We start from the raw sequence: 54,698 nt of genomic DNA, 5'->3' as shown, positions 1-54,698 counted from the left end.
CCTGCCCTGCTGGCCGTTGTAGGCCACGAAGCCGGTGACGGGGTGGATGATGCCCACCTTCACGGCGGCGGGCTGGGCCCCGGCGATGGCCGGCAGGCCCAGCGCGGCCGCCGTGCCGGCGATGAAGCTGCGACGCGATACGCTGACCTTGCGACTCCTGGACATGACATCACTCCCCATCAATTTGCACGAAGGTTACGATGATGTTCCGAGCCTGTCATCCCGAGCGCAGCGAGGGATCTCCCGCGGCCGGACGCACCGTGCGTCATTCGCAGGAGATCCCTCGCTGCGCTCGGGATGACATTGCCCCGCTACTTCCTTCCCAGCGTGTGCTCGCGCTTGTCGAGCCACCAGCCGTATTCCGGGTTCCACATCGTCCAGTCCGGGTCGCAGCCCAGCGCCTGCGCCGCGTGCAGGGCCCAGAACGGCTCGAAGAGCGCCTGGCGGCCGATGGCGATCAGGTCGGCGTCGCCGGCCTGCAGGATCGCCTCGGCCTGCGGCCCGTCGAGGATCAGGCCCACCGCCATGCTCTTGATGCCCGCCTCGCGCCGCACCCGGGCCGCGAACGGCACCTGGAAGCCCGGCGCCCGCTTGATCGGCGCCGCGGTGGCCACGCCGGTCAGGCCGCCCGAGGAGCAGTCCATGACATCGACGCCCACCGCCTTCAGCTCGGCCGCCAGCACCACGGTGTCGTCGAGGTTCCAGCCATCGGCGCCGTCCAGCGCCGAGACGCGGAAGAAGAGCGGCTTGTGCGCTGGCCAGGCGGCGCGCACGGCGCGCGCCACGTCGAGCGGGAAGCGCATGCGCCCCGCCCGGTCGCCGCCATAGGCGTCGTTGCGGGTGTTGCTGACGGGCGACAGGAACGAGGCCAGCAGGTAGCCGTGCGCGCCATGGATCTCCAGCACGTCGAAGCCGGCCGCGTCGGCCCGCCTTGCCGCGACGGCGAAGCGGCTCACGAGGTCGCCGATCTCCGCCGCCGTGAGCTGGCGCGGGCGCAGCCAGCCGGGCGCCACCGGATCGGCGGTCGGGCCCACCACCTCCCAGGGATGCCAGCCCTTGGCCGCGTGCTGCTCGTTCAGCACCGAGCCTTCGAAGGCGCGCGGCGTCGAGCCCTTGCGGCCGGAGTGGGTGATCTGCGTCGCCGCCAGCGCGCCCTCGGCCTTGATGAAGCTTGCGACGCGGCGCAGGCCCTCGATATGCGAATCGCTCCACAGCCCGAGGTCGCCCTGCGTGACGCGTCCCCGCGGCTCGACCGCGACGTTCTCGGTGAACACCATGCCCGCCTTGCCGAGCGCGAACTTGCCGAGATGGACGAGGTGGTAGTCGTTGGCGAACCCGTCGGTGGCGCGGTACTGCACCATCGGCGAGATCACGACCCGATTGGGCGCGACCACGCTGCGCAACGGCAACGGCGTGAACAACAGCGGATGGCTCAAGGCTACTTCCTTCCAGCGGATCGAGATGACTGGACGGCGATACTGCCGTCATCCGCAATTTGTGAGAAGCCCGCTCGCCGATGCGGCGACATCCGCCTGCGCGATTGGCGCTGATTGCGCGACGGGAAATTCTCCAATCCTGCCAAGAGCTTCCGCCGGGCTCGCGGCCGGCGGCGCCGATTGCGCGATTGGCGCCAATTCCCTTCGCGCCACGCCCCGCTGGCGGCAACCGGCTGTCCTGCCTTCGCAGGCGCCCGTCTCGAAAGCCCGGCGGCGGCTTTGTCCCGTGTCGTGGGGCTGACGAAGCGCCCGTTACTCCCGGCGGCGGGCTTACGCGTGCTCCAACGACACCAACTTACACCATTCTCGTTTTACGAACAAGAAATTTCACCGCCATTCCGGCAGGTCGGCTTTCCCAATTGGGCTGCCTGCACACGATCGGCTGTGCTGCCACGAAAGAAGTGCCGAAAGCGGATGCGATCGGCAGCGCGCGGATAGCGGGTGGAACGCCGTCGATGCCATGCTTGTCCAGAGGAACAGGCCGGAATTCCCAGTGGAAGGTTACCCGCGCCGACGTGGCGCGGGCCAGCGGCGGGAGGTCGGCGTGATCAGCATGTCGGCGGCAACTCTGGCAACCGGATGGACCCGTGCCGGAACTCGGTGTCCCAACGGCACATCTGACAATGCCCATGAGCGCCACAAGGTGGCTGGCATAGTGCCTCTCGTGCTGGTCGCGACCATCGCGGCGCTGCCGGGCAATACAGTCCCTGGCGCCGCTTGGGCCCAGGCTGAGCTGGACACCGCCATGCCGGCTCATGTCTCGGCGGCGACCAACGATCTGGCGCAACTTCGAACCGGCAATCCCGCAGATCAGGACCAGCGCATCTTTCTCTTCCACCGCACCAGCGGTGGCCTTCGACACAAGGTCTGGACTGGCACCAATGCGACCGGCGCCTGGTCAGCATGGACCTGGCGCAATCAGCCCGAGGTCGGGGGCGATGCACCGCTGTCGAGCTCGCTTGTGGCTCTGGGCGGCATGTATGTCGAGCCATCGACCGGCATCTGGACCGCGCGCTTCACGGCGGCCTACAATTTTCGGCTGTTTTCTCCCGGCGGTGACGTCAGCGTTGGTCTTCCCATGTGGCGCCAGATTCCCGGCGCGTACTCCTTTGTCCATCTCGCCCCGCCCGCGAACGCCGCGGGTGTGGACTTCATCCCGTCCACCGGGATCACCTGGCTCGACGGATCGACGCAGCGACAGAACCTTTTTGGTGTCGCAATCCAGCTTGACCGTGATCGCCATGTAATCGGCCACTCGCTGCGCGAGTTGTGGCATGACGGCAGCACGTGGCGCTACGTCGACCATGATCGACCCACGGGCCGCTTCTACCTTCGCGTCGGCCCGAACAGCGCAATCTGGACGAATGCCTTGGGCTATGGAAACGGCTATGTGTTCGCCACTGCCGACACAGCAGACCTGTGGGCTCTTTGGTACGATACCCGGAGCTGCGCGTCCTGGTGCTGGTTTTCCTTGGGCCAACCAGACGGCGGCATCACAGACATGCGAGCTCCAGTCGCCTTGCAATACCATGTCGACGGACGACGACGTATCGCCGTTTTCGTCACGGCAAAGGCCGAGGATGGCTATCATCTTTACAGCCGATACACGGATGGACCGGACTGGCGCCCATGGACGGACTACGGTTCGCCGCCAAACCTGGTCCGGGGAAAGGGGTTTGAGCTATCCAATGGTGTCGTGTGGCGGGATGGCTCGACGCTTCGGATCAACCTGTTCGGCACGACCGACCCCGTGGACAGGTTGAACTCCGGCTTGCCGACGCATACGGGCGGCCACTTGGTCGACTTCTTCTGGGATGGAAGCGTATGGAGCTGGGGACCGCTCACCGTCTTGCCGGAGACGCGTGACTGGGGCCCGGCCGGCGTGCACCCGGTGCGCCTGCGCGTCAGCGGCGCGGCCGTGGTCGACGCGGGACCATGGCAGCGAATCAGCGTTTTCGGCGAGGACGAGCTAGGCACCGTCTGGGAGCGTGCCTGGAGCGGCACGTGGGCCTGGCAGCGGCACTGATACTGACTCTCGATGGAAGGTGAGTCGCGACTGTCCCGAGCGCAGCGAGGATCCTTCGCGAATGGCGCACCACGCGTCCTTCGCGGAAGATCCCTCATGCGTGGCGATCAGGATTGCTCACGGCCGCGCGTGCGCCACGATGCGAAACCCCTCCTCGGGCTGCGGCAGCGCGAAATATGCCGTCACGCCGTGGAACGTCTCGTCGCTGACGTATCCCCAGTAGATGCCCGACGGCTTCTCGTCGTTGCGCCGATGGATATTGGCGAGGCACTGGGCGTCGGTGGCCTCGATGACGTGCAGCACGTGGTCGGCCTCGGCGGCCTCGAAAACACCGCGCGCCCACTGCCTGCTCTTGACGGTGTTGCCGGCAAAGTCGAAGACCACGGAAACGCCCAGCCGCAAGAGCTGGATGGCGAGCGGGCCGACCAGGCTGCGCCATTTCGAGGATGCCTTGACGAAGTCCTCGAGCGAGCGGGTCTCCAAGCCGAGCGTCGCGATCCACTCGTCCTCGCACATCACCACGGCAGGCAGCGTGCGGCCCAGCTCGCGGGCAAGGGTCGTCTTTCCCGCTCCCGCCTTGCCGCAAATGAAATGAAGCGTGGCCATTCCCTCACTCCGGCAGGCCGGCCTTCCGCAGGCCGTCGTCGACCAGCGCCGCGTCCTGCGGCCGTCGAAGGGGCAGCCACGGGTCGAGGCTGGCCAGCCGCAGCCTGGGATTGACCTCCAGGCCTTCCCGCCCGCCGGCATGGAAGCGCGCCATGCCGCGCAGGAAGTAGTCGTAGGCGTCAAGGCTCCCGGTCGGCTTGCGCTCGGCGCGTTCGATCTCGGCGCGCTCCAGCTGCGGCGCGATCGCGCCGACGACGCTCTGCGTGATCCGGTCCTGCAGCTCGAAGATGTCGTCGAGCGCGCCTTCGTAGCGTTCGGCCCACAGGTGGTGTCCGGTGGCCGCATCGACGAGCTGTCCCGTGATGCGCACGCGGTTCGCCGCCTTGCGCAGGCTGCCTTCCAGCACATAGCGCACGCCCAGCTCGCGGCCCACCTGCTTCACATCGACCGCCCGGCCCTTGTACGTGAAGCTCGAATTGCGCGCGATCACGAACAGCCAGCGCATGCGCGACAGCGCCGAGATGATGTCCTCCACCACCCCGTCGGTGAAATACTCCTGCTCGGCGTCGCCGCTCAGGTTGAGGAACGGCAAGGCGGCGATGGATGGCCTGTCGGGAAGCGACAACGCCTGGGCGGGCGCCCTGCCCAGCACCGGCGGCTCGGTCCCCGCCGGGGATGAGCTGCCGCCTGCCTGCTCATTCTCCGCGACGTCGCCGACGAACCGGAAGCCCTTGCGCGCCACGGTGCGGATCAGGTGCTGCTCCTGGCCGCTGTCGCCGATGGCCTTGCGCGCCGCGTTGATGTGGCTCGTCAGGGTCGATTCGGAAACGATGCGCCCGCTCCACACGGTGTCCAGCAGGTCGTCCTTGCTGACGACGTGCCCGCGATTGCGAACCAGGTAGAGCAGCAGGTCGAAGACCTGCGGCCCGATGGACACCGGCTCGGCGCCGCGCGTGAGCTCCCGGCGCTCGGGGTCGAGCACGTAGTCCTCGAACGCATAGCGCACGTCGGTCCCCCCTTGACCGCCAGGGCGATCGCATATGCCGCCGTTCACCCCTCGCCCCGCGGCAGGGAGAGGAGACGGCGATCACCCCGAGGGCGCAGCGCCGTCCTGCCGGGCCACGCAACCATCATAAAGCCCGCGACGGGCTTAGACGAAGAATCAAGGGAATTTCAATCCCGGTCGAAGACGACTGCAAGGTCTTCCGGCCGGCGATCCGGCATCTTGCTTACCGCGAGGCCGAGGCTTCTCAGCCTCGCCAGCAGCGCCGATCGAATTCTATCAAGCCCATGAGGGAAGGTCATTTGCGAAGCGCCCGACCAGAGCCACATGCGGCCAAAGGAGGCAAAGATGTTGCGTATGGCGCGAAGCGAAAAGGCGGCCGACTCGAAGCTCGATCTGCTTCGTGTCCTGATCGTCTCGGCGTTCTTCGCCGGGATGGCGGTCGGCCTGCTCATGGCGCTGGGCTGGGATGCCGCCTTCCCCGGCTATCATCCGGCGCTGATCGATACCGACGTCCTTGTGAAGGAATCGCCTGCCGTCGCGGACCCGTCGAGCTGAGCGGGCACGCCTCGCCTCCTCTCCCCGCTCTCGCGGGGCGAGGGGTGAACAGGCGCGACCTGCCCCGCTTGGACGAACAATCAAGGGAAATCCAACCCCGGCTGGAGGCTGCGGCAAGGTCTTGCGGCCGGCGATCCGGCATCCTCCGCCCTGTCGAGCCCAACACGGAGAGCTGAACATGAGGATCGTCGTCATCGGCGGCAGCGGCCTGATCGGAACGAACGTCGTCAACAGGCTGCGCCAGAAGGGCCACGCGGTCGTGGCGGCGTCGCCGAAATCGGGTGTCAACGCCGTCACGGGTGAAGGGCTGGCGGCGGCTTTTGCCGGGACCACGGTCGTCGTCGACGTAGCGAACGCGCCTTCGTTCGAGGACAAGGCCGTCCTGGACTTCTTCCAGGCATCGGCCCGCAACCTGGGCGCGGCGGAAGCCGAGGCCGGCGTCAGGCATCACCTCGCCCTATCCGTCGTCGGTGCCGACCGGCTGCCGCGGAGCGGCTATCTGCGCGCCAAGCTGGCCCAGGAGACGCTGATCAAGGCATCCGGGATCCCCTACTCGATCCTGCGTGCGACGCAGTTCTTCGAGTTCATCGGCCGCATCGCCGAGGCCGGCGCGCAAGACGGCGTGATCCGGCTGTCGCCCGCGCTGCTGCAGCCGATCGCGGCCGACGACGTCGCTGCGGCGCTGGCTGACCTGGCCGTCGGGCCGCCGTTGAACGGCACCGTCGAGATCGCCGGCCCCGATGCCAGCCCCCTCGACACGCTCGCCCGCAAGGTGCTTTGCGCCCAGGGCGACAAGCGCGAGGTGATCGCGGACATCCACGCCCGCTACTTCGGCACCGAGCTGGACGACCGGTCGCTGACGCCCGGCGCCGATCCGCGGCTTGGCCCGACCCGCTTCGAGGACTGGCTCAGCCGCGCCGCGGCGCAGTGACGGCATCGCGGGAGCCGCGGGCAGCCTTGGCAATCGGCCCGTGCCTGCGCCGTGCTGACAGCCACCTGCTGCAAGGCCATCGAGGGATCGCGCCAGCGCTTCACGTTGTGTCGCGTTGACACAGGCGCGCGAGCGTCGCCATTCACCCCGGGCAGAGGCGGTGGCGCTACCACTTGGCGCACGATCGAGATACCCTGCCGTCGGATCCGGCAACCGCTCCAGCCGCGCGGCCGTTCCATTTGCGCGTCCCTGACAATCGAGCTGCGACAGCGCAGCCCAGGATCCAGCCGGCCCGGATGCCGGGCTACGTCAGAATTCGCGGCTCCCGTCGACCGGATTCGGCGCTTTGCGCCCCGTGGCCAAGTCCCGGCGATTGCAAGGGGAGGACCGAAGATGGTGACGTCTACGGAGGACGGACCTTCCACTACGAGCGCGCCACGAACGACGTCACCATCATCCCTTCGGGTTCGGATGTCTTCGTCCGGCGCGCCGAGCAGAACCGCATCTACCACGTTCACGTGACCGGCCCGGGCGGCCGCGGACACCTGGTGCGCCAGCATCTCGTGGGGACACCCTGGATGCCGGCCACGGGCCTGCTGCGCTTCGAGACCGGTGCGAGCTATGCCTGCAAGGGCTGCGCTTCTACCTAAACGCAACGCGCTCTAGTGCCTGGAATCACTGGTCGCCGATACATCCGTCATGACTTTCTCGCGATAGCCGATACCAGGGTCACAACTTCGACAGCTCCAACAGCTGCCGGTCGCCGATCCACATCCTGGCGAGATCCGCTTCCAGCTTGCTCGCCTGGTCGACCTTGCCGCGCGCCCTGTAGAGCGCGGCAAGACCGTACCACGACCAGCCGTTGCTTGGGGCGCGCTTGAGCGCGCGCTGGAACTGCTCCTCCGCTTCGTCGAGCAGGCCGGCCTGCATCAGCGCGACCGCGAGCGACTGCCGCACAGGGTAGTACCAGTAGGGTGGCTCGGTGTAGGGCAGCCCGTCCTGCAGCGCAGCCGCACGCTCGAACCGCTCGATCGCCGCAGCCTTGTTGCCCTGACGCTGCGCGATGCGGGCTTCGATGACGGCGCGCGCCAGCGCCAGCACGTCCTGTGCCGGAACGCCCGAGGATTTGAGCAACGTGAAATCGCCGCCCTCGAGGACCGCGATCGCATTCGCCTCCGCCTTGGCGGCGGGAAGATCGCCCTGTGCCGCATAGGCAACGCCGCGCGCGTAGTGCCACATGGCCTTGACGTACGCAATGGCGTCGCCGGGGTCGGGCAGCGCCAGAACGGTGGCGGCAGGGCTGAACAGCGCATGGGCGAAGTAAGGCGCCGCCTTGACCGGCTGCACCAGCGCGATGCCGCGCGCCATCTCGTCGGGGATGAGGCCGCGCAGCTTCTCGGCCGCCGCGATGACGGTGGGTCCGTCGCCCGCCATCTGGGCAGACGCCAGCACGAAATGGACGTTGTGCGGGTAGTACCCGAGGCGATACACGCCCATGGGCGCATTGGTCGCCGCCAGGTATTTTTCGTCGACCTCGATCGCCGCCTTGTTCTCGGCCAGCGCGTCAAGATAGCGCCCGACCCGGTAGTAGATGTGGCTCGGCATGTGCACGAGGTGGCCGGCGCCGGGAATGGCTCCCCGCAGCCGGTCCGCATAGGGCTCGGCACGCTCGGGCCCGTCCGACGCCTCGACCGCGTGGATGTAGAAGTGGATCGCGCCGGGATGGTTCGGGTCGCGCGCCAGCACGCGCTCGAGCGTCGGCACGATGGGGCCGCTCTGCGGGTTTGGCTCCCGGCCGCCGGGCTGCCAGTAGTCCCACGGGCTGAGGTCCATCACCGCTTCGGCAAAGAGCACCGCGATCTCGTTGTCCTGCGGGAACTGGGCCGCGACCTTCTCCATGGCCAGCGCATAGGCGGCATCGAGCGGCGCCCGGTCCGCCTTCGCGTCGCTGGCGTAGCGGGTCGAGAGCGCCGCGATCAGCGCCTGCTCGCGCGGGGTCGCCCTGGAGGCGAGCATGCGCGCCTTCTCGGCTGCCGCGAAGGCGGGCGCCACCGCGTCTTCCTGCATCGGCAGATTGATGTTGGGCCCGAGCACCAGCGCTTCGCCCCAGAAGCACATGGCGCACTCGGGGTCGAGCTTCTGCGCCTTGCGGAAGGCGCGCTGCGCCTCGCTGTGATTGAACGCGTAGGCGAGCCGGAGCCCCTGATTGAAATAGGACTGCGCCAGCTCGTTCGCGGTGGTGATCCTGTACGTCACCCCGCCGAGCCCCTCCCATAGTGGCGGATCCGTGCCGGCGAAAGCGGCCGCCGGCGAGGCGGCCTGCATTTCCGCCTGCGGCACTTCCGTGCGTGCCTGGGCCAGTCGGAACATGACGCCGGCAGCGCCGGGCGACGGCGACCCACGGCAGATGGGGACGTCGGCGCCAAACGTCGGCGCGGCATTGGAGGCAATGCCGATGCTGTCGGTCGGAACTCTGCCAACGGCGAACGGTGCGAACAAGCCGCCCAGCGCCGCACCTGCGACGAGAAGCGGAGGCCAGGGAGAAATCACCCGCATGGTGCCCTCCAATCTGACAATGGAGCACAGGCGGAGCGCGGCGCCGTGAGCGGTGCCGGCCGCCTGGGCACGGAGGCTATTCCTCGCCGGCCGCGACGGCAATGGAATGGTGCATTCCGGCATATGGCGCAGCGGCATGGTCCGGGCGGAAGGATCACATGCTGGGGGTGCGCCACTCTGTGGCGCGTCATGGCCTCAGTTTGAGGCATGCTGCGCGATCATGGGCCGACCACGCGGGCAGCAGGCGCCGATGTCGTGCGGCGTCGGTTTGCGGTCATGCGCATGACGCGCCACGGAGTGGCGCGCCCCCAGCGTGTGACCATTCTGCCTGAGCCAATGTGATTGCCCTGCCCTCCGGTCAGCCTTGTCAGGCGCTGGCGGGGCCGATCAGCCCGAACTGCGCCGCCAGCGCGACGGCACGCGTGGAAAGCGCTTTCCACCCAGACGCCGCTGGATCGGGGACAGGCCACGGGCTACTGTCAGTGGTCGTTCCGCTCGCGCCGATACGCGAACAAGAACATGCGGCGAATGTGGGCTGGGCGCTCATGGGACGTTGTCGCTGCGCGCATCGGCCGGCCCGTGTCCCTGGCAGGCGGTCGCCTCGAGGTGCGCTACGGGGAGAGAGGATGTTCATTCTATTGATCGTGTTCATGGCGGGCGGCGGCAACGGCATCGCGGTATGGTCGCCCCCGATCACGTACGCGGACGAGGCGTCCTGCCGGCAGGCCGGGAATACGGCGAAGAACGACCATACCCGGGCCCAGGTCACCTTTTCGTGCCTGCCGACCACCCGAACGGACAAGCAGCCGTAAGTCGCGGCCGCCGCCCCGAATCGCGCCGGCGGCCGGCCATCGGTTTTTCTGATGCAAAGCGCGACCCCGGCGACTATCTATGCTGCGGCTTTGCGCCGGTGCGGCGGCACACGTCGAAGATTGATGCCTGTCATCAGCCTTTGTTGCGGCTGCTTCAGCGCCCGGCCGAAGACCGCCCTGCGAAAGCGATGTCTTTGACCGATACCGCGAGAGATCGAGAGCAATGAGAGACAGAGAAACGAGCCTGGCCGACCGGTTGAGCACGGCGGCAAAAGCAACGCAGGCTCGCCTTGCCCGGGCCCGCGCCAGCGATCCGTCGGCGCGCGCCGACTTCGCGCAGCAGCAGGAAGCCCGCCGTGCGGCGGCGGCCGCACGCGATGCCCGGATCGCTGAACGCAAGGCGGCCAAGCGCGCGGAGGAAGAGCGCGCGGCCGCGGCGAAGGCGGCGCAGCAGGCGGCGCGCGAGGCTGAAGCGGCGGTCCGCGACGCCGCGCTCGAAGCCGAGCGCAAGGCGGCACGGGACGCCCGCTACGCGGCCCGCAAGGCGCGGGGAAAGTAGGATCACGGGCTGGATGGCGACCGCCAGCGCAGCAGGGAAACGCTCAGGATGACTGAGCCCGAAACGCTCTGGCGTGGCAAGGTCCCCTCCCGTCCGTCAGATACAGTCGCGGGCGATGGTGCGGTCCCAGTCGCGGGCGCACACCTCCTCGTCGCCTCCCCAGGCGCGCAAGCCGGCCTGCAGGCGGAAGGCATCGCGGGTGCAGGACAGACGCAGGCGTGTCTCGATCCGGATCCTCCAGGCATCGCGCGCGAGCGTGTCGGCCCGCCGCAGCTCGGCGACCGCGCTCAGCGGGTCGTCGTCATCAATGTGGAAGGTCGACGTGCCCTCCGAGCCCAGCTCGAGCCCGAGGCGCTCGATGCGGTGCACGCCCGGGCGGACGGTGGTGATCGTCTCGGGTGTGGCGGTCTGCGGCTCGGGGAAAGGCCGCAATGCCTCCGGCTCGCGCGGCGGCCGCACCGGCAGGTCGAGGCTGCCGCCGAAGATCGTCAATGCAGCCTTCTCCGGGCTGGGCCAGATCAGCGGCCAGTACGTCGTCGACAGCGCCAGCCTGACCCTGTGCCCGGCCGGCAGGACGCAACCGGTGTTGTTGAGCTGGATGCGCACCCGGTAGCGCTGCCCGGCGGCAAGCGGCACCGGCGTCTCGTGCCCGTCGCGATGCGTCAGGTTGAGCACGCCGTAGGACACACGCAGCGACTCGCCTGAGGGATGGACGTCGCACAGGCGCGCGACGAGGTGGGCAACCGGCTTGTCGGAGGCGACCTCGACGGTGAGGATCGGCGCGCCGAGGATTTCCAGGGCGCGCTCCAGCGGCGGCGTCTCGAACGTCAGCGACCGCGCATCGTCCTCACGCTGATCGCCGGCTTGGTCCGAGCCGCCGAACGGACACCATTCACCGGCGTGCCTACCCACGGTCTGGGGGGTGCAGACCGACCGCGGCGCCAGGGCCGCCGCCTGCGTTTCCAATCCGCCATCCGCCAGGAACAGCCGGCAGGCGGTCATGCCGGGTGGCGGCCAGCCCGGCTCGCCGATCCACCGCCCGGGAAGCGCGTGATGGTGACGGGCCGGCCGCACGCTTTGCGTCATCCAGGCGCGCAGCATCGGCTCGTTCATCACGCCCGTGTCGATGCCTTTCAGCCACTGGTCCCACCACCGCAGCATCTCCTGCAGGAACCCGATCTGCGGACCCGGGCGCGCGAAATGCGGATAGGCGTGCGCCCATGGGCCGATGAGGCCTTTGCGGGGACACGACAGGCGCGCCAGCATGCGCGGCACGGCGTTGGTGTAGCCGTCGGTCCAGCCGCCGACGAGATAGACCGGGCACCTTATGGCGCCGTAGTCCTCGCATATCGACCCGTGCCGCCAGTACGCATCGCGTCGCTGGTGGCGCAGCCAGGCCTCGAGGAACAGCGGGACATGCGCCAGCCGCTCGAGCCACATCGCACGCCAGCGATCGCCCACCAGCAGCGGATCGGGCGGATGGCACATGGAGCGGAAGAAGAACGACGCCCACCCCAGCCCCGCCCCCAGGCGCGCGCCGCCCATGTAGTGCACGTCGTCGCGGTAGCGGTCATCGGTCGAGCAGATGGAGACGATGGCCTTCAACGCCGGCGGCCGCAGCGCCGCCACCTGCAGGGCGTTGAAGCCGCCCCATGAGATCCCCATCATGCCGACCGCGCCGCTGCACCAGGGCTGGGCGGCAAGCCAGGCGATGACCTCCAGGGCATCGTCCTGCTCCTGCCTCGTGTACTCGTCCTGCAGCAGGCCGTCGGACTCGCCGCTGCCGCGGATATCGACACGCACGGCGGCGTAGCCGTGGCCGGCCAGGTAGGGATGCGTCAGCGCATCCCGCTCGTGCGTGCCGTCGCGCTTGCGGTACGGCAGGTACTCCAGGATCGCCGGGACGGGATCCTGCTCCGCGTCCCGCGGCAGCCAGATGCGGGCGGCCAGCCTGGTGCCGTCGCGCAGCGGGATCATCGTGTGCTCGATGACGCGCACGTCGCGCGCGAAGGCGGTCACGATCAAGGCGATACTCCACCCGTCAACCGGTCGGCGAGAGAGTAGCAGCCCCGGGCGACAGCCCAGCACCTGGAATCGCGGATGGCTGATACGACCGCCCTGCCGTCATCCCGAGCGCCCCCTCTCCTGAGCTTGTCGAAGGGGCGCTCGGGATGACGGGAAGCGTGGCCGCGCAGCGTCGCGCCATAGGCGGCAGCCCCTCAGGCCGGGGCTGCGGCGCGGGCCGAATGGGCGTAGTCTTCGGCAGCGTTGTCCTCAGTGCCCCCCGCCCGGCCGGACGCTCCGGCCGCAGCGACGGTAGCGCTCAGCGCGGAGCGGCCGCCCCAGAGCCTTCGCTCCGCCCAGGACGACAGCAACGCGTGGTTCTGTTCGTTCGAGTTGTCAGATGACGCCGCGGCACGCCGGCGCGCGGCCAACGGCGCATCAGCACAGCGCATCACAATCGACGGGAGGAAATCATGGCTCGCATCGCGCGACGTAGATTTCTCAAGCTGTCCGGGACCGGCGCGGTCGCGGCGCAAAGCGGCGGCCTCGCCGCCGTCCTGGCCAGCGGCCGTGCCCCGGCGCTGGCGCAGGAGACAACCGTCCACTGGCTGCGCTGGGCCGATTTCGTGCCCGCCTCCGACGTGCTGCTCAAGGGCCAGATCACGCAGGAATGCAAGAAGGCAACCGGCATCACGCTCAAGCTCGAGTCCATCAACGCCAACGACCTGCAGTCGCGCATCACCGCGGCAATCCAGTCCGGATCCGGCCCCGACATCATCATGGCCATCGGCAACTGGCCGCAGCTCTATGCCGAGAGCCTGGCCGACAGCAGCGACGTGGCCGAGGAGATCGGCAAGGCCCAGGGCGGCTACTACGACGTCTCCCGCCTCGTCGCCACGGTCGGCAGCAAGTGGATCGGCGTGCCGTGGACGGTCGGCGGCGGGCTGATCGCCTACCGCAAATCGTGGTTCGAGGCGGTCGGGCACAACACCTTCCCCGAGACCTGGGATGCCTTTCGCGATGCCGGCAGGAAGCTGAAGGCCAAGGGCCAGCCGATCGGCCAGACCGCCGGGCACACGTTCGGCGACGCGCCGGCCTGGTGGTACCCCTATCTCTGGTCATGGGGCGGCAAGGAGGTCGAGGCCGACGGCAGGACCGTGGTGCTCGACAGCAAGGAGACGGTCGAGTCGATCAAGTTCGCCGTCGCCCTCTGGAAGGAGGCCTGCGACGAAGGCGGGCTCGCCTGGGACGACACCAACAACAACCGCGCCTTCCTGTCCGGCACGGTCAGCGCCACCAACAACGGCGCCTCGATCTACATCGAAGCCAAGCGCAAGCCCACGACGTACCTGACCGAGAAGGGCACGCCGATGGTGCAGGACATCCTGCACGCGCGCATCCCCAAGGGCGCCGGCGGCCAGTTCAACCTGCCGACCCCGTTCACCGACATGCTGATGGGCTATTCCAAGAACCAGGCGGCGGCCAAGACGTTCCTGCGCTGGGTGCATTCGAAGCCGGCCTATGATGCGTGGTTCACCTCGCAGCAGGGCTACAGCGACGGCGCCACCAAGGAATGGGAGAAGCACGCGGTGTGGGACGCCGATCCGGTGCTGCGGCCGTTCCGCGACATACCGCCGTTCGGCCGGCTCGCAGGCTATGCCGGGCCGCCCAACCGCAAGGCCGCCGAGGTGGTGACCAAGTACATCATCGTCGACATGTACGCCAAGGCGATCCAGGGCATGCCGGCCGACGAGGCGGCCAAGTGGGCCCACGCCGAGGTCGTGAAGGCCTACGCCTCGCCTGCCTGAGCACTTCTCGCAGGCCGCCGGAGAAGCCTCGGACAGGTCTGCTGGCCGTGCTGCTCGAGGACGAATCCTCGCCGACGATCCCGCAAGGGCGCGCCGAGCGCCGTTGCGGCCTACGCGGCGTGGGAGACGAGCTTGGTGGCCAGATAGCCATCCAGCGCCTCGCTTCCCCCTTCGCTGCCGTAGCCCGAATCCTTCACGCCGCCGAAGGGGGTCTCGGGCAGGCCAAGCCCGTGATGGTTGATGGAGATCATCCCACTCTGGATCTTGCGCGCGACCAGCGCCGCGTTCGCGGACGAACGGGTGTAGGCATAGGCCGCGAGGCCGAACGGCAAGCGGTTGGCCTCCGCGATCGCCTCCTCGGGCTGGGAGAACCGCTGGATCACCGCGACCGGGCCGAACGGCTCCTCGTTCATGATCCGCGCCGTCATGGGCAGGTCGGCCAGGACCGTCGGCTCGAAGAAGAAGCCGCGGTTGCCCAGGCGCTTGCCGCCGGTGATCAGGGACGCCCCCTTGCCGACCGCATCGGCGACCAGCGCCTCCATGGCATCCAGCCGGCGGGCGTGGGCAAGCGGCCCCATGCTTGTCGCCGGGGCAAGGCCATCGCCAACCTTCAAGGCGCGCGCGTGGCCGGCCATGGCAGCCACGAAGGGCTCGAACAGGCTCTCGTGCACGAGGAACCGGGTCGGCGAGACGCATACCTGCCCGGCGTTGCGAAACTTCTGGGCTGGCAGCACGCGCGCCGCCTGCGTCATGTCCGCGTCCGCGAAGAGGATGACCGGCGCATGGCCGCCCAGCTCCAGCGTGATGCGCTTCATGTGCAGCCCGGCCAGCGACGCGATCTGGCGGCCGACCGCCGTCGAGCCCGTGAACGACACCTTGCGCACCAGCGGATGCGCGATCAGAAACCGGGAAATCTCCGCCGGCCGGCCGAAGACCAGGTTGAGCACGTCCCCCGGCACGCCGGCCTCGAGGAAGACGCCGATCAGCGCCGCGCAGCTTGCCGGCGTCTCCTCGGGTCCCTTCAGGATCACCGAGCAGCCGGTGCACAGCGCCGCCGCGAGCTTCCGCACCGACTGGCTGAGCGGAAAGTTCCAGGGCGTGAACGCAACCACAGGCCCGACAGGCTCCTTGACGACAGCCTGCTGCACGGCATCGCTGCGCGCCGGAATCAACCGGCCATAGGCGCGACGCCCCTCCTCTGCGAACCATTCGATCAGGTCCGCTGCGTTGGCGGCTTCCGTCCTTGCCTCCACCAGCGGCTTGCCCTGCTCCAGCGTCATCGTACGGGCGATATCGTCGGCCTTGCCGCGCAGGATGCCAGCGGCCTGGCGCATCACCTTGCTGCGCTCGTAGGCGCTGACGGCGCGCCAGGCATCGAAGCCCCGCGCCGCCGCCTCGGCGGCTGCCTGCAAATCCGCCTCGGCCGCGACCGCGACCGTGCCGATCGGCTCGCCGGTCGCGGGGTTCAGCACGTCGAGGGTCTCGGCCCCGGCGCCGGCCCGCCATTGCCCTGCCACATGCAGGCTCGTGTCGCGATATGTCATGAGGGCTCCCGAGAAGCAGGCCTGGCCGCGGCTAGCGCGGGGCCAGGCGGCGAAGGATGGCACCGACATCCGGTGCGGCCGGCAGATGCCACAGCTCGTCCAGGACCTGGCGCGCGACGGCGTCGCCGCATACGGGCGCGACGAGGCCGAGGAACTTTTCCGAAAGCCCCGTATCGCTCAGCGGGAGCTGTCGCGAGCCCAGGGCTTCCGGCTTGAACATCTCGACGCTCATGCCCTTCGCGCGGATGGTGACACGGGCTGGGCGCTGCTGCGGATAGAGCCCGTCCATTTGCGGGCTGGACGTGATGTGGACGAGTCCGGCCAGCCGGGCAAAGGCCGCATCGGCCAGGATGCCGGGCTCGAAGTGGCGCAGGGATACGTCGCGATAGCGCAGACCCAGCAGCAGGATGAAGGGAAAGCTGAGCTGCGCGCTGGCCATGTCGTGCCACGGCGTGCCGGCGTGGCTGGCCGCGATCGAGTAGGTTTCCACATCGATGCGCTCGACGTCCTCGGCTGCGATCGCATGACGCTCGACCAGCTCGATCAACGCCTCAAGCGCCGGCTGCAGATGCCGGCAGCAGGGATGCGGCTTGACGTAGCAGTCGGTGATCCCGAACGCGCCGTCCGCGGCAAAGGTCAGCCCGGCGGCCGCATCGGGCCGGCCCGGAAACGCCTGCAGGAATCCGTCCGGTCCTTCGATGACCGCCGGCGGCCCCGACACGCCTTGCCGCGCCAGCATGGCCGCCCAGCCCCCCTCGCGGGCGGCGTGCGCGGCATGCAGCCGCTTGACGTCGGCGCCGCCGGCCACGAATGCGAACAGGCCGGCAGCGCTGCTGGCGGCGATGCCCAGCGCCTTCACCGTCTCGTCCGGCTCGAGGTCCCAAAGCGTCGCGGCCGTGAGCGCCGCCCCCAGCACGCCGACTACGCCGGTGGGATGGAAGCCCCGCTGGCGCAGATCAGGATGCGAGACGCGGGCGATGGACGTGATGGCTTCGTAGCCGACGACCACCGCGCGCAGGAATTGCCGGCCATGAATACGGCTGCCGCCGCAAGCCGCAATGGCCGGCGGCAGGACGGCGACGCCAGGGTGGATCGAGCCCTGGCGGTAGCCGTCGTCGAGCTCCAGCCCATGCGCGGCGCAGCCTGCGAGGTAGCACGCATCGAGCGGGTCCAGGCGCTTGCCGAAGCCCGGGACCGGGACGCCGCCCGCCTCTTCCCGCATCAGCGCCCCGACCTGGCACGTCAGGCTGCTCTGGCTGCCTGCGGCGATGACGCCGATCGTGTCGATGGCATGCCGCACGGCGGCATGCCGCACCTGCGGGTCGAGATCGTCAAAACGCACCGCACGCGCCCAGCGCACCAGTGCTTCGGTCGGCCCCGCTGGCGCGGCCGCGGATTGCTTGACTGCCTGCATTGTCGTCCCTGCTCCGTCGTCGCGGCGGCCGGCCGCTACGGCTGCGCCGCGATGACCACCAAGGCGTCGACGGCGACGACGCCTTCGCCTCTTGCCTTGACGAGAAGCGGATTGATCTCCGCTTCGAGCACCGCCGGCTCGTCCATGTCGGCAAGGGTCGACAGGGTCACGATCGCGCGCGCCAGCGCCTCGAGATCGCCCGGCGTCGAGCCTCTATAGCCGTCGAGAGCAGCAAGGCCCGTCACCTCGGCGATCATCTCGCGCGCGCCGTCGAGATCGACCGGCGCGAGCCGCACGCTGCGATCGCGATAAAGCTCGGCACGCACGCCGCCGGCCGCCACCATGACGATCGGACCGACGAGCGGGTCGACGCGGTAGCCGACCAGCGCTTCGCCGACCGCCGCGACATGGGGCTGAACCAGGATGCGGCTGACGTCGGCGCCGGGCACGTGTGATGCGACGCAAGCGCGGATCCGCTGCATCGCCGCGGTCAGGGCGTCGGCATCGGCGATGCCGACCTCCACGCCGCCGGCATCGCTCTTGTGCGGCACATCGGCAGACAGGATCTTGGCGACCACGGGATAGGCGATACCGTCGATCGCATCGGCGGGTCCCAGGACCTGCCCTGGCGCGCGCGCGATGCCCAGCCGATCGAGAAGACGATAGGATTCCAGCTCGTCCAGGGTACGGCGCGCTGCGCTGGCCGCCTCTGCACGTGGCGCGCGAACGGGTGGGTCGCGGCGGCTCCAGGCCGCGGCAATCGCATCGGCGCAGGCCTCGGGGGTGCGGAAGCTCGGCACGCCACCCCGGGACAATTGCTCGAGCGCCGCCGGCGCCTCGGGAACGATGAAGGCCACGATCGGCGTGGGCGCGCCGGCGCTGTCGATGATGGGCTTCACCGCCAGGTCCGGCTGAAAGCGCGCCGAGGAACCGACAACGGCCACGACGAGATCGAACTCCGGCGCCGACGACAGCACATCGAGCGCTGCCTTCATCACGGCATAGCGCGTGCCGCCCAGCGTGAGGTCGACGATGCGGCTTGGCTCGACACGAACGCCTCGCTCGGCAAGCCGCGCCACGGTCTGGGGCATCGGCGCCACGGTCGCAATCCCGCGCAGCGCCAGCTGGTCGACCACCATGGCCGCGCCGCCTCCCGTGGTGGTGACCACGCCGACCTGGGGCCGGCGCTGGCCCCGCCGCCGGATGGGCAGGCGCGGCAGGACGAGAACGCCTTCCAGGAGGGCATCGAAGCTCCCGACCCGGGCAATGCCGTTGGCGGCCAGAAATGCATCCGCGAGATCGGCCTCCGTGGCGAGCGCGCCGGTGTGCGTGACGGCAAGCTCGCGCGCCTCGGCCGAGCGGCCCAGCATGTAGGCGATGATGGGCTTGGCACGCGCCGCCGCCGCGCGCGCGAACGCCGCCAGCTGTGCACCGTGGCGGATGCCTTCGAGGAACAGCAGGTAGCTCGTGACCCTGGGATCGTCGAGGGTCAGCGCGCAGATCTCGCCGATGCCGAGGTCGGCTTCGTTGCCGACGGATACGAGCCCGTGGAAGCCGACACCACGCGCGCGCCCGCGCGAGACCAGAGCGCCAATCAGGCTGCCGCTCTGGGATGCGGCAAAAGTGCCGCCGACCGGCAGGTCCGGCTCGGCGAATGCGGCGTTCGCGGTGAGGATCACGCGATCGGCGTTGTTCACCATGCCCAGGCTGCTCGGCCCCAGAAGTCGCACGCCCGATTGCCGTGCGGCCCGCAGCAGCCTTTCCTGCCGCTCCCGCCCTTGCGGGCCGGCCTCGGAAAATCCGTCCGCCAGCACCGTGGCGACCTTGATCCCCAGGCGCCCGCATTCCTCGACCGTGCCGGCCACGGTGTCCGTGGGCGCAACGATGAACGCGTGGTCCGGGCGCTCCGGCAAGGCGGCGAGGCTGGGCCAGCACGGCTCCCCCAGCACCGTCTGCCGCCTGGCGTTGACCGGGTAGACGGTTCCCGCGTAGCCGCTGCGGCGCAGATAGCTCAACGGCCGCGACGATGTCTTGCCCGGGTCATCGGATGCCCCGACGATCGCGATACGCTGCGGGGCCAGCAGGGCGCGTCCCAACGCGTGGTCGCTCGACATGTCGTCACTCGGCCGCTTGCGCCTTCGGCGCCCGTTGCGGGAAGCGCCGATCGAAGATGGCCTCGGCAATGCGCGTCTTGAGGATCTCGGTCGAGCCGCCCGCGATCATCCAGCCGCGCGTGCGCCGGAAGCAATACTCGACCAGGTGCTCCTGGCTGTAGCCCAGGCCGCCCATGACCTGGAGCGCGGCATCGGACACCTCGAAGCCGGCCCGGTTGCAGGCCGCCTTGGCCAGCGCGGTTTCGAACGCCGACGGCAGCCCGCGATCGGCGTTGGTCGCGGCGCGGTAGAGAAGCAGCTGCGCCGATGCCAGCTTGATCGCCATGTCGGCGAAGCTCCATTGCAGCCCCTGGAACTCGCACAAGGCGCGCCCGAACTGTCGCCGGTGCGACGCGTGCTCGCGCGCGAGCTCGTAGGCATGCCTGCCCAGGGACAGCGACCGGGCCGAATTGCCGATGCGCTCGACATTGAAGCCCGACATCTGCTTCTTGAAGCCGCCCGGACCGAGCAGCACGTTGCCGGCGGGAATGCGGCAGCCCTCGAAGTACAGCTGGCACCAGTGCTCGCCGCCCAGCAGCGGCGACGGCCTGCCGACCTCGAGGCCGGGTGTTCCACGCTCGACGATGACAGATCCGATATTGCGCACGTCCGGTCCGAAGCGGACATAGACCAGAAACAGCGCCGCATCGGGACTGTGCGTCGCGAACACCTTCGTGCCGTTGATCAGGTAGCCGTCGCCGTCCGCCGTCGCCGTCGTGCGCAGGTCGGTCACCGCCGACCCGGCTTCCGGCTCCGTCATGGCAAGACTGATCGCGATCTTTCCGGCAAGCAGGTCGCCCAGCCATCGCGATTTCTGCTCGCTGCTGGCGAACTCGGCGAATGTGCGCAGCGGGCCGAAATTACCGGCCTGGATCACGTCGGCGCTGCGCGGGCAGACGAGCGCGACCTGCTCGATGGCGATGACCGCGTCCATCAGCGTCCCGCCCTGCCCGCCGTCCGCCTCGGGCAGCGTGATGCCCAGCAGCCCCTGCTTCGCCATCAGGCGCGCGACGTCGAAGGGAAACGCCGGCTCGTGCGCTCTCCTCAAGGCGCCGTCCGCCAGCTCGCCAAGCGCGAAGCGCCTCACATTGTCTGCGAACAGACGCTGCTCATCACTCAACTCGAAATTCATGATTGCCCTCGGCGAGACGTCGTTGCCCCTTAGTCGATCCGACGTCCTCGACAGACAACTGCCGTTTGGTTATAGGGCATGACGTTTATGCATGAGTTGGTCTGTATCGTGGCATACGACGGCACGCCTCTGAATCCGCTGCGCGTTTTTGAGATTGCGGCAAGGCTGGGAAGCTTCACGAAAGCTGCGGACGAGCTCAACGTCACGCAGCCTGCCGTCAGCCGGCAGATCGCGACACTCGAGAACTTCCTGAACGTTCGTCTCTTCAGCCGCGACCGCAACGTCACGAACCTCACGCCGGAGGGCAGCGAATACTATGCCCGGATCGCGCCGGCGCTGCAGGCCATCGCATCAGCCACATCCGATCTGCGCGCGCGCGAGCTGATGCTGCCGTTGCGCGTGAAGATCTATCCCACCTTCGCGGTGAAATGGCTCATTCCGCGGCTGGGCACCTTCCACAAGAGCTATCCCAGGATCACGATCCGGCTCGTCAGCGCGGTCGCGCCGGTCGACTTCTCGCGCGACCGCGTGGACGTGGCGATCCAGCTCGGATCGACCGCGGACCGCGGCGTGGTGTCGGAGCGTCTCTTTCCCGACGTCATCCAGCCGGTGTGCAGCCCTGCCCTGCTGCGCGGGTCCGTCGCATTGAAGACGATCGACGACATCGCGGCGCACAAGCTGCTGCATTCGCAATATCGCATGCGTGACTGGCCGGACTGGCTGCTGGCGGTCAACCGGCCCGATGTCATCTCGGAAAAGGCCATGACATTCCCGAGCTCCGTCCTGACCTATCAGGCCGCGATCGAGGGCCTCGGCATTGCGATCGGCCAGCCGCGCCTGCTGCAGTCGGAGCTCGCCCGCGGCCAGCTCATGGCGCTCTTCACCCCGATCGCCCGCAATCTCGCCTACTATGCGCTTTGGCCTGCCGATCGACCGCAGAACCGCGGGCTGCGGTCCTTCATGGCGTGGCTTCGTGCCGAGGTCGCGCAGCAGACGGACCCGATCGCCCCTCCGGGCAAGGCGCGTCCGTCAGGTTGAGCGAGCCACGGCCGTCATCCCGAGCGCGGCGGCGGATCTTCCACGGAGCCACGCTCGGGGCGACGGCGCCAGATGCATCTACGAGGTGCGCGCAGCGCTCTTGATGACCGGCACGAGCCTATCCATGGCGTAGTCGGCCTCGTCCCGGGTGATCGTCAGCGGCGGCACGAGCCTGACGACCTTATCGGCCGTGACGCTGAGCACGACACCAGCATCGAGCGCATGCCGCATGAGGTCCGGGCACGGCTGCTCAAGCTCGATGCCGATGAGCAGGCCCAGCCCGCGCACCTCGGCCACGCCCGGCCCCGCAAGGCGCTCGCGCAGCCGCTCAGCCATGTATTGGCCGACCACCCGCGCATTGCCGCACAGGTCGTCCTCCTCGATCACGTCGAGCACGGCTGTCGCAGCGGCGCAGGCCAAGGGATTGCCGCCGAACGTCGAGCCGTGCGCGCCGACGCCGAAAAGGTCCACGGCCTTCGCGGCGACGAGGCAAGCGCCGATGGGCACACCGCCACCCAGCCCTTTCGCCAAGGTCACGACGTCGGGCGCGACATCGGCATGCTGGAACGCAAGGAAGCGTCCCGTCCGGCCGATGCCGGTCTGCACCTCGTCGAGCATGAGCAGCAGACCGTTGGCCGCGCACAGCGCCTCGATCTCCTTCATCACGCGCGGGGCGAGGAGATTGACGCCCCCCTCACCCTGGACCACCTCGAGCAGGACAGCCACGATGCCGGGATCTTCGGCAAGCGCCCGCTCGATCGCCGCGACGTCGCCGAGCGGCACGCGGACGAAGCCGTCCACCGGCGGCCCGAAGCCAGCCTGGATCTTGGTGTTGCCGCCCGCCCACAACGTCGCCAGCGTGCGGCCGTGGAACGCCTTCTCCATGACGACGATACGGGGGCGGTCGATGCCCTTCCTGTGCCCATGGAGCCGGGCCAGCTTGATGGCCGCCTCGTTGGCTTCGGCGCCCGAGTTGGCGAAGAACACCTTGTCCATTCGCGACAGGCGGGCGAGCTGCTCCGCCAGCCGCTCCTGGATGGCGATATGGAAGTTGTTCGAGACATGGATCAGCTTGTGGGCCTGATCGGCGATCGCGCCGGCAAGGCGCGGATGCGCGTGGCCGAGGCTGTCGACGGCGATGCCGGCCAGCAGATCGATATATTTCCGGCCCTTCTCGTCGTAGAGCCAAACGCCCTGCCCATGGGTGAACGCGATCGGCAGGCGCTTGTGCGTGGGGATGAGGTTGGGGTGGAAGTAGGTCTCGCCGCGGTCCGTCGCGGCGCGGCGCGCCACCTGTGCTTCGCTCGGCGCCGCTGCCGCGCCCGATGCCCTCGTCATGTCGTATGGTCCTCTCCAGAAAAGGCTGATGCCCGCCAGCCGGCCCGGCGATCGCGCCGGAGCCACGCCGCGGCAGGCTTGAAGATCACGAGCGATCGGGACGAGCGCTGCGCGCTGCCTGGGGATAGTGGTGCCGCACCGCCTCGACGGTGACGTAGCCCTCCGCCACGTCCCGCCGGATCGCATCGAGCGAGCGCTTCTGCGGGTCGCCGAAGCCGCCGGCGCCGGATAGGCGGAAGCTCATGATGTCGCCGCGCTTCAGAGCGTGCACTTCCTTGGAGCCGAGGGCGATCTCCTGACCGTCGCGGATCAGCACGGTTTCGCCGAGCCGCCCCGATCCGCCCCCCTCGAGTCCGTAGGGTTGGAACTTGTGCCGATCGCTGAGCAGCGACACCCGCGCGGCCGAGGCCAGCAGCTCGACGTCCTTGCGCAGGCCGCAGCCGCCGCGGAACTCGCCCGGCCCGCCCGAATCGGCGATGAGCTCAAGGCGGTGGACCCGCACGGGCGTCGTGATCTCATGCATCTCCACCGGGATGTTGGCGCAGTTCATCACGGCAGCGACCGCTTCGGCGCCATCGCCATGATGGGTTCCGCCGTAGCCGCCCATGATCAGGTCATAGTAGATGAACGGCTTGCCGGTCCGATCGTCGATGCCGCCGATATTGGGATTGCTCCAATGCGAGAAGGCCGCGATGGCCCGTTCGGGCACGGCCTGGGCCAGCGCGCCGTTGATGGCCTCGAAGATCCTCACCTGGATGGTCGCACGCCCGCCGCTGGGCGCCGGGAACGTCGCGTTGAAGAATGATCCGGGGCGCGACGTCACCTTCACCGCCCGGATCGCGCCATCGTTCTGCGGCAGGTTGGGATTGGTGAAGACCTTGACCGCGAAGAAGGAGTAGGCGCGCGTATAGTTCAGGTAGGCGTTGATCGCCGCACCCACCTGGTCGCTGCTGTCGGAAAAATCGAACTCGATGTCGCCGTCGCCCACCGTGACCGCGACCGACACCCGGATCGGCTCGGTGCCCGGGCCGGCGTCGTCGAAGTGGTCGGTGAAGCGATAGCAGCCGGCCGGCAGCTTCCTCAGCTCATCGCGCGCGAACCTCTCGGAACGCTCGAGAAGCTCCTCGATGGCCGCCGCCAGCGTCGCGGCGCCGACATGCCGGTACATCTGCCTGAGCTGCACCTTGCCGATGTGGTTGGCGCTCTTCTGCGCATGCAGATCGCCGCGCACGATCTCCGGCAGACGCACATTGCCGAGGAACAGCCGCAGGAACTCCTCGTCGAAGGCATCGTCGCGTACCGCCCGGACGGGAAGAACGCGAATACCTTCCTGAAAGGCTTCGGTCACCCCTTGAACGAGCTGCGATCCGGGAGCAGCGCCACCGACATCGACATGGTGAGCGATGCTCGCGACGAAGCCGATCAGCACCTCGCCCTCATGCACGGGGGACACCAGATAGCAGTCGGGAAAATGCCCCGACCCCAGCCCGGCATCGTTCAGGAAGATGGCGTCGTCCTTGCGAAGCTTCTCGGGAGGATAGTACGCCAGCACGTGCTGCAGCACGTAAGGCATCGCGCCCAGGTGGCCCGGCGTGAAGTTCCCTTGCGCGATCAGACGCCCGCGGGCGTCGAACAAGCCGGTGGAAAAATCGTCACCCTCGCGAACGGCCGACGAGTAGGCCGAGTTGCGCAGGGCCGTGCCCATCTCTTCCGCGATCGCGACAAGGCCGTTGGCGATGACGGAGATCGTCACGGCGTCGACTTTCGGGGTCGCGATCGTGCCGCTGGCGGTCATGTGACATCCTCTCTGGCGATGTGCTCTCTGGCGACGCGGCGCGGGGCGGTCATGTGGACTCGACCAGCGCGTCGGCATGGGCAAGCGATGCCCCGACCTGATTGAACGGTAGCCGGCCGACCTCGTCGCGTCGATGGAGCCTGAACGCGAAATCGGGCGGCAGGAGGCTCAGATACGCCCCGTGGCCGAGCGCCTTGGCAGCGTGGACCGGCCAATCGGCGTTGAACATCAGCTCGCGGGCCAGGGCGATGAGGTCGGCATCGCCGGCCTGCAGGATCGCCTCGGCCTGCGCCGGCTCGGTGATCAGGCCGACCGCCATGGTCGGCACGCCTGCCGCCTGCTTGATGCGCCGCGCGAACTCGACCTGGTAGCCCGGCACACGCGGCACCACCGGCATGCTCGACGTGCCGGTGATGCCGCCCGACGAGCAGTCCACGACGTCCACGCCCCGCTCCTTCAGCGCGCCGGCCAAGGCCACGCTGTCGTCGATGTCCCATAGGCCGCCACGGCCGTCACGGGCCGACACCCTGAAGAAGAGCGGCTTGTGGGCGGGCCACGCCGCCCGCACCGCCTCTGTCACCTCGAGCGCAAAGCGCATCCGGCCTGCCCGGTCGGCGCCGTACCGGTCGGCTCGCGTGTTGGTGACCGGCGACAGGAACTGGTGGATGAGATAGCCGTGGGCGCCGTGGATCTCGCAAATATCGAAGCCGGCCGCATGGCTGCGCGCCGCCGCCGCGGCGAAGGCCGCGACGACGCGGTCGATCTCGCCCTGGTCCATCGCCGTCGACGGCGGCCGTCCGGTGCCGAAAGGATGCGCGGATGCCGAGATCGTCTGCCATGGCGCCAGGCCCGCGGCGGCGTCGCCGGCGGTCAGCGGCGTCCACTCGTCCATCGCTCCCTTGACCGAGCCTTTGGCGCCGGAGTGTCCGAGCTGAATGGCCGGCACCGCCCCCATCGCCCGGATGAAGTCGGTGATGCGCCGATATGCCGGGATCTGCCCGTCGCGCTCGATGGACGCGCAGCCATAGGATTTGCGGCCCCTCGCCTCCACCGCCGTCTCCTCGTAGAAGACGATGCCGGCGCCACCGATCGCATAGCGACCACTGTTCACCAGGTGCCAGTCCGTCGGTGAGCCGTCGACGGACCGGTACTGGCACATCGGCGAGACGACGACGCGGTTGCGGGCGGAGATGCCGCGCAGGGCGACGGGGCTGAACAACCGCGTCGGGACGTTTGCCTTGTCGGACTTCTTCATCAGTCGGTTCCCAGATAAGCGGCTCTGACGACCGGATCCTGGGCCAGCTCTTGCGAGCGACCCTGGAATTTCTTATGGCCGACCTCGAGCACGATGCCGCGGCCGGCGAGCTTGAGGGCCCACACGGCATTCTGCTCGGCGACGAGGACGGCGAAGCCCTCCGCAGCCTGGACGGTGCGGATCACCTCGCCGATGTGCTGGACCATCACCGGCGCCAGGCCCAGTGTCGGCTCGTCGAGCAGCAGCAGCCGCGGACGCGACATCAGGGCCCGGCCGATGGCCAGCATCTGCTGCTCGCCGCCGCTGAGGCTGCCGGAGGCCTGGTGGGCGCGCTCGCGCAGCCGCGGGAAGTAATCGAGCACCTGCGCCAGGCGCGCCGGCACCTGCGGCCTGGGCAGGATGTGCCCGCCGGCATGCAGGTTCTCGATGACGCTGGTGGCGGCGAACACCCGCCGCCCTTCCGGCGAGTAGCCGATGCCGCGCCGCACGACCTGGAACGTGCGCAGGCCGTCGAGCTTGCCGTTCTCGAACACGATCGAACCATGCCGGATGGGCGCGATGCCCATGATCGCCTTGAGGATGCTGCTCTTGCCGGCGCCGTTGGCGCCGATCAGCGCCACCGTCTCGCCAGGCTCGATCGCGAAGGACAGCTCGGACACGGCGCGCACGGCGCCGTAGCTGATGGAGACTCCGTTGAAATCAAGCAACTGAGTGCTCCGTTCCGAGATAGGCTTCCAGGACCCGGGGATCGCGCACGACATCGGCCGTCGGCCCCGAGGTCAGCTCCATGCCGTGATGCAGCACCACCATCCTGTTGCAGATCTTGGCCATGAACCTCATGTTGTGATCGACGACCAGCACGCTCACGCCCTGGTCGCGGACGCGGCCGATCAGCACCGAGATCAGGTCCGCCTCCTCCGCGCTCAGGCCGGCGGCCGGCTCGTCGAGCATGATCAATTTCGGCTTGCCGGCGAGCGCCGTCGCGAGGCCGAGCATCTTCTGGTAGCCGTAAGGAAGGTCGGCGGCCGGCGTGTCGGCCAGGTCCCTCAAGCCGAGATCCTCGAGCAGCGCCTCGATGCGCGAGCGGGTCTGCTCGCGCTCGCGACGGAAGGCTGCCGTCAGCAGCAGCGACGGCCAGAATCCGGACGGACGCGACGAGAACGTGCCGACATAGACGTTCTCAAAGACGGTCTTGCCGGCATAGACGTTGGTGGCCTGGAACGTCCGGATGAGCCCGAGGCGGGCCAGCCTGTGGGCCGGCATGCCGGTCACGTCGGCGCCCCTGAAGCGCACGACGCCGCTCGTGGGCCTGATGGCGCCGCTGATCAGGTTGATGGCCGTGGTCTTGCCAGCCCCGTTGGGGCCGATCAGACCGACGATCTCGCGCTCGCGTATGTCGAAGGAGACGTCGTTGACGGCGCGAAGCCCGCGGAACGACTTTCCAAGCCCTTGCACGGCCAGCAGAACGCTCATCGGCCGCTCCGCGTCGACAGCGACGTGATCCACCGGCAAGCGCGCTGCCACAGCTCGACGAGCCCGCCGGGCAGCGCCGCCATGACGACGACGAGGATGACGCCATAGATGATGAACTGGTACTCGACCCAGCCGCGCAGGAACTCCGGCAGGGCGACCAGGAACACGGTGCCGACAATCGGCCCGACCAGGGAGTTGCTGCCCCCCACGACGTTCATGACCAGGAAATTGAGGGATTCCTGGAAGCTGTAGGCCAGCGGCGAGATCAGCCGGATGAAGTGGGCCTGTAGGCTGCCCTGCAGGCCGGCAAGCGTGCAGCCGATGGCGAAGACGATGACCTTGACGGCGAAGACGGGGATGCCGTTGGCCTCGGCCAGGCTCTCGCTCTCGCGGATCGCGTCCATCTTGCGGCCGAAATCGCTTGCAAGCAGGCGGGCGCAGAACAGGATCGCCGCGCCGGCGGCGAAGAGAGCCAGGTAGTAGTAGGCCCTGGTGTCCATGAGGGCCGGCCATGGCGGCGGAATATGGCTGATGCCGTTGGCGCCGCCGGTCATGCTTTGCCAGTCGTTGAAGATGAGCCGCAGGATCTCGCCGAAGGTGAAGGTGATGAGGACGAAGTAGACGCCCTTCAGCCTCAGCACGATCGGGCCGACCAGCAGCGCCAGCGCCGCCGCGCTCACGCCGCCGGCGACGAAGCAGACGATCCACGGCAGCCCGAACGTCATCATCAGGATGACGGACGTGTAGCCGCCGATGCCGGCGAAGGCCGCATGGCCCAGCGACACCAGGCCGACGCGCAGGATCAGGTGGAAGCCCGCGGCGCCGATGACGGTCAGCAGGACCAATGTCGCGGTGTGCGTCAGGAAGCCGCCGGCGGCCAGCGGAAAGGCGAGCAGCGCGGCCGCGGCCGCGGCCCACGCCGCCCACCGCGCCAGCGGCCGCCAGCGCGCGGACGGGGCATCATCGGAGTCGAGCAGCAGCGCCATCTCACCCTTCCTTCCGTCCGACCAGGCCCTGGGGCCGGAACAGCAGGATGGCGATGATCAGGCCGAACGAGATGAACTGTGCCGCCGACGCGCCGTAGAACGTGCTGACGAAGCTTTCGCCCAGGCCGAGCACGAGCCCGCCGATGGCGGCGCCAAGGATTCCGCCCAGGCCGCCGAGGATCACGACGATGAACGCCTTCACGAGCGGCATCAGCCCCATGAACGGCGACAGGGAGAACAGCTGGCCGATCAGCCCGCCGGCCAGAGCCGCCATCGCCGTCGAGATGAAGAAGGCAAAGCGATAGGTGGCCACCGTGTCGATGCCCTGGGCTTCGGCCGTGATCCGGTCTTCAGCGACCACGCGCATGGCAAGGCCGATGCGCGTGAACCGCAGCACGAGATAGAACAGGGCGAGGCTTACCAGGCAGACGCCGATGACGACGACACGCTCGGCCGTCACGAAGATGGGACCGATCGTATAGACGGCGGAGAACGCGCTCGGAATGGAGCGCTGGTGCGTGCCCCATAGGGCGACGCCGCCATACATCAGCGCGATCGAGACGCCCAGGGATGCGATCATTCCCGGCATCTCGCGCTGATAGAAGCGCCGGTAGACGACGCGCTCCAGCACCAGCGAGAAGGCGCCGACCGCCACCGCGGCGATCGGCAGCGCCACCAGGAAGTGCAGCCCCAGCGACACGTAGAAGAAGGACAGCGCGAAGCCGCCCAGCATGGCAAACTCGCCGTGCGCGAAGTTCACGATCCGCATCACCCCGAAGATGAGCGTGAACCCCAAAGCCACGAGGATGTAGATCGCGCTGAGCGTGATGCCGTTCAACGCGATCTGGGACAGGATGGCGAACGTGAACACAGCCGGCCTCGTCGTGCCCTTCGGGCGATCTCAGGGCCGTACCCGGTCGATGACCGTCGGCTTGCCTTGCTTTACCTGCGCGATGAAGAAGTCGGTCATGAGCTGATGGTTGATCCCATAGCGCTCCTGACCGCCCCAGCGGACGGCCCCGAACAGCGAGGGATGCCCCTCCAGCTTCTCGAGCTCGGCCGAGACCGCCGTCACGTCGGTGGAGCCGGCTCGCTTGACGGCTTCGAACAGCAGCTTGGCGGCGTTGTACATGATCGGCACGAAGGCATTCATCGGCGCCTTGCCGTACTTGGCGCGGTAGGCCGCGACGAGGGGCGCCGCTTCGGGGCTGCCGGCATCGAACCACTCCATCGTCGTGTAGCCTTCGGCCAGCCCGCCCGCGATGTTGACGACCTCGTCGATGGCCGGCCCGCCGGTCTGCATGATCATGCCGCGGTATCCCAGCTGCCTGGCCTGCTTGACGATCAGGCCCGCATCGCCGGGCGTGCTCGAATCAAGCTCGATGACCTCGATACGCTGCGCGATCATCCGCGTGACGAGGGGCGTGAAATCCGAGGTGCCGCGCTCGACCTTCTCATCGAGCACGACCTCGAAGCCGGCCTTCTTGTAGGCGTCGACCAGAATCGGCACCACGCTTTGCCCCGTGGCATCGTTGGGGCTGATGATGCCGACACGCTTGGCCTGGGCATTCGTGCGGCGCAGCCAGCCGATGAAGGCCGGAGCGAATTCCGGCGTCGCCAGGGTGACGCGGAAATTGTGCCGCCCTTGCGGGGTCAGGATGCGGGGGGAATAGCCGCTGGACAGAATGACGGCCTTGCCGGGCGCCGCCACCGCCTGCGCCGCGAGCACCGGCGTCGAGCCCAGCGGTCCGAAGATGAACTTGACCCCGTCGCCCTCGATCAGCCTGGTTGCCGCGGTCGTTCCACCCTGGCCACTGTACTGGTCGTCGTAGGTGACCGTCGAGACGCGGTAGGTCTCGCTGCCGACGCGCAGCCCACCGGCGGCGTTGATCTCGTCGACGGCCAGCTCGACGCCACGCTGTGTTCCGATTCCCCAATCGGTCCCACCGCCCGACAACGGCGCGATGACGCCCAGCTTCAGGTCGGCGGCGGCACCCTGGGGCGGGTTGATCAGGGCAGCCAGCGCCAGCGCGGCGGCCGCGAGCAATGTCGTTCGCATGATGGTCTACTTCTCTGTGAGGAATTGGACTTGTCGGCACAGATGCGCCGGATCGGTCAACGCGCCGTGGCCTAGGCCCCGTCCTTGCCGATGTGGACGTGGATGTTGGCCTGCGCCGTGATCTCGGCCCGGTCGCCGGGCAGCAGCACCGTCGAGGTCTCGTTCTCGACAATGATCGCCGGACCGTCGATCCAGGTGCCCGAAGACAGGCTCGAGCGCCAGTGCAGCGGGCATTTCACGTAGCCGCCGAGCTCCGGAAAATAGACATCGCGATGCGACGGCAGCGCTGCGTCGTGGCGAATCAGCGCCGGCTCCGCACGCCGTCCACGACCATCCTCGACCTGCCAGATGAGCTGCCAGTCCGTGACCTCGACACGCGAGTCGGGCACGGTGCCACCGTAGATACGGCGATAGGCATCGGCGAAGCGGGCCTGCGCGGCGCGGATGAAGCTCTCATCGATCGGCCCGTCATCCAGGCCCACCTTGATCTCGAAGCCCTGCCCTTGATAGCGCATATAGGCGATACGGCTCAGCCTGGCGGCGCCCTTCGCCCCCAGGCGAGCCGCATCCTCGGCCAGCCTGGCGGCCAGGGCCGTGTAGATCACGTCGATCTCGCTGGCCGATTCCAGCGCCAGCGGCAGGATGCGGGTAACCAGGGCATCCAGCTTGGGGACGGCGGCCAGCAGCCCCATCGCCGAGCCGACGCCGGCGCCAAACGGCACCAGCATCCGCCGCACCGCTGCCTGCCGCGCGAGGCGCGCCGCGTGCAGCGGTCCGGCGCCGCCGAACGCGACAAGGGTGTAGTCCCGAGGGTCACGGCCGCGCTCGATCGAGACGATGCGCAAGGCGCGTTCCATGTTGTTCGTCGACAGCGCATGGATGCCCCAGGCCGCCTGCTCGATGGACAGGCCCAGAGGCCTGGCGACGGTATCGATTGCGGCTCTGGCCGCATCGCGGTCGAGCCTCATCGCGCCGCCGTTGAAGCCTTCGCTGCCGATATAGCCGAGCACGAGGTTGGCGTCGGTGACGGTCGGCAAGGTGCCCCCCTTGCCGTAGCAGGCCGGACCGGGCCGCGACGCGGCGCTGCGGGGACCGACGGTGAGAAGGTTCATCTCGGCAGAGGCGATGCTGCCACCGCCGGCGCCGATCTCGACAAGCTCGATGCTCGAGATATTGAGCGGCAGGCCGCTGCCCTTCTTGTAGTCGACGACGTCGACCTCGAAGCCGGCGACAATGGCGGGCTCGCCGTCATCGATTGCTCCCAGCTTCGCGGTCGTCCCGCCCATGTCGAACGTCAGCAGCTTGCCGACGCCTTCAGCGCGGCCGATAGCGGCGCACATCAGCACGCCGGCGGCCGGACCCGATTCGATGATCCTGACGGGGTACTGGCAGGCCAGCTCCTGCGAGATCAGGCCGCCATTGGATTGCATGATCTGCAGGTTGTCGGCGGCACCGAGGTCGACCAGGGACCGGCGCAGCTGAGATATGTAGCTGTTGACCGCCGGCGCGACATAAGCGTCGGCGACGGTCGTGCTGGTGCGCTCGTACTCGCGGATCTTCGGTGATATCTCGCTGGAGAGCGAGATCCGCACGCCGGGAAGACGTTCGCCCAGGATCTGCGCGACCAGCCGCTCGTTCCCCGCGTTGGCGTATGAATGCAGGAAGCAGATCGCGACCGCCTCGTAGCCGCCCGCCTCGATCGCGCCGGCGATAGCCGCGATCTCGCCGGGATCGACAGGCGTGCGAACGGCGCCGTCGGGATCGGTGCGCTCGTCCACCTCCATGATCGCGCGCCGCTGCACCAGCGGCGCCGGCTTGGCGACATTCAACAGATAAGTCTGCGGGCGCTTCTGGCGGCCGATGATCAGGATGTCGCGGAAGCCCTTGGTCGTCAGCAGCGCGACACGCGCCCCCTTGCGCTCGAGGACGGCATTGGTGGCGATGGTCGTGGCGTGGAACGCCGCGTCCGCGTCCTTGATGTCAAACAGCTTGAGCCGCAGCAGCTCGGCGATGCCTGCCAGAACGCCATCGGCGGGATTGGGATAGGTCGTGGGCACCTTGAGGAAGGTCGATCCAATCCGATCCTCGCGGCTGAAAGCGAAGTCCGTGAACGTCCCACCTACGTCGAAGGCGATCTGAATGCTCATCTCTCAGAAACCGAACCCTGTGGATCCGAGCACCGGCGGCGGACGTCGAGATCGGATCGTGATGCTGCGCGGTGCCGGGGCGATCGCCACTGCCCGCTTGCGGGATGAAGCGCGACGGAGGCCGGTCGGAGCAACTTACAAAACGTCATGCGTCATACGTTTCTGTTATGGCGGCGACTGCATGCCGCCATCGTCGCTGTCGTATGCGATGCATAACACCACGGCGATGCCACCCCTTATCGCAAGCCCGCGCCGGGTGGCACGGCGGCGGCATGACCTGCTTACATGCCGCGCCGGCGTGGCGGTCTCGGCCCCAGGACATTCCGGCGGCAGGGACCGCCGGACAGCCGCCTTTGCGCCGGAAAACAGACGGCAGATCAATCATTTGTGGCCTCGACCTCATGTCGGACACAACCGGGTGTGTGACTCGACAGGTCTTCTTGTTCCTGTTATGTTCTGGTCATGCCCGACGCTCTCACACGGCACATCGATCACAGCCCCGCCATGGTGGTGCCGCCGGCGGCCGCGTGCGGCTGCGCGCCGCCTCGCCGCTTTATCGCGACCGGCATGGACAGCCGCTGCGGGTGCGCAACGTCTATGCCGACGGCCAGGAGCTGCACCTGTGGTGCTCGCACTGCCGGCCCTCGCACCAGGTGCGGTTCGCCAGCGTGCGCCAGATCGAGGCGCAGCTGGGCTGCATCAACCCGACCTTCATCGAGGCCTGCCACCGCCTCGTCTGCCCCGATTCCGGGCGCGTCGGCATCGTCGGCGTCGCGGCGGCGCCGGCCGGCGATACGCAGATGCGGCTGCCGTTCCTGCGGTGAGCGCCGTGGCGCTGCCGATCACGCAAATCACGCACGACGCGGTCGTGGCCGCAACCGGGGAGGCCGAGGTGTACGAGGCTGCCGTCGACATCCCCGACCACGTGGCCCACGACGCCGAGCGGCTGGCGGCGTTGAAGCGCGCCGCCGACGCGCTCGCCAGCGGCCGCTACCTGGTCCTGCGCCCGTTCGACCGCCTGGTGTTCGCCTTCCCCTCGCTTTTCCACGCCGGGCTGTTCCGGCGGCATCTTCAAAGCGTCGCGCCTGACGCCAGCCATGACGGATGGAGACAGCCATGAGCATTCAGCTGATGTTTGAGATCGACGGCAGGCCGCCGGCCTGGCAGATGGACGAAGCGGCGCGCCTCGAGTCGGTGCTCGACATCCTGCAGCGCCGCTACGACCTGGACATCGACCGCCCGGCGGAGCGCCGCGACATCCGGCATGCCCTCGACGCCCTGCGGCCGGTGCTCGCGGCCGCATCGGACGGCCCGCGCTGCCAGTGGGCGCACGCCGACAGCGCCGATCCCGACGACGTGCCGTTCTGAGGCGCCGCGCGCCGGCATCATGCCGCCGGCCGCCAGTATCGCGGGCGCACGACATGCGTCTTGGCGCCGCGATGATGGCAGCGCGAGCAGACCGCCGCCCGTCCGACGGCCTCGATCGTGGCTTCGCGCCCATGCCTGGCGATCAGCGCGTCGCGGAACATCCCTGTCTTGCGGCCGCAGCTGGGGCATTCCAGCGCCAACCCGAGATCGCCGTCGGAGAGATCGCCCAGGGTCCTTGGCGGTTCGCGCATCGTCGCCTCGCGCGGTGACGCCGCGGATGCCGGCCGCGGCCTTCCTGCCTGTCTTATGTAGTGACGCGGCCGGCCGGCGCCAGATCATGCCGAAAGGCGCGGAGCGTGTGACTTCATCCTTCCCCCCTTGAGGGCAGGGCATTCGCATATGAGCGGAAGTGTCGGTTTCGACTACCTTCCCCCGCTTGCGGGGGAAGGTGGCGCGAAGCGCCGGATGATGGGGGGCGCTTCAACGCAAATGGTGCATCCCATCGAGCACCCGCGCCGTTGCAACACCCCCCATCCGCCCTTCGGGCACCTTCCCCCGCAAGCGGGGGAAGGTAGTCAAAAACCCATATGCGAATGCCCTGCCCCTGAGGGCAGCATGATCGCATATGGAAGCGCTCCCACGGGGCGAGGGGTGAACGGCAGCATATGCGATCGCCCTGCCCCGGAGGGTTGACGCGCCACAGAGTGGCGCGCCCCCGGCGTCTGTCCGCACGACCGTGCGTCCTCTCAGTCCTTGTGGTCGACGTAGCCGGCCCGGAGCGCGCGGACCTCCGGCCGCGGCACGGCGAAGTTCAGGCGGCACCGCAGCCCCTCGGGCGCGTAGTCGAGCTCATGCCGCCCGTCGATCTGCAGGGACCCGGCCGCGAACAGGCGGGTACCGAACCCCTTGCGCGCCGGCGGCACGACGGCCGGGCCATTGCGCTCGACCCAGGCCAGCTCGACGGCCTCCCCTGCCGCAACGCTGGCCACCGTCCAGGATATCAGCAGCCGGCCATCGGCAACCGACAGGGCGCCGAACTTGGCGGCATTGCTGGCCAGCTCATGCAGCATTAGGCTGAGCGTGATCGTCACCCCGGCCGGCACGGTGATTGCGGCGCCCGAGATGTCGATCGACCGCCCCTGGCTGATGAAGGGCGCCAGCGCGGTGGCGATGATCTCCCGCAGCGGTGTTCCCTGCCACGCCTCCTGCATCAGCAGATCATGGGCGCGCGCCAGCGCGGCCAGGCGATCGCCGAAGGTGTCCGCGAAGGCCCGCGGATCGGGGTTCCCGCGCAGCGTCTGCTGCGCCAGCGACTGCACGATGGCCAGCGTGTTCTTGACGCGATGGTTCAGCTCGTCGAACAGCAGGCGCTGGCGCTGCTCGGCGGCCTTCATCTGCGAGATGTCGATCAGCACGCCCAGGACGCGGCGGGCCCTGAGATTGCTGTCGCGGCTCACCTGGCCGCGGTCCATCACCCAGCGGACGGCGCCGTCCGGCCGCTGGATGCGGTATTCGAGCTCGTAGTCGGCCTGCGTGCCGGCCAGGATCTGCTGCTTGCGCTGGCGCACCGCCGCCCGGTCGTCGGGGTGCACGAAGGCGATGCCCGATTCGAAGCTGCCCTTCTGCGCCGCATCGTCCGCCCCCAGCAGGCGACGCATCTGCGGCGAGCGGATGGTGACGTCGGCGGCGACGTCATACTCATGGGGGCCGAACCGGGCGGCCTCGGCCGCCGTCCGCAGGCGGGCCTCGCTGTCGCGCAGCGCAGCCGAGCTTTCATCGAGATCGCCTGCCGCCTTGCGCAATGCCGCGGTCACGGCGTTGGCCTCGCGCAGACGCGAAGCGGGGACATCGAACGGCTGGCGGCGCCCCAGCGCCCGGGCTGCCGCGGTGGCGCCAGCCAGCGGCCGCGTGATCTCGCGGCCGAAGACGAACGCCAGCCCCAGCATGATCGCCGCCGCCAGCACGATCGTGCCGCCCCAGAACAGCAGCGAGTCGTTGACCTGCCGATCGATCAGGCCGGCGGGAACGCCGACGGCGATGCGCCAGCGCGACAGGCCGCTGGTTTCGGCCGCCGCCAGGACGCCGACATTGTCGACATCCGTCGCGCGCCGGACCTTCGACTGCAGCGCCTCGCGCAGATGCTGCGGCACCATGGTGCCGACGAAGCGGCTATGGTCGCGCGAGCGCGCCAGGATCCTGCCCTTGGCATCCCAGATCATCGCCGTCCATCCCGGCTCGACGTTCTGAAGCAGCTCGCTCAGATCCCGCGGGGTGAGGCCGATGCTGAGGATGTAGCGCAGCGCGCCGTCCCGCAGCACCGGGATCGAGATGTTGTAGACCGGCTGCTTCGTGACCAGGCTGACGAACAGATCGGACACCACCGGCCCGCTCGCGGCGCGCATGCGCACCACGGTCTCGGGGTCGCCGGTCATGGCCGGCGCCTGGCCGTAGGGCACGTAGGTGTTGACGAGCTGCCGTCCGTCGCGATCGACGAGCACGATATAGGCCCTGCCGCCCAGGCCGGCCTTGGCCTGGTCATAGAAGGCCGGCCAGTCGGCCGCGATCAAGGTCGGCGACGTGGCCAGCGTGGTCAGGACCGCGAGCTGCCGGTCGATGTCGCGGTCGAGCTCGTCGACGATCCCCCGCAGCACTTTGCTGACGCGCCCCTCGATCTGCTCGCGCTCGAGCTGGATGGCGCGCAGCAGCAGCGCGCCCGTGACCAGGATCAAGGGCACCGCGATGAGCAGGGCGAAGACAAGCAGATGGACGCCGGCCGGCCATCCGGCCGGCTTCGCCTCACCCGCGCGCGCCGTCATGGCGAGCCGGCCGTCGATGCCGCGGCGTTGGGATCGCGCCGCCCCAGGGCCTGCAGGAGCCCGGCCTGCAGGCTGGCCGCGGCATAGGGCTTGTTGACCAGCGGACAGTCCCGGAAGCCGGCGGGGAGCGCCGCCTCGCCATACCCCGAGACGAACACGAAGGGGATGCCGCGCCGCGCCAGGGCCTCGCCCACGGGGTCGCTGCGGACGCCGCCGAGATTGACGTCCAGGATGGCGACGTCGAAATCCAGCGCGCTGGCCTTGCTCAAGGCATCCTCGAGCTGCTGCGCGTGGCCGACCAGATCGCATCCCATGTCCGACAGGAGGTCCTCCAGGGCAAGGACGAGCAGCGCCTCGTCCTCGACCACGAACACGCGTGTCCCGCTCAACGACAAGCGCCGCTCCCTCGCCATCCAACCGGGAGTGCCAGGGACCTCCCCCAGAAACCTCCCTCAAACAGTGGAAAACGCCATCCTGGCCGAAAGGTTCCCGGGCGATGCCGTGCCGCAACTGGCGTCCGCCCCCGGCGTTGGCATCGGCGACGAAGAACGGGTGCCTTGGAGGCGCCCTCGCAGTTCGAAGCACCGGCGTTCACGAGCTCCACCATGCGTGATGAACAGTTGCCACTGACGATACTGATCGTCGAAGACGAATGGGCCGTGCGCGAGGTCGTCGCCATGTATTTCGAGGACATGGGCTGGCGTGTCGTCGCGGTGCCCAGCGGCGAGCAGGCGGTCGACACGCTGGCGCGCGACGCCGCGATCGACGTCGTGTTCACGGATATCCGCCTGGGCGGCCGCGTGTCCGGCTGGGACGTCGCGGTGGCCGCGCGCCGGGCCGACCGCATGATGCCCGTCATCTATGCCTCGGGCCGTTCCAGCAGCAGCTCTACGCGCCGGGTCGCGGGCAGCGTGTTCTTCGACAAGCCATATCAGCCTGCCGACATCAAGCACGCCTGCCGGCGGATGCTGGACACCGGGCGCCTGTCCGCCGCAGCCGCGCGCCGGGCGTGAGCCGGCATCGGCGGCCGGCAGCCGCGCGATCGCGGAACTCGCTCATCCGGCGTGACGTTTCCTTTCCAGCAAGGCTGGAAGGATATCGAGATGCCGCGGATGGTCATCGCCATGCTGGTTGCCGGCACGCTGGGCCTGGGCTTCGCCGCGCAAGCCAGCGCCGAAGGCTGGGGCAAGGACCGCTGCTGCATCGAGACGCGCAACGGGCCGTCCTGCCAGTGACGGCTGCACGCAGCGCACCTCCCCGCTTCCAGGCCGGCCAGTGACATCGAAGCCCAAGCCAACCGCCCTGCCCGTGGCGCTGCGGCTGCTGGAGGTGCAGAACGCGATCCTGGACGTGTTCGATGAGCGCCGCAGCCGGCCGGGATCGGCCCTGCATATGGCTGAGATCCAGCTCGCCATGGACCGGCGCGGCTATGGCGGACGCCTGGTGACGCGCGCTATCGAGGGCCTTTGCCGCGCCGGCCGCCTGCGCCGCCTGGGGCCCAACGATCTCGAGCTGTGCGCCGCACCGCCGACCGCGGCGGCGGCCAGGAAGACGCGGCGCACCGGGCGACGCAGCCGCCTGAAGCGGCGAACGGCGCTGGAGGTGTAGGAGAGAAAGGGACTCGCTGCGTTCAGTCCGACGTGCGCTAGCCGGGCGAGCAGCGCCCGATGGTGATGTTGGGAGTGTCGGGCGAGTCGCCGTCGAGGTAGCCCCATTTGTAGACATAGAGGAAGCGCATGGTCTTGCGGTTCATCCAGAACGAGCCGGCGATGCCGGTGCAGCTCATCTCGTCGTTGACCCAACCGCTGGGGCACCAATACGAAGACGTGCGACGCCCGCCTTCCGAGACGAACCAGGTCCGCGTCGCACCCTGGTCCAGATGCACGACCAGCTTCCTGTCCGCGACCAGCACGGAGGGCTGCCAGGCGCGCCGGACCTTGTCGAAGAGGAAGCCGGTGGACTGCTCCTCGGTGCACAGATAGCTCTCCTGCGCCCGCGCGCCGCCGGCCGACACGACCGCCAGCGCCACCACGGCAAGACCTGTCCTGGACCACGTCGGCAGCGGCATGGCGCACACATCCTTCACTTCGGGGCGGCGTGGACCGAGGCGCGATCACTCCGGCGAACGATGCGCAAGCAGCCCGGCGGCAGCCAGCGCCGCCTCGAACGCCGACCGCGCCGCTGCCGCGTCGGCGGCGGTCCCGGAGCTGCGCGCCCGGCGCAGCGCCGCTGCCGCGTCCACGAACGGCATCTTCACCTCGGCCGGTCGATGCTCGATCCAATCGAGCGCTTCCTCGACGTTTCGGATCAAGCCGACCCCGTCGCCGACCCGCATGCGGACCGGCTTGTCGAAGTACTTGCCTGGCTGACCACTCGACATGGCAGGCCCCCGCGATGGCTTGCCATGATAGTGAGGGGCGCCGCCCTGCCGCGCCAAGGCCCGCCGCGCCCTGCCCTCACGTGATCACAGGCGCCCTCAATCGCCCTTCGCCCGCGTCGCGGAAAGCCGTGCGATCGGCCGCAGCGGCGCGGTGGCGGCCAGGAGGCGCCCGACGGAGGCTTCGCTGCTGTTGGCGTACTTCACCATGCCCTTGATCGCGCGCTTGGCAGACATGAGATCCGCCTCGATCGCGCTGGCAGGAATAGCCGACAGCACGTCGCGCAAGGTCAGCATCATCTCGCGCTCGCTGCGTGTGTTGGGCCGGACCGGCGTAAGGTCCAGCCACATGGTGACGGCATGCAGCGCGCCGTCGATCGAGTAGAGCTTCGCCGGTCCAGGCCCGATGCCCCAAGGGGCCGGTGTCTCGAAGGTTCGTCTGCCCATGGCACGACACCGCAAAGGAGCACATCCGTGGCGTCGGTGCTTGCACCGACCGTGGAAGCTTCATCCCGATTACCGCGCCGTTCAAGGCCTATCATCACCGGGGATGAAGTTGGTTGGCTGAAGCAGGCGATGGGCGGACCTGGTCGATTGGAAAATTCTTTCAGGCGCGGGAACCAAGTCGTCCTTCCGGCGCTTTGCCTGTGATCCTGGCCGCCACGGCCAGGCGCGATGGCCGGCGGCAACCGCCGGTGCTTGTCGGGGATTGGAGTCATGAGCGGCCACCGAATCGACGTGAAGCGTGAGGGTCACGGGTTCGCCGTCACCGTCGATGGCGACAGCCCACGGGCATGCGCCGATATTGCCGATGTCGTCGCCGTGGTGGACAGCGTGATGCCCGGGTCGGCGCGCACGGCAAATGCCGCGCCGCCCGGCAAGACGCCTGCCAACGCAAACGGAAGCGCTGCCGGTACGGATCCGCATGACGAGACCGCCGCCGGAAGCGGCCCGGATGCCGTTGTCTCCTGATCCCATGCCACCGGATTGCGTGCGCGCCGAGCGCGCGCGGCACCCCGTTTCGAAGGCGACGTCGGCCGGCGGGAACGCTTGTCCACGCGGAACGCCCGGCTCCGGCCGGGCGTTCCAGCATCGGCGTCCAACGACGCCGCGAACGGGACGGAGCAGCACCATGGTGAGCTGGCAAACCAGGCGGACGGCACAGTCGATGCAGCGTGAAGCGCAGGAGCTGCGCCGCCGGATGCAACGCATCCTGACGACGATGGAGCAGTCGCTGGCGTCGGGTGGCGCCGATGCCAAGCATGCCATCGAGGACAGCGGCCGCGCGTTCCTGTCCCTGGGCTCGGCGCTGGTCGACCACCTCGCCGACGACGCAATCCGGGCGGCCGACTCAGCCGTTGGCGAGCAGCTGCGATCCACCCGCGACGCCCTGGCCGAGGACGTCGCGGCGCTGGAGGACGGCATACGCACCCGCCCTTTCTGCGCCGTCTCGATCGCGTTCGGGCTGGGCTGGCTCAGCGCCCATCTCAACCGTCGGCGCCGCTGACGCGAGCCGATGCCGGTCGCCGGCGGTCACCGCGCAGCTCGGCATAGGCGCGCGTGAACTCGGCGCCCAGCAGGAAGATCTGCGCCGAATAGAAGATCCAGACCAGCATCAGCGCCAGCGCACCGGCGGCGCCGTAGGCCGACGCCACGCTGCTGCTGCCGAGATAGAAGGCGATCAGGGACTTGCCGAGGGTCATCAGCAGCGCCGTGACGATGGCGCCCATGGTCACGTCGCGCCACGGGATCTGCGTGTCGGGCAGCGCCTTGTAGATGGCGGCGAACAGCAGGGAGATCAGGGCGAAGGACGCCACGAAGGTGACGACCTGCAGCAGCACGTGCCCGCCGGGAACGAAGCCTTTCACATAGGTGTCGATCGCCGACAGGCCGGCGTTCACCACCAGCGAGATGGTCATCAGGAAGCCCAGGGCCAGCACCAGCCCCAGGCTGACGAGCCGCGCGCGCACGAGGCGCGAGAGGACCGACGTCTGCGGCTTGGCTTTCCACACCCGGTTGAGCGCCGCCTGCATCTCGCTGAAGACGCCGCTGGCCGTCACCATCAGCGCACCGATGCCGATCACCGTCGCCCAGGTGCCGCTGCCGGGATCGCTGGCGCTGCGCACCACCGACTGCAGCACATCGGCGCTCCTCTCGCCCATCAGCCCGCTGAGCTCGGCGACGATCGCCCCCTGCGCCGCGTCCGGCCCGAAGACCAGGCCGGCGACCGCGATGGCGATGATCAGCACGGGCGCCAGCGCGAACACGCTGTAGTAGGCGATCGCCGCCCCGCGGCTCAGCATCTCGTCCTCGACGAAGCCGTCGATCGTGCTCCTCAGCAATACCCAGCCTGCACGCATGGATGGCGTCACCCTCCGTCGTCCGATTCACCATCCCGTGGTCAGCGGGATGAATCGCCTGAAACGTTACCATGACGCGCCACGGAGTGGCGCGCCCCCGGCGTGTGACCTTCCCGTCCGGGCCATGTCGCCACGCCTCTGGGGATGACAGCTTCATGCGGCGCGCCGGCGGCGCGATGTAGGAGCCGTCAATGCCGCAATCGCTGGTGCGAGAGGCCGCTCGCTGTCGGCATAGTCTGCCCATGCCTTGCTGCGCGCGATCAGGGCCGGCGCGCTGCGCAGGGTGTAGCGCCGCGGGTCAAGCCCGGCGCGCACCTGGCTCCAGGTCAGAGGCATCGACACCGTGGCCCCGGGCCGGGCGCGCGGCGACAGCGGCGCCACGGCGGTGGCGAACCGGTCGTTGCGCAGGTAGTCCAGGAAGATCCGGCCCGTGCGCGCCTTCTTGGCCATGGTCATGACGTAGCGATCGGGACTGTCGGCAGCCATCCGTTCGCAAAGCGCGCGCGCGAATGCTTTCGCTGCCTTCCAGTCCGGCCCGCTGCGGCGCGACTGCGTCAGCGGCGTCACCACATGCAGGCCCTTGCCGCCGGTGGTCTTGCAGAACGGCACCAGCCCGAGATCCTCCAACCGGCGCTTCAGCTCGCGCGCCGCCGCGATCACCGCCTCGAAGCCCACATCCGGCGCCGGATCGAGGTCGAAGATCAGCCGGCCGGGCAGCATCGGATCGCCGGGCCGGTTGTTCCAGGGATGCAGCTCCAGCGCCGCGACCTGCGCCATGGCCGCAAGGCCTTGGATCCGATCGATCTGCAGGTACGGCTTGCGGTCACCGGAGATGCGCGCCTGCGCGATCAGGCTCGAGGTGCCGGGGCCGGCATGGCGCTGGAAGAACTGCTCGCCGGCGATGCCGTCCGGCGCGCGCACGATCGAGCACGGCCGCCCTTCCAGGTGCGGCATCATCCAGCCGCCGACAGCCTCGTAGTAACGCGCCAGCTCCAGCTTCGTGGCCGGCTCGCCATCGACATCGGGCCACAGCTTCTTGTCGGGGTTGGAGATCGGCACGCCCATCACGACGGCCACCTCGCGCCCGGCGCGGCACTTCGCCTTGGTCCAGGCGCCGCTGCGGCCCGAGCGATAGGGCGCATCCAGCCGCTTCGACACGATGCCCTCCAGCGACATGCGACAGGCCGAGCGTAGCACCGCATCGCCTGCGCTTTCGAGGTGCTCGACATAGCGGAAAGAGGGTCCCAGCTTCCGGGCATTGGCCTCCAGCAGCACCTTCAGGCGCGCCTTGCGTTCGGCGAGCGGCAGGCGGCGCAGATCCTCCTCGCCTTCGACCAGCAGGTCGAAGGCGAAGAACGTCAAGTTGCGCGTGTCGCGCTCCGACAGCGCGGCCTGCAGCGCGGCGAAATCCGGCGCGCCGTTGCCGTCGAGCGCCACCACCTCGCCGTCGATGATCGCATCCGGCAGCGTGCCGGCCGCCTTGGCGATCTGTGGGAACTTGTCCGACCAATCCAGGCCCTTGCGCGTCTTGACCGTGGCCTCGCCGTCAAGGATGCGCGCCTGCACGCGATAGCCGTCCAGCTTTACCTCATGCCCCCAGCCGGCGGCTTCGGGCGGACGCTCGACGAGCTGGCACAATTGCGGCGCGATGAAATCGGGCATGCGCCCGCGCGGCAGCTTCACGCCGGGCCGCGGCGCGGCCGGTGCGGCATCGTCGTCTTCATCCTTGCGGCGATTGGAGGGCCAGACCGCGCCGGCCTTGCCACGCCGCCGCCCGGCCGTCATGAACGGGGCCGGCCCCCTGCCCTCGCCGGCCGTGATCTGCTCCATGTCGCGCCCCGAGGCGACGGAACGGTCATTCTCGAGCACAGCCTCGCCCCGGCCATCTTGCGCTGCCTGGTCGCGATGCTTGATCAGCAGCCAGTTGTTGCGCTTGCCGTCGTCGCGCCGGAACCGCACCAGAGCCCAGCCGCCTGCGAGCTTCTCGCCGTCGAGGGCGAACTTCAGGCTCCCGGCGCGCAACGCCGCCTGCGGCGAAGCTCCCGGCTCAGGAGTCCAATACCCGCGATCCCAGAGGAGCACGGTGCCACCACCGTACTCTCCTTTCGGGATCGTGCCCTCGAAGTCGCCATAGGCCAGCGGATGATCCTCGACCTCGACCGCCAGCCGCTTGTCGTGGGGATCGAGCGACGGGCCACGCGTGACAGCCCACGATTTGAAGACACCATCGAGCTCGAGGCGGAAATCGTAGTGGAGCCGGCTCGCGGCATGCTTCTGCACGACGAAGCGAAGCCGCGCCGAGGGCACCACGCCGGTCTTGCCGCTGGGCTCCGCGGTGCGGGTGAAGTCGCGCTTGGCGCGATACCGTGCAAGGGAACGATTTGCCAATCGCGTCTCCCGACCGGCTTCGGCGATGACGGTCAACGAGGCGCCCGCGGGACCGGTTCCAGCTCTCCGCAGTCTCTAGGTTGTGCGCGATTGCTTCAAGCGGGCCACGCTGCACGCGGTGTCCCACGAGCAGCATACGAGCGCCTTCATGGCGATGCACAGGCCAATGACGCCAGCCGATACGACCGGCCCGACATTGCGGGTCATGGATTGCGGTTCCTCGTCGTCTGCATGGGCTACAACGCGTGCCCAAGGTGACAGTTCCCGTCACCGGGCGTCAGGAACCTTGCAGGCCGCGCGCCGTTTCTTGTCCGACCAGGAGAGAAGCCATGAGCCTGTCACGCATGTTGTGCCTGATCGTTCTGCCGACGCTGATGTCGGCGGCCATCGCCGGCTGCAGCCACACCGAGCGCACCGTGTACGTCAAGCCGGCCGAGCCGCCGCCAACAACGGTCGTCGTACCGGCGCCCGCGTATTCGAGATACTAGGGCCGGGAACTGCCGAGTTCGATACGACTGTCATCCCTCGCTACGCGGGATGACAGTCGCGACTCGCGCGACGGCCGACACCGGCCTCAGCTGTCGCGCACCGGCCGCCAGAAGCACATCTTGCGCGTCAGCTCCTGGCCATTCTGGTGCCAATAGCAGCGCCAGTAGTTGTCGTCCGGCGACAGACGCGTCTCGTTGCGCGGGATCACTTCGCCGGTGGGCACATAGCGGAAATCGCCATTCTCCAGCTCCACCACATCGCCGGAATTGACCGGGATCATCCGACAGTCGAGCTCCGAGCAGCAACTGTTGCCGGCAGCATCGCGGAAATTCCCTTGCCGTATCCAGTCATGCAACCCGTGAGCCATTGCCGGGCCTGTGAGCACCACGAAGGCAACGGCGAGCTTGCCTGTTAAGCGCATTGTAGCCACGTCATGTTGAATATCCGGAAGCAGCCGCTGCCAACGCCCTGGGGACGCCGCCAGGGAAGACCCTGGTGCTGCGCTGGCACGCAAACGGGCCGGCCTCGTGGTTTGTTCCCGCGCGCGGCCTTGCATGCCTGGAACTACGGGAGTGACGCGGCGTTGTCCGGATGCGATGACGCGAGACGATTCATCCGACGTTTTGTTGCCGTACGATCTGGCAGAGCACGTGCGCGAGCGCTGTCAGGAGCATGAAGGCCCTGTGCGCAACCTCGATCGGCGCGCCGCCTGGGATGCAGGGATGATCCAGCTCGCCTTGCGCGAGATCCAGACGGCCAAGGCGAGCCTGCACCGCCTGGGCCGCTGCGCCAGCCTTCCCATTACGCGGTCACTGGGAGAGGAAAGCGAGGCGATGCAATCGATCTGCATCGCCGAGCAGCAGGTCGCGCGCGTGCTGGCAGCAATGCGCCGCCTGCAAGGCCCGGATCGCAGCGATCAGCGGCTGGACGCAGATCCGCAGCGCGTGCGCACGGTCACAGGATGATCTTCGCCAGGCGCATCGCCAATGTGCCGACCGGCAGGGCCGCGCCGGCGACCGGAATCAATGGCAGCAGAATGATGACGGCCAGCCGCCCGGCGAATGCCAGGCTGAAAGGCATCATGCGAATCTTCTGGACCCGGTCGTAGTTGCTCGTGACCGTGGCCAGCGCGTGATCGATACCATCTGGATCGACGCCATTCGAGACACGCGGAATGTTCCGCGCCGCGCGCTGCCCATAGCGCAGCAGCCCCTGGCGCCTGGCCTCCGCGAGCTGCGGCGAGAAGAAGCACAGCGGCCCCAGGTTCAGGGCCAGCAGGACCACCACCATCACCGCGACATCGCCCTTGAAGGCCGTGAGGTCGGCGCCGGTGGCGGTCACGTGATCGACGACCCGTCCTGCCAGCAGCGCGCCGTGCGCCAGCAGCACCAGGACGAAGGCACGGGCGCTGTCGGCCAGGAAGCCCAGGCCGGCCGCGGCGTCCGGATGTGCCGCCGGCAAGCTCAGCTCGAGGCGCGAGATGCGCCATAGCAGGTGGAACCAGATCAGCTGCCGCCAGTACCAGCGCAGCAGCACGAACTGGAAGAGCGGCACGCTGACCAGCACGAACCACACACCGGGCACTGTCGGGTGGCTGCCGCCGTTGCTGACGACGGCGAACCATACCTCTCCCCCGGGCGTGTCGCGCCAATGCCAGAGCCAATCGCTGCTGAGATAGACCAGGGCAAGCAGGACCAGCTCCGGGAGCAACGCATCGCGCCGGCGCAGCGCCGCTGCCACGGCCGCGTCAAACCGGCTGTGGTCGGCATCAGCCACCAGCCCGCGTGACAGGAACTGCTCTACAGCCACGCCCAGGCGTCGATGGCAGGGGATCTCCGCCGCCAGCAGCAGCGGCAGCACGACCAGCAGGCGGACATGGCCCTCGACATTGGCGAGGAACAAGGACAGCGTCGACGTGGTCGCGTGGCCGTCGGCGATCGCGGCCAGGATCGGCAGCGGCAGCCACGCGATCGCCAGAACGGCAGCGACGCGCCGCCACAGGAGCCCCAGCGGCGGCCGCACCAGGCTCAGCCGCAGGAGCAGGCGGTAGAACGGGCCGCCCGTCATGAGCGAGAAGGCCGGACTGCAATCCGTCATCCTGGCTCCAGCGACGGCGTGGCGGCTGCGGGATCTGTCGCCCCGAGCATCGCGGGCAAGCCCGCCATGCCCGGGAATGACGGCGTCGTGGCGCGAGCGCGCCAGCTGCTCACGCCGCCATCTTCACCAGCGTCTCGATCTCCTTCATGCGCGGGTCGACCTTCTCCGGCCGCTGGCTGCCGAGGTTCACGATCAGGCGGTCGACCCCGGCCTCGGCATAGGCCTGCATGGCATCGACCGACATCGATACCGGCGGCGTGATGATGATCTGGAAGTCCTTGCCGCGCTTGCGGCCGGCCTTCGCGAACGCCGCGTCGAGCTGCGCCAGCATCTCCTTCGTGCCCGCCGGATCGCGATTGAAGCCATACCAGCCGGCGCCGAAGCGCACGGCGCGGCGCATGGCCGCCTCGGCATAGCCGCCGACGATGATCGGCACATGCGGCTTCTGGATCGGCTTGGGGTCCAGCCGCATGGTCTCGAACTTCACCCACTTGCCCGCGAAGTCGACCACCGGCTCGGTCCACAAGCGGCGCATCACCTCGAGGAACTCGTCGCAGCGCGCGCCGCGATCCTCCCAGCGATAGCCGCAGGCCTCGACCTCCTCCTTGTTCCAGCCGACACCGATGCCGAAATCGATGCGCCCGTCGCTCAGCCAGTCGAGCGTGCACATTTCCTTGGCGGTGTAGATCGGGTTGCGCTGCGGCACCAGCGCGACGCCGGTGCCGAACCGCAGCTTGCTGGTCGCGGCCGCCAGGAAGCCGAAGGTGGCGGTGACATCGAGCATGCCGCCGCCCTCGGGCACGGGGATGCGCCCGTCCTTCGAGCCGGGATAGCCGTAGGTGTTCTTGTCGAACAGCGCCACGTGCTCGCCCATCCAGATCGACTCGAGTCCCATGCCTTCGGCGCGGCGGCCGAAATCGCGGATCATCGCAGGCGTCGCCAGCGGCGACATGAACGTGGAGAAGACGCCGATCTTCATGCTGTGGTTCCTCCATTCCCCGAGCGGCGGCGCCGTCAGGTTCTTGATGCTGCCGTCTGCTTTGCTTACGCCCCGATTTCATCGCAGACTTCCGCGCGGCGGGTCAACAATGGTCAAAGGCCGGAGCGTGACATGGATGAAGCGAGCACAGGCACCGACGAGCCGGCGGCACCGCTGCTGACCGAGGACACGCGCGCCCTGGCCGACGACTACGAGCGCATCAGCGCCGAGCGCCAGTTCCGCTCCGGCCAGCGCCTGGTGGCGGAGCTTGCGATCGGCGCCGGCGAGCGCGTGCTGGATCTCGGCTGCGGCACCGGCCTGCTGGCGCAGCATATCGCCGGCCTGGTCGGGGCCCGCGGCCACGTCCTGGGGCTCGATCCCCTGCCGCTGCGCATCGAGCTGGCGCAGGCCAAGACGCAAGCCAATCTCGTGTTCCGCGTCGGCAACGCCTACGACCTCGACGACCTGCCCGACGGCGGCTTCGATGTCGCCTGCCTCAACGCCGTGTTCCACTGGCTGCCGGAGAAGGCCGGGCCGCTGCGCCAGCTCGCGCGCGTCCTGCGGCCGGGCGGCCGCCTGGGCATCGGCACCAGCCTGAAGGACCGCGTATCGCCGCTGCACGAGGTGGCGGCGCAGGTGCTGTCACGGCCGCCCTTTCGCGAGCATCCGCGCGCCCGGGCCCAGATCACCTACCGGGTCAGCGAGCAGGAGATGCACGACCTGCTCGAGGCCGCGGGCTTCACGCCGACCAGGATCGCCGTGCAGCCGGTCGTGCAGACCTATGACACGGCCGAGGCCGCCATCCGCTTCGCCGAGGCAAGCTCGTTCGGCAATTTCCTCGGCCATCTGCCCGAGGCGCTGCGGCCTTCGGCGCGCGCCGCGATCGAGCACGACCTGGAGGCAATCGCCAGCCGCGACGGCATCCGCCGCGAGGGCCGGCGCCTGGTCGCGATCGCCGTGCGGCGATGACCTGGGGTCACTCGGATCGCGGGCCTCAGGCCCGCTCATGTCTCGGCGGCGTCTGCCGGACCGCGCGGCTCCGGGCGCGCTCATGGTATTGCCGCGACAAGACGAAGAGCGCGGCAGGAGCCGCCCGTCCGCACAATCGTGCGTCAAGGCTGGCGCCTATGGGCGAGCGCCTCAGCCGGCCCAGCCGAGCTCGCGCATGGCCCATCCGGCATGCCAGATCTTGGTCATGTGCCGGATCTTGCCGCCGTCGAATTCCATCACGTAGACGTAGTCCGTGTCGGTCTTGCGGCCTGTCGGGGGCACCGGCCCGCCCGGCCCCGTGTGCGAGGCCGAGAACACCGCGTACACGCAGACATTGTTGCGCTCGTTGTCAGCGGCGAAGGACTTCACATGGTAGCTGCCATCCGGCAGCACGATCAGCATGCCCCTCATCCACTCGGCATATTGCTGCAGCATGTGCACGTCGGTCAGCGGCTCGGCCTGCGCCGAGAAGGTCGCGTCGGGCCTGCAGTACGCCCTGCATACCTCCCAGCCCTTGCCGGTCTCGCACGCATCGAAGAACGCCTTGGCCGTGTCGGTCATGGATGGCATGGCAACCTCCCCTCCCTGTCGCCCGATCGGGCTTCCTGCGCACCTGCCTCTTGTCCCTGTCAAGCTACGCGAGCGGGTATGGGGCAGCACGACAGCGCCAGCGTCAAGGGTCGAGCGGTCTTCAGAACCCTGTCATCGTCAGGTCATCCGCAACGCGGCGAGGGATCCAGGACGGTGCCTGGATCCCTCGCGCTCAGATCTGCAGATCTCTCGCCTTGGGCGAAAGCAGCCGGCTACTGGCAGGACGGACCGTTGCGGGTCTCGATGCAGCAGCGGTCCTTGCCCACGGGCTTGTAGCCGGTGATCACGCCGCGACGCGTCTGGAAACGGCACGAGCCTTCGGGCCGATAGGTCGTCGACCGGCGGTCGTGGTAGCGCTCGGCCGGATAGTAGCCGCGCGGCGGGCCATCGCGCCGGTCGATGCGGCCGTCGTGGTTGCGGTCGCGCCAGTCCCAGTAGCGGCCGTCCTGGTGGCGCCAGTCCTCGGCGCCGGCCTGCGCCACGCCCAGGCCGATGATGCCGGCGACCAGCGCCGCGATGAACGTGCGGCTGCGACTCATGATCGGCCTCCGACCGTCTCCGCCTTCAGATAGCGGCGCACCGGCTCGACCTTGTTGCCGACGGCGTCGACCGCTTCCTTGATGCGCGCGACGTCGACCGCCAGCTCCTGGGCCCAGAAACGCACCTCCTGCTCGTCGTCGATGTCGATGTGATCCATGTCGGCCTTGGCATCCGACGTGCGCAGGTCATTTGCCGGCGCGGGCTGCAAGATCGCCGCCGGATCGCTCGCGGGGAATGATTCGGTCAGCGCCTTGTCGAGCTTCTTCTGCTTGCGCGCCATGGTCGCCTCCATTGATCCGTTGCGTTCGTGGTGTTCCCGAGGCCGTTAGCGCTCGTCGTCGCGCCGCCAGCGGTCCTCGTCCTCAGGGCCGATCTTGCGCAATGCCGGATCGCGCGGCGGCAGCTCCACCGGCGTCTCGCCGGGACGATCGCCGCCTTGTGGCGGCTGCGGTGGATCCTTGATCTTCGGCGGCGGCGTGTCGGCGGGCCTGGGCGGCGGCGACGCGGGTCGCGCGGGTCGAGAAGGATTGGACATGGCTTCCTCGTCTGCGTTCTCGGGAATCAACGCGACATGTCCGGGGAAAGTTTCATCGCCGGCGCACCGCTCTGCGGTTGCGGCGCGTGGAACGAAGCCATGCAGGGCGCGTTGCATCGCCACAGAAGCCGCAAGCCGCAGGATGCGTCCACCATGCTGAAATGGGCCCTCATCGCTTTCGTCATCTCGCTGATCGCCGGCGCGCTCGGCTTCACCGGCATTTCCGAGGCTGCCGCGCGCATCGCCAAGTTCCTGTTCGTGCTGTTCCTGATCCTGGCGATCGCCGTGGTGATCATCGCGCTGGCCGTCGGCCAGGCCGTGTTCTGACGCGTGCCGGTGCTCTCAGTCTTCCAGTCCACGACGTGATTCAAGTACGCCAAGGAATGAGGGCCGCTACAGGCCGGTGTTGCGGCGCGGCCGCCGCGGCGCCGGCCGACGCCGGCGCATGGCGGCGGTCGGAGGGTCAGCCAGGCGCTGCAGATATCCCGAGCCCGCGCGACCCAGCACGCCCTTGCCGATGAGCGACTCGACGGCGCGCAGCACGGCCCTGCCCGAATAGCCGCGCGCATCCATGGCCGTGTCGAGCGCGCCGAGCGCGATACTGCGCTCCGGGCCGCTGGCACGTTCGTCCATCACATCCAGGATCTGGCCTTCGACCTCGGACAGTCGGATCGCGAGCGGACGGTCGATCTGGTTCATATCCTGCCACATGCATCTTCGCCGGATGCGTCTTCGCATCCATCCCTTGCCTGGCGGCCGGGAGCATACTCCGCGCAGTCCATGCTCCCGGCCTGGCCCTGCGATCCGCTTGGGGGAGAGAAAGGAAGGAACGCAAGGTTGCGGCGAGAACGTTCTTGGCGCGGGCGGGTTCCGCCGTCGCAAAAATTGTCACCGCATCAGCCCGGACGGCCGTCCGCGCCGCCGTCGACCATTGCCGACGCCATGTCCGTCGTCGGGATGCAGCGCCAGAACCAGTCCGCGTGCTCGTGCGACGCCCATGCGATCACGAACATCACCATGTCGGCGATATCGGACTCGCTCAGATCCGGCCGCCGCGCGCGCACCATGTCGAACGCCGCCTTGTAGGCCTGATGGTGGTTGCGCTGATGCCAGCGCGCCCGGCGATAGGCCTGCACCAGGGCCTGGGCATCGCCCGAGGCGCGCGCCGCGGCGACCGCGCGCGCGCCCCGCTCCTCCAGGCCGGCGGCAAAAGGCATCTTCGGTTCCGTCACCGTCGATGCGGACGACGCGGCGGAGTCCTTCCCCCGGGGCGGCGATCGGCGCCGGCGCATCGGACTGCCTCACATCTGCGCGCCGGGCAACGGCGTGCCGGACGGCCAGTGGATCATGGTGTAGGGCAGCCCGCCGGCGCCGCAGCGCGTGCACGCGACCGGGATATCCTTCACCATCCTGTCGGCATGCCGGTCCATCAGGTCATGCGGGTCGAGCAGCTTCTCGCGGTGGCAGCGCCAGCAGCATGCCTGCACCAGGCCGCCGCGTGCCGCGAGCTGGCGCACGGTGGTTGTCGCCAGCTCGTGCTCGCGGGCGCGCGCCGCCGGGTCATGATCCTCGAAGAAGCGGACGCGACGCTTGTGGGGCGGCCGGTCGGGCATGGCATCCTTGCAATCAGCAGCGTTCGTCGGAACATCGGCGCCGACTTCCCCTCGCGCCGGATCAAGAACATAACAGGAACATGAATGTGAGTCCAACCCCCTATCTCGCCCGCTGGGACCTGGTGCCCGACGGCGCGCCGATCGTGACGCCTGGCAGCCGGCTGCTGCCCGTGCGCCAGGGCGCGACACCGGCCATGCTCAAGATCGCGCTGGCCGACGAGGAAAGGGCCGGCGCCCGGCTGATGGCATGGTGGGACGGCGACGGCGCGGCACGCGTGCTGGCGCAGGACGGCGACGCCATCCTGCTGGAGCGCGCCCAGGGCACCGCGTCGCTCGCCGCGCTGGCGCGCGGCGGCCAGGATGATGCCGCCTGCCGCATTCTCTGCCAGGCCGCTTCCCGCCTGCATATGCCACGGGCCCGTCCCCTGCCCGACCTCGTGCCGCTGTCATGGTGGTTCCGCGGCCTGGCGCCGGCGGCGGCGCAGCATGGCGGCATCCTGGCGCGCTCGGCTGCGGCGGCGGACGCGCTGCTGGCGGCGCCGCAGGACGTGGTGGTGCTGCATGGCGACATCCACCACGGCAACGTCCTGGATTTCGGACCGCGCGGATGGCTGGCGATCGACCCCAAGGGCCTGCTGGGCGAACGCGGCTTCGACTACGCCAACCTGTTCTGCAACCCCGACGCCCAGACGGCGCTGGCGCCCGGACGCTTCCGGCGCCGCGTGGCTGTCGTCGCCGCAGCCGCCGGCCTGGACCACCAGCGGCTGCTGCGCTGGATCCTCGCCTGGGCCGGCCTGTCGTCGGCGTGGCTCATGGCGGACGGCGCCGATCCCGCGATGCGCCTCGAGGTCGCCACGCTGGCGGCAGCCGAGCTGTCATCGCGAGCGTGAGCGACACTTGTCATGGCCGCTGCCATCCCAGGTTGCGCTCTGAACGTGCGCGACTCGGTCCGACGGAAGCGGAAGAACAATCGGATGAGCGCGTCGGTTTTCGATTACCTTCCCCCGCTTGCGGGGGAAGGTGCCCGAAGGGCGGATGGGGGATGCTGCAACAGCACGGATGCTCGATGAGACGCACCATTTGCGTTGAAGCAATCCCCCATCCGGCGCTTCGCGCCACCTTCCCCCGCAAGCGGGGAAAGGTAATAGCAACAGGTCAATCTCGCTGCTGTCGCAGCCGCTCTGAAACCGCCGTGAAGATCTGCTCCATCACGTGGTGTGGTTGCGCAAGAAGTTCGCCGTTCCAGAAGCGCATCACGCGAAAGCCGATTGCTTCAAGGAAGCGCGTTCTCTCTTCGTCGTAAGATACCCGATCCGCGTGCTGGCTGCCGTCGATCTCGACAATCAGCTTCGCTTCCAGACAGACGAAATCGACGATGTAGCGGCCAATCGGTCGCTGGCGGCGGAACTTTGCATTGCTCACTTGGCGAAAGCGTAGACGTTTCCACAGATCGCGCTCGGCGGGAGTTGCCTCCCGTCTGAGATATCGTGCGCGCTCAAGATGCCGGTGCCGAAGAATCATGCACAATAAAATAGTATGTATTGACAGTAAATCTACTTAATATTGCATACCTTTCCCCGCTTGCGGGGGAAGGTGTCCGAAGGGCGGATGGGGGATGCTGAACCGCACGGGTGCTCGATGGAACGCACCATTTGCGTTGAAGCGATCCCCCATCCGGCGCTTCGCGCCACCTTCCCCCGCAAGCGGGGGAAGGTAGTCCAAGGTCATGGCGAGCAGATCACTGCAGCACGAACTGCAGGGGCACGACGAACTCGAAGCGATCGTCCCGCATCTCGGGCGGCGGTGGCGGCAGGGGCTGGGCGCGGTCGGCCAGCGCCAAGGCCTCCTGGTCGAGCGCGGCATGGCCCGAGGCGCGCTCCAGCCGCTTGGCCAGCACCATGCCGTTGCGGTCCAGGGTGATGCGCAGATAGGCCGTGCCTTCCTCGCCGTCACGCCGCGCCGCGGCGGGATAGCGCTTGTGCCGCTGCAGATGCGCGGCCAGGGCGGCGTGCCAGCGACGGATCGCATCGGGCGACGGCTGGCTGGCCGTGCCCGGCGGCGGCGCCGCGGCGACAGGCGCCGGCGGCGCTGCCGCCGTGGCCGGGGCCGTGGTCTGCGCCACCTTGGGCTTGGGTTCTGGGGGCTTGGGTTCTGGGGGCTTGGGCTCGGGCTTGCGCACCGGCTTCTCGGCCGGCTTCGGCTTGACCTCGGGCTTGGGCTTTGGCGGTGGCGGCTTGGGCGGCGGCACCTCGATCACCACTTCAGGCGGCACATCGGGCGGCGGCAGCATCTCGGCCAGCCGGTCGGGCTGCGGCAAGGTCACGGGCTCCGGCGGCTCCGGCTCGGGCAGCTCGCGCGCCAGCACCTCGGTCTCGACGGCGGGCGGCTCGGCCTCCTCCTGCCTGGGGCCCGGCGGCGCATCGTCGGCCTGCGGCGCCGGCGTGCTGGCCACGGGCTCCATGTCGATCATCACGGCCGGCACCGATGCCGGCATGTCCTGCGGTATGCGCCAGGCCAGCAGCGCCATGCCGCCGCCCAGATGGGCCGCCAGCACCACGCCCAGGCTCACGCCCCAGCGCAAAACCTCCCCACGCAGTGGGGAGGTGCCCCGAAGGGGCGGAGGGGAGCCGACGGGGTCTTGGTCATCAGCACCACGAGCGCTCCCCATCCGGCCTTCGGCCACCTTCCCCGCGTTGCGGGGAAGGGAGTGACCCGACGTCACTTGCTGTCCCCGCTCTCGAGGCCGACCAGCGCCACCTTCAGGTAGCCGGCGCCGCGCAGCGCGTTCATCACCTCCATCAGCGCGCCGTAGTCCACCGTCCTGGCCGCGCGCAGGAAGATGCGCTTGTCCTTGTCGCTGCC

General features: G+C 68.8%; 59 protein-coding genes and 1 pseudogene (1 of these 60 running past the window's edge). 21 read left to right on the top strand and 39 right to left on the bottom strand.

From position 1 onward, the window contains the following. Together FHP25_RS33970 and FHP25_RS33965 are read right to left on the bottom strand one after the other, a co-directional pair. Positions 1-165 carry the start of an ABC transporter substrate-binding protein gene (locus FHP25_RS33970; protein WP_147851439.1) on the bottom strand. 1,053 nt of this gene lie to the left of the window's left edge, so 165 of the gene's 1,218 nt are visible here — the first part of the coding sequence; it begins with the start codon at positions 163-165; its stop codon lies off the left edge, out of view. A gap of 146 nt (positions 166-311) precedes the next feature. After that, complete coding sequence (locus tag FHP25_RS33965; protein WP_147851438.1) at positions 312-1,436, bottom strand: NADH:flavin oxidoreductase/NADH oxidase; 1,125 nt, start codon at positions 1,434-1,436, stop codon at positions 312-314. A 604-nt stretch (positions 1,437-2,040) separates the two neighbouring features. Here FHP25_RS33965 and FHP25_RS33960 point away from each other — a divergent pair. Next, positions 2,041-3,522: a hypothetical protein gene (locus FHP25_RS33960; protein WP_147851437.1), complete on the top strand. Its 1,482-nt coding sequence runs from the start codon at positions 2,041-2,043 to the stop codon at positions 3,520-3,522. Positions 3,523-3,639: 117 nt separating this feature from the next. Here FHP25_RS33960 and FHP25_RS33955 read toward each other — a convergent pair whose 3' ends face one another. After that, entirely contained in the window at positions 3,640-4,128 is a 489-nt protein-coding gene (locus FHP25_RS33955) for an AAA family ATPase (protein ID WP_147851436.1), read from the bottom strand. A 115-nt stretch (positions 4,129-4,243) separates the two neighbouring features. Beyond that, positions 4,244-5,134, bottom strand: a pseudogene (locus FHP25_RS33950) (winged helix-turn-helix domain-containing protein); the annotation flags it as partial. Positions 5,135-5,488: 354 nt separating this feature from the next. Between FHP25_RS33950 and FHP25_RS33945 the strand changes: the two are divergent. From FHP25_RS33945 to FHP25_RS33935, 3 genes are all read left to right on the top strand, one after another. Beyond that, positions 5,489-5,689, top strand: coding sequence for a hypothetical protein (locus tag FHP25_RS33945; RefSeq protein WP_147851434.1), 201 nt, complete (start codon positions 5,489-5,491; stop codon positions 5,687-5,689). A 178-nt stretch (positions 5,690-5,867) separates the two neighbouring features. Then, complete coding sequence (locus FHP25_RS33940) at positions 5,868-6,620, top strand: SDR family oxidoreductase (RefSeq protein ID WP_147851433.1); 753 nt, start codon at positions 5,868-5,870, stop codon at positions 6,618-6,620. A 296-nt stretch (positions 6,621-6,916) separates the two neighbouring features. Next, the gene (locus FHP25_RS33935; RefSeq protein ID WP_147851432.1) at positions 6,917-7,270 is read left to right on the top strand and encodes a hypothetical protein; all 354 of its coding nucleotides are present in this window, start codon (positions 6,917-6,919) and stop codon (positions 7,268-7,270) included. Positions 7,271-7,349: 79 nt separating this feature from the next. Here the strand turns inward: FHP25_RS33935 and FHP25_RS33930 are convergent, their stop codons facing one another. Then, positions 7,350-9,176, bottom strand: coding sequence for a tetratricopeptide repeat protein (locus FHP25_RS33930; RefSeq protein ID WP_178133986.1), 1,827 nt, complete (start codon positions 9,174-9,176; stop codon positions 7,350-7,352). 626 nt (positions 9,177-9,802) lie between these two features. Here FHP25_RS33930 and FHP25_RS33925 point away from each other — a divergent pair. Both FHP25_RS33925 and FHP25_RS33920 read left to right on the top strand, forming a co-directional pair. Continuing rightward, positions 9,803-9,988, top strand: coding sequence for a hypothetical protein (locus FHP25_RS33925; RefSeq protein ID WP_147851430.1), 186 nt, complete (start codon positions 9,803-9,805; stop codon positions 9,986-9,988). A 223-nt stretch (positions 9,989-10,211) separates the two neighbouring features. Then, positions 10,212-10,547, top strand: coding sequence for a DUF6481 family protein (locus FHP25_RS33920; protein ID WP_147851429.1), 336 nt, complete (start codon positions 10,212-10,214; stop codon positions 10,545-10,547). Between the two features lie 96 nt (positions 10,548-10,643). Here FHP25_RS33920 and FHP25_RS33915 read toward each other — a convergent pair whose 3' ends face one another. Further along, on the bottom strand, positions 10,644-12,566 hold the full coding sequence (locus FHP25_RS33915; RefSeq protein ID WP_231712578.1) for a CocE/NonD family hydrolase: 1,923 nt from the start codon (positions 12,564-12,566) through the stop codon (positions 10,644-10,646). A gap of 458 nt (positions 12,567-13,024) precedes the next feature. On the opposite strand from FHP25_RS33915, the gene FHP25_RS33910 reads away from it, so the two are divergent. Next, positions 13,025-14,359, top strand: coding sequence for an ABC transporter substrate-binding protein (locus FHP25_RS33910; RefSeq protein WP_147851428.1), 1,335 nt, complete (start codon positions 13,025-13,027; stop codon positions 14,357-14,359). A 110-nt stretch (positions 14,360-14,469) separates the two neighbouring features. Here FHP25_RS33910 and FHP25_RS33905 read toward each other — a convergent pair whose 3' ends face one another. Genes FHP25_RS33905 through FHP25_RS33890 form a run of 4 tightly spaced genes read right to left on the bottom strand, consistent with a single transcriptional unit; the run spans position 14,470 to position 20,602 of the window. After that, entirely contained in the window at positions 14,470-15,903 is a 1,434-nt protein-coding gene (locus FHP25_RS33905; RefSeq protein WP_147851427.1) for an NAD-dependent succinate-semialdehyde dehydrogenase, read from the bottom strand. A 31-nt stretch (positions 15,904-15,934) separates the two neighbouring features. Next, the gene (locus FHP25_RS33900) at positions 15,935-17,317 is read right to left on the bottom strand and encodes an MmgE/PrpD family protein (RefSeq protein ID WP_147851426.1); all 1,383 of its coding nucleotides are present in this window, start codon (positions 17,315-17,317) and stop codon (positions 15,935-15,937) included. A 35-nt stretch (positions 17,318-17,352) separates the two neighbouring features. Next, positions 17,353-19,431 carry an acetate--CoA ligase family protein gene (locus FHP25_RS33895; protein ID WP_147851425.1) on the bottom strand — a complete coding sequence of 693 codons (2,079 nt, stop codon included), beginning with the start codon at positions 19,429-19,431 and terminating at the stop codon, positions 17,353-17,355. Between the two features lie 4 nt (positions 19,432-19,435). Then, the gene (locus FHP25_RS33890; protein WP_147851424.1) at positions 19,436-20,602 is read right to left on the bottom strand and encodes an acyl-CoA dehydrogenase family protein; all 1,167 of its coding nucleotides are present in this window, start codon (positions 20,600-20,602) and stop codon (positions 19,436-19,438) included. 78 nt (positions 20,603-20,680) lie between these two features. Between FHP25_RS33890 and FHP25_RS33885 the strand changes: the two genes are divergently transcribed. Continuing rightward, positions 20,681-21,640, top strand: coding sequence for a LysR substrate-binding domain-containing protein (locus FHP25_RS33885; RefSeq protein ID WP_147851423.1), 960 nt, complete (start codon positions 20,681-20,683; stop codon positions 21,638-21,640). A 78-nt stretch (positions 21,641-21,718) separates the two neighbouring features. On the opposite strand, the gene FHP25_RS33880 is transcribed toward FHP25_RS33885, so the two are convergent. From FHP25_RS33880 to FHP25_RS33840, 9 genes are all read right to left on the bottom strand, one after another. Then, positions 21,719-22,978 (bottom strand): aspartate aminotransferase family protein, encoded by a 1,260-nt coding sequence (locus tag FHP25_RS33880; protein WP_147851422.1) that lies wholly within the window; start codon positions 22,976-22,978, stop codon positions 21,719-21,721. Positions 22,979-23,063: 85 nt separating this feature from the next. Continuing rightward, positions 23,064-24,773: a hydantoinase B/oxoprolinase family protein gene (locus FHP25_RS33875; RefSeq protein ID WP_178133984.1), complete on the bottom strand. Its 1,710-nt coding sequence runs from the start codon at positions 24,771-24,773 to the stop codon at positions 23,064-23,066. A 49-nt stretch (positions 24,774-24,822) separates the two neighbouring features. Next, a complete protein-coding gene (locus FHP25_RS33870) occupies positions 24,823-26,028 on the bottom strand; it encodes an NADH:flavin oxidoreductase/NADH oxidase (RefSeq protein ID WP_147851420.1) in 1,206 nt (401 codons plus the stop codon). Next, a complete protein-coding gene (locus FHP25_RS33865) occupies positions 26,028-26,735 on the bottom strand; it encodes an ABC transporter ATP-binding protein (protein WP_218578806.1) in 708 nt (235 codons plus the stop codon). Before FHP25_RS33865 ends, FHP25_RS33870 begins: the two co-directional genes overlap by 1 nt. Then, entirely contained in the window at positions 26,728-27,501 is a 774-nt protein-coding gene (locus tag FHP25_RS33860; protein WP_147851418.1) for an ABC transporter ATP-binding protein, read from the bottom strand. Before FHP25_RS33860 ends, FHP25_RS33865 begins: the two co-directional genes overlap by 8 nt. After that, positions 27,498-28,487 carry a branched-chain amino acid ABC transporter permease gene (locus FHP25_RS33855; RefSeq protein ID WP_147851417.1) on the bottom strand — a complete coding sequence of 330 codons (990 nt, stop codon included), beginning with the start codon at positions 28,485-28,487 and terminating at the stop codon, positions 27,498-27,500. Before FHP25_RS33855 ends, FHP25_RS33860 begins: the two co-directional genes overlap by 4 nt. 1 nt (position 28,488) lies before the next feature. Continuing rightward, the gene (locus tag FHP25_RS33850; RefSeq protein ID WP_147851416.1) at positions 28,489-29,358 is read right to left on the bottom strand and encodes a branched-chain amino acid ABC transporter permease; all 870 of its coding nucleotides are present in this window, start codon (positions 29,356-29,358) and stop codon (positions 28,489-28,491) included. A 30-nt stretch (positions 29,359-29,388) separates the two neighbouring features. Further along, on the bottom strand, positions 29,389-30,546 hold the full coding sequence (locus FHP25_RS33845) for an ABC transporter substrate-binding protein (protein ID WP_147851415.1): 1,158 nt from the start codon (positions 30,544-30,546) through the stop codon (positions 29,389-29,391). A 71-nt stretch (positions 30,547-30,617) separates the two neighbouring features. Continuing rightward, the gene (locus tag FHP25_RS33840) at positions 30,618-32,693 is read right to left on the bottom strand and encodes a hydantoinase/oxoprolinase family protein (RefSeq protein ID WP_147851414.1); all 2,076 of its coding nucleotides are present in this window, start codon (positions 32,691-32,693) and stop codon (positions 30,618-30,620) included. 527 nt (positions 32,694-33,220) lie between these two features. Here FHP25_RS33840 and FHP25_RS33835 point away from each other — a divergent pair. From FHP25_RS33835 to FHP25_RS33825, 3 genes are read left to right on the top strand one after another with little or no spacing between them, the layout of a single operon-like run. Next, complete coding sequence (locus FHP25_RS33835; protein WP_147851413.1) at positions 33,221-33,517, top strand: hypothetical protein; 297 nt, start codon at positions 33,221-33,223, stop codon at positions 33,515-33,517. A gap of 5 nt (positions 33,518-33,522) precedes the next feature. After that, positions 33,523-33,813 carry a hypothetical protein gene (locus tag FHP25_RS33830; protein WP_147851412.1) on the top strand — a complete coding sequence of 97 codons (291 nt, stop codon included), beginning with the start codon at positions 33,523-33,525 and terminating at the stop codon, positions 33,811-33,813. Next, on the top strand, positions 33,810-34,061 hold the full coding sequence (locus FHP25_RS33825; RefSeq protein ID WP_147851411.1) for a hypothetical protein: 252 nt from the start codon (positions 33,810-33,812) through the stop codon (positions 34,059-34,061). Before FHP25_RS33830 ends, FHP25_RS33825 begins: the two co-directional genes overlap by 4 nt. Positions 34,062-34,078: 17 nt before the next feature. Here FHP25_RS33825 and FHP25_RS33820 read toward each other — a convergent pair whose 3' ends face one another. The 3 genes from FHP25_RS33820 to FHP25_RS33810 form a co-directional block, all read right to left on the bottom strand. Beyond that, entirely contained in the window at positions 34,079-34,312 is a 234-nt protein-coding gene (locus FHP25_RS33820; protein WP_147851410.1) for a hypothetical protein, read from the bottom strand. Between the two features lie 495 nt (positions 34,313-34,807). Next, positions 34,808-36,877 carry a sensor histidine kinase gene (locus FHP25_RS33815; protein ID WP_147851409.1) on the bottom strand — a complete coding sequence of 690 codons (2,070 nt, stop codon included), beginning with the start codon at positions 36,875-36,877 and terminating at the stop codon, positions 34,808-34,810. Continuing rightward, positions 36,874-37,272, bottom strand: a complete 399-nt coding sequence (locus tag FHP25_RS33810; RefSeq protein WP_218578804.1) for a response regulator — start codon at positions 37,270-37,272, stop codon at positions 36,874-36,876. Before FHP25_RS33810 ends, FHP25_RS33815 begins: the two co-directional genes overlap by 4 nt. A gap of 162 nt (positions 37,273-37,434) precedes the next feature. On the opposite strand from FHP25_RS33810, the gene FHP25_RS33805 reads away from it, so the two are divergent. From FHP25_RS33805 to FHP25_RS33800, 3 genes are all read left to right on the top strand, one after another. Continuing rightward, entirely contained in the window at positions 37,435-37,890 is a 456-nt protein-coding gene (locus FHP25_RS33805) for a response regulator (protein WP_147851407.1), read from the top strand. A 90-nt stretch (positions 37,891-37,980) separates the two neighbouring features. Further along, positions 37,981-38,112, top strand: coding sequence for a hypothetical protein (locus FHP25_RS42340; RefSeq protein WP_269434421.1), 132 nt, complete (start codon positions 37,981-37,983; stop codon positions 38,110-38,112). Positions 38,113-38,152: 40 nt separating this feature from the next. Beyond that, positions 38,153-38,485 carry a hypothetical protein gene (locus FHP25_RS33800; RefSeq protein WP_147851406.1) on the top strand — a complete coding sequence of 111 codons (333 nt, stop codon included), beginning with the start codon at positions 38,153-38,155 and terminating at the stop codon, positions 38,483-38,485. Positions 38,486-38,522: 37 nt separating this feature from the next. Here the strand turns inward: FHP25_RS33800 and FHP25_RS33795 are convergent, their stop codons facing one another. The 3 genes from FHP25_RS33795 to FHP25_RS33785 all read right to left on the bottom strand — a co-directional run bounded on the left by FHP25_RS33795 (position 38,523) and on the right by FHP25_RS33785 (position 39,701). Beyond that, a complete protein-coding gene (locus FHP25_RS33795) occupies positions 38,523-38,945 on the bottom strand; it encodes a hypothetical protein (protein WP_147851405.1) in 423 nt (140 codons plus the stop codon). 45 nt (positions 38,946-38,990) lie between these two features. Beyond that, entirely contained in the window at positions 38,991-39,257 is a 267-nt protein-coding gene (locus FHP25_RS33790; protein WP_147851404.1) for a DUF982 domain-containing protein, read from the bottom strand. A 96-nt stretch (positions 39,258-39,353) separates the two neighbouring features. After that, positions 39,354-39,701, bottom strand: a complete 348-nt coding sequence (locus FHP25_RS33785) for a hypothetical protein (protein ID WP_147851403.1) — start codon at positions 39,699-39,701, stop codon at positions 39,354-39,356. 270 nt (positions 39,702-39,971) lie between these two features. On the opposite strand from FHP25_RS33785, the gene FHP25_RS33780 reads away from it, so the two are divergent. Beyond that, positions 39,972-40,226, top strand: coding sequence for a hypothetical protein (locus tag FHP25_RS33780; protein ID WP_147851402.1), 255 nt, complete (start codon positions 39,972-39,974; stop codon positions 40,224-40,226). Positions 40,227-40,386: 160 nt separating this feature from the next. Beyond that, complete coding sequence (locus FHP25_RS33775; protein WP_147851401.1) at positions 40,387-40,761, top strand: hypothetical protein; 375 nt, start codon at positions 40,387-40,389, stop codon at positions 40,759-40,761. On the opposite strand, the gene FHP25_RS33770 is transcribed toward FHP25_RS33775, so the two are convergent. Continuing rightward, a complete protein-coding gene (locus FHP25_RS33770) occupies positions 40,742-41,614 on the bottom strand; it encodes a YihY/virulence factor BrkB family protein (RefSeq protein WP_147851400.1) in 873 nt (290 codons plus the stop codon). The two genes, FHP25_RS33775 and FHP25_RS33770, sit on opposite strands and share 20 nt — an antisense overlap. Positions 41,615-41,767: 153 nt before the next feature. Then, positions 41,768-44,002: a non-homologous end-joining DNA ligase gene (gene ligD / locus FHP25_RS33765; RefSeq protein ID WP_147851399.1), complete on the bottom strand. Its 2,235-nt coding sequence runs from the start codon at positions 44,000-44,002 to the stop codon at positions 41,768-41,770. A gap of 329 nt (positions 44,003-44,331) precedes the next feature. Here ligD and FHP25_RS41100 point away from each other — a divergent pair, with 329 nt between their 5' ends. Then, positions 44,332-44,490: a hypothetical protein gene (locus FHP25_RS41100; protein ID WP_178133983.1), complete on the top strand. Its 159-nt coding sequence runs from the start codon at positions 44,332-44,334 to the stop codon at positions 44,488-44,490. Between the two features lie 86 nt (positions 44,491-44,576). On the opposite strand, the gene FHP25_RS33760 is transcribed toward FHP25_RS41100, so the two are convergent. Next, on the bottom strand, positions 44,577-44,921 hold the full coding sequence (locus FHP25_RS33760; RefSeq protein ID WP_147851398.1) for a hypothetical protein: 345 nt from the start codon (positions 44,919-44,921) through the stop codon (positions 44,577-44,579). A 166-nt stretch (positions 44,922-45,087) separates the two neighbouring features. Here FHP25_RS33760 and FHP25_RS33755 point away from each other — a divergent pair, with 166 nt between their 5' ends. After that, positions 45,088-45,456, top strand: coding sequence for a hypothetical protein (locus tag FHP25_RS33755; protein WP_147851397.1), 369 nt, complete (start codon positions 45,088-45,090; stop codon positions 45,454-45,456). Here FHP25_RS33755 and FHP25_RS33750 read toward each other — a convergent pair. Both FHP25_RS33750 and FHP25_RS33745 read right to left on the bottom strand, forming a co-directional pair. Further along, a complete protein-coding gene (locus tag FHP25_RS33750; protein WP_147851396.1) occupies positions 45,446-46,588 on the bottom strand; it encodes a hypothetical protein in 1,143 nt (380 codons plus the stop codon). The genes FHP25_RS33755 and FHP25_RS33750 overlap by 11 nt on opposite strands. 109 nt (positions 46,589-46,697) lie before the next feature. Then, positions 46,698-47,567, bottom strand: coding sequence for an LLM class F420-dependent oxidoreductase (locus tag FHP25_RS33745; protein ID WP_147851395.1), 870 nt, complete (start codon positions 47,565-47,567; stop codon positions 46,698-46,700). Between the two features lie 132 nt (positions 47,568-47,699). On the opposite strand from FHP25_RS33745, the gene FHP25_RS33740 reads away from it, so the two are divergent. After that, the gene (locus FHP25_RS33740; protein ID WP_147851394.1) at positions 47,700-48,536 is read left to right on the top strand and encodes a class I SAM-dependent methyltransferase; all 837 of its coding nucleotides are present in this window, start codon (positions 47,700-47,702) and stop codon (positions 48,534-48,536) included. Positions 48,537-48,707: 171 nt separating this feature from the next. Here the strand turns inward: FHP25_RS33740 and FHP25_RS33735 are convergent, their stop codons facing one another. From FHP25_RS33735 to FHP25_RS33720, 4 genes are all read right to left on the bottom strand, one after another. Beyond that, a complete protein-coding gene (locus FHP25_RS33735) occupies positions 48,708-49,127 on the bottom strand; it encodes a nuclear transport factor 2 family protein (RefSeq protein WP_147851393.1) in 420 nt (139 codons plus the stop codon). 233 nt (positions 49,128-49,360) lie between these two features. Next, complete coding sequence (locus FHP25_RS33730; protein WP_147851392.1) at positions 49,361-49,687, bottom strand: hypothetical protein; 327 nt, start codon at positions 49,685-49,687, stop codon at positions 49,361-49,363. Continuing rightward, complete coding sequence (locus FHP25_RS33725; RefSeq protein WP_178133982.1) at positions 49,684-49,968, bottom strand: DUF3606 domain-containing protein; 285 nt, start codon at positions 49,966-49,968, stop codon at positions 49,684-49,686. Before FHP25_RS33725 ends, FHP25_RS33730 begins: the two co-directional genes overlap by 4 nt. Positions 49,969-50,013: 45 nt before the next feature. Then, positions 50,014-50,223, bottom strand: coding sequence for a hypothetical protein (locus FHP25_RS33720; protein WP_147851391.1), 210 nt, complete (start codon positions 50,221-50,223; stop codon positions 50,014-50,016). A gap of 153 nt (positions 50,224-50,376) precedes the next feature. Here FHP25_RS33720 and FHP25_RS33715 point away from each other — a divergent pair, with 153 nt between their 5' ends. Next, positions 50,377-50,550 carry a DUF1328 domain-containing protein gene (locus FHP25_RS33715; protein ID WP_147851440.1) on the top strand — a complete coding sequence of 58 codons (174 nt, stop codon included), beginning with the start codon at positions 50,377-50,379 and terminating at the stop codon, positions 50,548-50,550. 66 nt (positions 50,551-50,616) lie between these two features. On the opposite strand, the gene FHP25_RS33710 is transcribed toward FHP25_RS33715, so the two are convergent. The 3 genes from FHP25_RS33710 to FHP25_RS33700 all read right to left on the bottom strand — a co-directional run bounded on the left by FHP25_RS33710 (position 50,617) and on the right by FHP25_RS33700 (position 51,836). Continuing rightward, positions 50,617-50,922, bottom strand: a complete 306-nt coding sequence (locus FHP25_RS33710; RefSeq protein WP_147851390.1) for a hypothetical protein — start codon at positions 50,920-50,922, stop codon at positions 50,617-50,619. A 197-nt stretch (positions 50,923-51,119) separates the two neighbouring features. Further along, positions 51,120-51,440 (bottom strand): hypothetical protein, encoded by a 321-nt coding sequence (locus FHP25_RS33705; RefSeq protein WP_147851389.1) that lies wholly within the window; start codon positions 51,438-51,440, stop codon positions 51,120-51,122. Between the two features lie 84 nt (positions 51,441-51,524). Further along, positions 51,525-51,836, bottom strand: coding sequence for a hypothetical protein (locus FHP25_RS33700; RefSeq protein WP_147851388.1), 312 nt, complete (start codon positions 51,834-51,836; stop codon positions 51,525-51,527). Positions 51,837-51,916: 80 nt separating this feature from the next. Between FHP25_RS33700 and FHP25_RS33695 the strand changes: the two genes are divergently transcribed. Further along, positions 51,917-52,726: an aminoglycoside phosphotransferase family protein gene (locus FHP25_RS33695; RefSeq protein WP_147851387.1), complete on the top strand. Its 810-nt coding sequence runs from the start codon at positions 51,917-51,919 to the stop codon at positions 52,724-52,726. Between the two features lie 265 nt (positions 52,727-52,991). Here FHP25_RS33695 and FHP25_RS33690 read toward each other — a convergent pair whose 3' ends face one another. Both FHP25_RS33690 and FHP25_RS42335 read right to left on the bottom strand, forming a co-directional pair. After that, entirely contained in the window at positions 52,992-53,357 is a 366-nt protein-coding gene (locus tag FHP25_RS33690) for an endonuclease domain-containing protein (RefSeq protein WP_147851386.1), read from the bottom strand. A 217-nt stretch (positions 53,358-53,574) separates the two neighbouring features. Beyond that, positions 53,575-54,405 (bottom strand): energy transducer TonB family protein, encoded by an 831-nt coding sequence (locus FHP25_RS42335; protein WP_147851385.1) that lies wholly within the window; start codon positions 54,403-54,405, stop codon positions 53,575-53,577. Between the last annotated feature and the right edge of the window lie 293 nt (positions 54,406-54,698).

This window comes from Vineibacter terrae, from assembly GCF_008039615.1.
GTDB lineage: Bacteria > Pseudomonadota > Alphaproteobacteria > Reyranellales > Reyranellaceae > Vineibacter > Vineibacter terrae.
The sequence above is the reverse complement of the archived record's forward strand: the minus strand, read 5'-3'. Positions and strand labels throughout refer to the sequence as shown.

Coding starts and splice junctions, on each gene's coding strand:
- FHP25_RS33955 (WP_147851436.1), bottom strand. CDS start 4,128: ATGGCCACGCTTCATTTCATTTGCGGCAAGGCGGGAGCGGGAAAGACG.
- FHP25_RS33945 (WP_147851434.1), top strand. CDS start 5,489: ATGGCGCGAAGCGAAAAGGCGGCCGACTCGAAGCTCGATCTGCTTCGT.
- FHP25_RS33940 (WP_147851433.1), top strand. CDS start 5,868: ATGAGGATCGTCGTCATCGGCGGCAGCGGCCTGATCGGAACGAACGTC.
- FHP25_RS33935 (WP_147851432.1), top strand. CDS start 6,917: ATGCCGGGCTACGTCAGAATTCGCGGCTCCCGTCGACCGGATTCGGCG.
- FHP25_RS33930 (WP_178133986.1), bottom strand. CDS start 9,176: ATGCGGGTGATTTCTCCCTGGCCTCCGCTTCTCGTCGCAGGTGCGGCG.
- FHP25_RS33925 (WP_147851430.1), top strand. CDS start 9,803: ATGTTCATTCTATTGATCGTGTTCATGGCGGGCGGCGGCAACGGCATC.
- FHP25_RS33920 (WP_147851429.1), top strand. CDS start 10,212: ATGAGAGACAGAGAAACGAGCCTGGCCGACCGGTTGAGCACGGCGGCA.
- FHP25_RS33910 (WP_147851428.1), top strand. CDS start 13,025: ATGGCTCGCATCGCGCGACGTAGATTTCTCAAGCTGTCCGGGACCGGC.
- FHP25_RS33905 (WP_147851427.1), bottom strand. CDS start 15,903: ATGACATATCGCGACACGAGCCTGCATGTGGCAGGGCAATGGCGGGCC.
- FHP25_RS33900 (WP_147851426.1), bottom strand. CDS start 17,317: ATGCAGGCAGTCAAGCAATCCGCGGCCGCGCCAGCGGGGCCGACCGAA.
- FHP25_RS33895 (WP_147851425.1), bottom strand. CDS start 19,431: ATGTCGAGCGACCACGCGTTGGGACGCGCCCTGCTGGCCCCGCAGCGT.
- FHP25_RS33890 (WP_147851424.1), bottom strand. CDS start 20,602: ATGAATTTCGAGTTGAGTGATGAGCAGCGTCTGTTCGCAGACAATGTG.
- FHP25_RS33885 (WP_147851423.1), top strand. CDS start 20,681: ATGACGTTTATGCATGAGTTGGTCTGTATCGTGGCATACGACGGCACG.
- FHP25_RS33880 (WP_147851422.1), bottom strand. CDS start 22,978: ATGACGAGGGCATCGGGCGCGGCAGCGGCGCCGAGCGAAGCACAGGTG.
- FHP25_RS33875 (WP_178133984.1), bottom strand. CDS start 24,773: ATGACCGCCAGCGGCACGATCGCGACCCCGAAAGTCGACGCCGTGACG.
- FHP25_RS33870 (WP_147851420.1), bottom strand. CDS start 26,028: ATGAAGAAGTCCGACAAGGCAAACGTCCCGACGCGGTTGTTCAGCCCC.
- FHP25_RS33860 (WP_147851418.1), bottom strand. CDS start 27,501: ATGAGCGTTCTGCTGGCCGTGCAAGGGCTTGGAAAGTCGTTCCGCGGG.
- FHP25_RS33855 (WP_147851417.1), bottom strand. CDS start 28,487: ATGGCGCTGCTGCTCGACTCCGATGATGCCCCGTCCGCGCGCTGGCGG.
- FHP25_RS33845 (WP_147851415.1), bottom strand. CDS start 30,546: ATGCGAACGACATTGCTCGCGGCCGCCGCGCTGGCGCTGGCTGCCCTG.
- FHP25_RS33840 (WP_147851414.1), bottom strand. CDS start 32,693: ATGAGCATTCAGATCGCCTTCGACGTAGGTGGGACGTTCACGGACTTC.
- FHP25_RS33825 (WP_147851411.1), top strand. CDS start 33,810: ATGAGCATTCAGCTGATGTTTGAGATCGACGGCAGGCCGCCGGCCTGG.
- FHP25_RS33820 (WP_147851410.1), bottom strand. CDS start 34,312: ATGCGCGAACCGCCAAGGACCCTGGGCGATCTCTCCGACGGCGATCTC.
- FHP25_RS33815 (WP_147851409.1), bottom strand. CDS start 36,877: ATGACGGCGCGCGCGGGTGAGGCGAAGCCGGCCGGATGGCCGGCCGGC.
- FHP25_RS42340 (WP_269434421.1), top strand. CDS start 37,981: ATGCCGCGGATGGTCATCGCCATGCTGGTTGCCGGCACGCTGGGCCTG.
- FHP25_RS33795 (WP_147851405.1), bottom strand. CDS start 38,945: ATGCCGCTGCCGACGTGGTCCAGGACAGGTCTTGCCGTGGTGGCGCTG.
- FHP25_RS33790 (WP_147851404.1), bottom strand. CDS start 39,257: ATGTCGAGTGGTCAGCCAGGCAAGTACTTCGACAAGCCGGTCCGCATG.
- FHP25_RS33785 (WP_147851403.1), bottom strand. CDS start 39,701: ATGGGCAGACGAACCTTCGAGACACCGGCCCCTTGGGGCATCGGGCCT.
- FHP25_RS33780 (WP_147851402.1), top strand. CDS start 39,972: ATGAGCGGCCACCGAATCGACGTGAAGCGTGAGGGTCACGGGTTCGCC.
- FHP25_RS33775 (WP_147851401.1), top strand. CDS start 40,387: ATGGTGAGCTGGCAAACCAGGCGGACGGCACAGTCGATGCAGCGTGAA.
- FHP25_RS33770 (WP_147851400.1), bottom strand. CDS start 41,614: ATGCGTGCAGGCTGGGTATTGCTGAGGAGCACGATCGACGGCTTCGTC.
- FHP25_RS41100 (WP_178133983.1), top strand. CDS start 44,332: ATGAGCCTGTCACGCATGTTGTGCCTGATCGTTCTGCCGACGCTGATG.
- FHP25_RS33755 (WP_147851397.1), top strand. CDS start 45,088: ATGACGCGAGACGATTCATCCGACGTTTTGTTGCCGTACGATCTGGCA.
- FHP25_RS33750 (WP_147851396.1), bottom strand. CDS start 46,588: ATGACGGATTGCAGTCCGGCCTTCTCGCTCATGACGGGCGGCCCGTTC.
- FHP25_RS33745 (WP_147851395.1), bottom strand. CDS start 47,567: ATGAAGATCGGCGTCTTCTCCACGTTCATGTCGCCGCTGGCGACGCCT.
- FHP25_RS33740 (WP_147851394.1), top strand. CDS start 47,700: ATGGATGAAGCGAGCACAGGCACCGACGAGCCGGCGGCACCGCTGCTG.
- FHP25_RS33735 (WP_147851393.1), bottom strand. CDS start 49,127: ATGCCATCCATGACCGACACGGCCAAGGCGTTCTTCGATGCGTGCGAG.
- FHP25_RS33730 (WP_147851392.1), bottom strand. CDS start 49,687: ATGAGTCGCAGCCGCACGTTCATCGCGGCGCTGGTCGCCGGCATCATC.
- FHP25_RS33725 (WP_178133982.1), bottom strand. CDS start 49,968: ATGGCGCGCAAGCAGAAGAAGCTCGACAAGGCGCTGACCGAATCATTC.
- FHP25_RS33720 (WP_147851391.1), bottom strand. CDS start 50,223: ATGTCCAATCCTTCTCGACCCGCGCGACCCGCGTCGCCGCCGCCCAGG.
- FHP25_RS33715 (WP_147851440.1), top strand. CDS start 50,377: ATGCTGAAATGGGCCCTCATCGCTTTCGTCATCTCGCTGATCGCCGGC.
- FHP25_RS33710 (WP_147851390.1), bottom strand. CDS start 50,922: ATGAACCAGATCGACCGTCCGCTCGCGATCCGACTGTCCGAGGTCGAA.
- FHP25_RS33705 (WP_147851389.1), bottom strand. CDS start 51,440: ATGCCTTTTGCCGCCGGCCTGGAGGAGCGGGGCGCGCGCGCGGTCGCC.
- FHP25_RS33700 (WP_147851388.1), bottom strand. CDS start 51,836: ATGCCCGACCGGCCGCCCCACAAGCGTCGCGTCCGCTTCTTCGAGGAT.
- FHP25_RS33695 (WP_147851387.1), top strand. CDS start 51,917: ATGAATGTGAGTCCAACCCCCTATCTCGCCCGCTGGGACCTGGTGCCC.
- FHP25_RS33690 (WP_147851386.1), bottom strand. CDS start 53,357: ATGATTCTTCGGCACCGGCATCTTGAGCGCGCACGATATCTCAGACGG.